Here is a 55,449-nt window from a genome sequence, read left to right as displayed (position 1 = left end):
TGGGCCTCACGGGATCCGAGATGCTCGGGCTCATCAACCAGGGCCTGCGTGCCGGCGCTCGCAACTCGGACTTCGCGGCCGACGCGCTCAAGGAGTTCCAGATCCGCGCGACGGACGCCTCGAAAGCCAGCGCCGCAGGATTCGAGCGTCTCGGCCTCGACGCCGAGACCATGACGGCGAAGATCGCGGCCGGGGGAGCGGGCGCGCGGGAGGGACTGCAGGAGGTCCTCGACAAGCTCCGCGAGATGACCGACCCCGTGCAGCGCAACGCGGCCGCGGTCGAGCTGTTCGGCACCAAGGCCGAGGACCTCGGCGACGCCCTCTTCGAGATGGACCTCACCACCGCCGTCGACCAGCTCAACGGCGTCACAGGCGCCGCTGACCGCATGTTCGACACCCTCTCGGACAACGACGCCACCCGCGTGAAGCGAGCCCAGAGGAACATCGAGGTGGCCGCGCAGGGCATCCAGGGCGCCCTCGCCGCAGCCTTCTCGGAGCCCGTCGGCGAATTCGCTGACTGGGTGTCCCAAAACCGCGGACCCGTGCTGCAGTTCTTCCTCGATCTCGCGAACGGTGCGATCGACTTCGGCGTCTCCATGGTGGAGTCGACCGCGAACGCGACCGAGGGGATCGGGCAGTTCGTCGGCGGTCCGCTCGCGATCCTCACGGAGTCGCTCGCTGGTCTCCTGCGCATCACCGGTCAAGGCGACGCAGCAGACGATCTCGACAGGCTCGCCAAGGGCATGCACTCGTTCCAGAAGGAAGCCGAGGCCGGTGCCGACGTCATGCGCACCGAGTGGGTCGGCGCGCTCGAGGACGCCCGCGGTCGGCTGAACGCCTTCGGTGAAGGCGCCGTCCAGATGGGCTATCTCAACGACGCGTCCCTGCGCCTGGCCGACGCCATCAACGCCGTCGGCGACGGATCGTCGACGCTCGAGCTGCAGACGCGAGCCGCAGTCGACGCGTTGAAGGCAGAGATCCAGGCGGCGAGTGACGCCGGCGACTCGCAAGAGGCGCTGAAGGACCGATACGACGTCGCGACGCAGGCGCTGATGGACCAGCTCATCGCCGCCGGGCTGACGGAGCAGCAGGCCAAGGACCTGATCGCCACGTACAACGGCACGCCCGACATCATCACCACCGCGGTGCAGCTCACGGGCACGGACGCGGCTGAGCGGGCGCTTGACGAGCTCACGCGCGATCGCATCGCGAGCATCAAGGCGCAGATCTCCGCGTCGTACGGCCCCGCCGGCAACATCGGCGGGACGGTGATCCAGGGACACGGCGGTGTCGTCGAGTTCATGGCCCGCGGCGGTCTGACGCCGATGCAGCCTGTCGCTCAGGTAGTGCCGCCGAACACTTGGCGAGTCGTCGGCGATCGCTCCGACGTCTCGGAGTCGTATATCCCCATCGACGGGTCCGCCCGGTCGATGGCGATCCTGTTCGAGACGATGCGCCGGATGGGCGTCGCCCCGATGGGCGATGGCGGTCTCACCGGTGGTGAGCCGTACAGGCTCGACGACGCCACGATCACGGGTGTGCTCGAGATCGGCGGCGACGGGCTTGCCCGTCTCGTCGACGGGCGGATCCGCGTCGCGAGCGAATCACGGCAGACCAGCCTTCGGGCAGGACGGAGGAGCGGCGGATGAGTTCGATCGCACCGTTCCCTGACATGGGCCCCGTTCCCCGGGTCGAACTCGTTGTCGACCCGGGGGACCTGCTCACCGACACCGTCACCGTCGACTTCGAGCGTCGCGCGGAGGACCGCACCTTCAAAGTCCGTGGCGGGATGAGCCGCTCGGCGACGACCACCGCCGTGGTCATGGACTACGAAGCCCCGTTCCAGATCGAGTCGGTCTACTCAGCCCGATGCATGGACGAGGACGGCGCCTACATGGGCACCGTCACGCTCGACGCCACCACGCTCGCCTTCGGCGGCACCGTCATACAGCAGCCGTTCGACCCGAAGCTCGCCGTCGAGGTCGTCCGCCTCGCGGCGATGGCCGGCCCCGTCCGGCAGTCCACTCCCGGCGACCTCGTCCGCACCGAGAACAGCGGACTCCCCACCTTGATCGGCACAGGCATCAGAGGCGGCGTCGAGGGATTCACGCTCGCCGTGCGCACTGACACGCTCGCCGCCTACCGAGCGCTGCAGGCGACCCTCGGAACGTACGAGCAGCCACAGCTGCAGGCGTGGCTCATCCGCACACCGCCGCCCATCCTGCTGCCGCGCGTGTTCTTCTGCGCCGCGCCATCCCTCGACGCCATCGAACGCACCCTGCACTTCGGTGAAGAGCGAGTCGAGTTCACTGCCGTGGTCACGGAGATCGAACCCCCGGCGCCCGGACTCTCGCCCGCTGTGCTTCGGTACTCGGATCTCGTCGCGCTATTCGACTCGTACTCCGACATCGCCGCGACGTACACGCTCTACAGCGACATCCTGCGCGATCAGTCCCTGGTCGGCGCGGCCGGCTGACCAGGGGAGGTTCGACGTGCGCGAAGCATCGACCCCCGCCCGCGACCTCCTGACGTCCGGTCGCGGCGGGTTCCGCCGACAGGTGGTCGCGGACCTGATCTACGACGACGAGCGGCGGTTGCAGGATCTCAAGATCCTCACGCCTCGTCTGCGATGGGACGGCACCGCTCAGGTCGCCGGGTCGGCGGACTGCACGGTCGTCGTGGCCGACCCGTTCGGGCGGTCGATGATGCCGAGCCAGATCGGCGACATGTTCTCACCCTTCGGCGCCGAGCTGCAGATCGACATGATCATCACGGCGGGGCGACTCGTCGAGCGGATCCCGATGGGCCGGTTCATCGTGGACGGCGTCGCCGGCGCCACACATCGTCAGATGGATCGAGCGGTCGGCGGCCTGCCGGTGACTACCGGTGAACGGATCCCGCTGCGGCTGCGCGACACTCTCGCGCGCGTGCAGCGCGATCGGTTCGCGTTCCCCACGAGCCCCACCACGGCCTCCATGTGGGGCGAGGTGCAGGCGCTCACTGGGATGCCCGTCATCCGCAACACGAACGACGCCACGATCCCGCTCACGATCACCCACAACGACAACAAGCTGAACGCCCTCGACGAACTGCTCGCCCTCGTCGACGCAGTCCCGCACCTCACCGCCACCGGAGCGCTTACCTCGCGACCGAAGACATGGCCGTCCGCGATCGACGAGTTCCGCGGCGTCGCCTCCGCGCCGCTGGTGATGGAGGCGGACGAGACGTTCAACCGCGTCGTTGTCGAGGGCAAATCGCCGGCGGGCGTCGCGATCTACGGCATCGCCGAGATCTCGACCGGCTACCTCCGCGTGTGGAACAGCGACGGCTCACGTAGCCCGTTCGGCGCAGCGACCCACACCTACCGCTCCGACGTCCTCACGACCGTGTCGCAGTGCAAGGCGCTCGCCGCGTCGATGCTCCCGCGGATGTCCAAGCTGCGGTCGGTGACCCGCGAAGTGGTCGAGCCACTGAATCCGCTCCGCGAGATCGGCGACGTCGTTCTGCTCGAGGGCGGTGAGACAAGGATCCAGTCGATTGAGCACGACTCATCGACAACCCGCAGCGTGGTGGAGGTGGCGGCTTGAACGAGTCCGACTTCATCCTCGAAGGCTTCGACGAGCGCAACCCGACCTACATCCGCCGCGGCGTGTACGCCGGCTACGATTCCGGCTTCGCGCTGGTCGACATGGGATCGTCACGGTTCTCCTGCGACTTCGCTGGCTACATCCCCGTCGTGGGTGATCCCGTCCAAGTCGTGTCTACGGGGTCCCGACACACACTGTTGCCGCTCGGCGCGAAGCCCGCGGTCGGGACGGTGCTCACGGTCTCGTCGCCGACGTGCAGCCTGCAGACCGTGGCGGGGCCGATCACCGCGATCATCGGCGGTTCGGCGCCGACGTCGGGCGACCGCGTCCAGATTCTGTGGGGCGAGGACGGTCCGACGACGGGGCTGAAGCTCGCAACGACCGTCATCGCACCCGAACCCCCGCCGAACCCTGGAGGTGGTGGAGCGGGGGCAGTCCACACCTTGACGTTCAAGGCGATCGACGCGGGATCGACGGATCGCCCACCGAAGCCGTTCCGCTGGTGGACTCCAAACCCCCGGGCCGGCAACACAACCTATGGCGCATGGTTCTACGGGCCGCAGATCAAGGACACCATCCCGCCAAGCGCGACGCTCATCGGGCTGAAGTTCAAAGTGAACCGGATTCAGGACTCCGGCGGCGCTCCGAACTTCGCCGCTCACAACCTCATGTACAAGAACGCGATGCCGACAATGGCAGGCGACTTCGCGTGGGATCCGCCCAACGGGTGGCAGGACTTCCCGTTCGCCGCGGACTTCTTCGCACACCTGAAGACCGGTGGCGGGATCGGACTCAACCAAGGCGGCAACAACATCTTTGCCAACCTCGCCCAGGACTCTGAGTCCGGCGCCGTCCGCATCTCCTGGAGGACCTGATGGGCTTCACCCTGAACCCGTTCCGCAAGCCCGTCTACGACGACGTCGCCGCCCCGGTGCCCGATCTTCAGGCTGCCGTCGACTTCGCCATGCTGTTCGCATTCGCGACCGGTGGCACCGCGACGGCTCGCAACGATCTGCTTCCCGGGCAGCGTCGCGACGGGATGATCTGGATCGAGACGGACACCGGATACATCTGGCGGGACGTCGCCGGCAATTGGACGTTGCTCTCCCCGGCAACTCTCTCTGTCATGAGGGCGGCGACTCAGACGCTCACGAATGGCGTCTATGCCGACGTCCTCTTCACAGGCCAGACACCCCTTCTCAGCGGCTCAGGACTCTCGCTCAACGCCGCAACAGGGGTTGTGACCGTAGGGCATTCGGCCTTGTACCGGATCCACGGCTCCGTCACTTTTGCCGCCGGCGGCACCGCCGGCACTGAAGGGCTGGCTATCAGCGTCAATGGCTCGACGACTCCCTCGAAGCTGGCGACAACCGTCACCAACGTGCAGCAGGAAGTCTCAGTCGAGGCGATTCTGCAGCTGAACGCGAACGACACTGTCAAACTCCGCGCGATCCAGAACTCCGGCGCCAACAAGAACATCGGAGCTGCGTCAGGTGGATATGACCAGCTTCTGATCGTGGAGCGGCGGCCCGCGGCATGAGCGTCTCAATCATCGGGCCGGCGACCGATCTGCCGCGGGAAGACTACCGCGCGCTCAGGGATGCGCTGCTCGCGTGGAAGGCCGAGGGCATCGCCTCGCCGATCATTCCGCACGACATCGACGTGGACGGCGACGGCATCGTCGACGGCTTCGGCCTCGACGACGCCGACGAGCTCGTCTACGTCAAGGGCGTTCCGCTCGAGGAGACCGTCGCCCAGTCCACCGGCGGCGGCGTCGAGACCGACCGCGAGGCGGTGGACAGCGATGGCTGACTTCGTCTGGCGTGACGGTGCACGGCTGACGCCATGGATGCTCTACGTCATCCTGCTCCTGGACGCCGCGCTGCGCACCGCGTTCGGGGTCGGCGTGCTCGTCTCCTCCGGTCTGCGGCTCGCGGCCGAGCAGGAGGCGATCTTCCGGGAACGGTACGTGACGGCCGCCAACATCCGCGGCCGCAAGGTCTACGACACGCGCATCTGGAACGGGGTCCGCTGGTACCGCATCAGCCCGCTCGGCACAGTCGCCGTGCCTCGCTTCTCGAACCACGAGATCCAGGGCGACAACGGCGCGGTCGACATCCGCGACACCGGGACCGACGCCGGGATCTCCGTCGCCGGCTCCGTGCGCGGTCGCTGGATCCGCGAATGGTGCCGCGCCACGGGGCTCCTCGTCGCCGAGGGTGATGGATTCGGGGAGGGCTGGCACTTCCGCGTGCCGGGCATCTTCCGCACCCCTCCGGGGTCAGGAGCTGGCAGCGGCGGCGGGAACCTCCCGCTCCCCAACAAGCCGAAGGAGATCAAGGTGAAGACCTTCCACTACGAGGACGCTCGATCGAAGAGCGACGACGGCCGCCTAATCGACCCCGGCGCACTGGCGTACCTGCACACCGACCCGACCCAGAAGCCCAGCAAGGCCTCGACCGTGGTCGGCGGTGCCGGACCGTACTCGCTCACCGCGCACGTCTACGCCGAAGGCACCCCCGGCGACAGGCTCGACATCGCCTACGTCTGGGACGACACGAAGACCGACGGCCCGCACTCGCCGAACTACACCGAGCGGCTCGTCATCGGCGCGGACGGCACGCTCTTCGCGTCCATCGAGTTCAAGCGGTCGGTGGCACCCGGCTATGCGGTCTACCTGAGAGCGGTCGCCCCGGCGACCAACAAGGCGCCGGTCAAGACGACGCGCCTCGACTCCGACGCCTACCTGTTCACGGTCGCGTGATGATTCCGCTCAGATGGCGGTACAAGCTCGCGCACATCTACCTCGCGGAGATCCTCACCGTGATCCTCGGGCTCGGTGCGCTGTGGTTCGGTGCGTCGATCTTGACCGACCCGACCGGGTACGCGCAGCTCACGTCGTTCCGTCAGGCGTTCAAGCTCGTCGCCCCGCAATGGTGGGGGCTCACGATGGTGATCCTCGCGGTAGCGATGATCGCGCTGCTCGCGCACTCGCGCGTCGCGGCCGCGATCCCGACGTTCATCCTCGGGATCGTGTGGGTGTTGTGGGTCATCCCCATCACGCTGTCACCAGGGTTCGCCCCGTCGGCGCCGATCGTCTACTCGATCCTCAGCGCCATCACCCTCGTCGTCGGGCTGGCGTGCCTCGTGAGTCGAGAGCAGCCCAGTGGGTGAGCGCAAGGCGCTGCGCTGGGCGACACCGGCCAACGCGTGGGCGGTCGGACTGCAGCTGATCTCGCTCTCCATCCCCGTGCTATCGGTGTTCGAGTCGTATCAGCCGATCGCGCTCGAGGAGATCGCCCGCCCCCTCGCCGACGCCTGGCAGTGGGTGCTGCTGATCACCGCGGCGATCGCGCTCGCAGCGACGCTCACGATGCAGCTCGCTCTGGGCGACGGCCGCCGCATGCAGACCACCCTCCGCGTGGAGGGTCTCGCGACGTTCATCGTGGCGATCTGCTACCTGCTGCTGTGGGTCGCGCTGATGATCGAGTACGGCTTCGGCACAGCTCCACTCACGCAGCTGCTCGTCGCAGGCCTGGGGTTCACCGCAGCCGGACGGGTGGCGCAGATCCTCTGGGAGCTCTGGCAATACCGCCGAGCCCTCATCGTCGGGCACGTGGCAACCACGGAGGCGATCGCCCAGCACAAGGAGACCTGATGACGATCGAGCAGTGGGTCGCGCTGCTCGGCGTCGCAGCACTCATCCTCACCGCGACGGCCGGCCTCACCAAAGCGATCGCCGACCTCATCGCATCCTTCCGACGCAACGACAGCAAGCCCGCGCCCGACGTCGGCATCACCGCCCCGGTGAAGCCCGACGACGACATCGACTACCGCGCCTACGAGGACATGCGCGCGAGAGCCGAACGAGCCGAGCGCGATCGCGACGCCTGGATGCACCGCGCGCTCGGCATCGACGAAGACACACAACAGACCTGAGGAGGTCACCATGAACATCGGCCACTACGCCAAGTCCCTGCTGTACATCGCACTCGCCGTCGTCGGCATCCTGATCACGGCGCTCGCCGACGAGGTCGTGAGCATCGACGAGCTCGTGAACATCGCCATCGTCGGCGTCGGCGCGATCACCGTCTACCTGGTGCCGAACCTGCCGTCTGGCGTCGGCGCCTACGCCAAGGTCATCGTGACGTTCATCGTCGCCGGCCTCGTCGCACTGCAGTCGTTCCTGACTGGCGGCATCACGACGACCGAGTGGCTGCAGGTTGCCGTCGCCGCGTTCGCCGGCATCGGGGTATACGTCATCCCCAACGAGCCCAAGAAGAACTACGACCTCGCGGCCTGAGCCCTGACGCGCGAGGGCTGGGCTCGCCTGGTCATGCTGCTGGTCGTCGACCTTGCCCTCGCCGTCACCATCACCTTCCTGCTCGTCGCCAACGCCCCGGAGGAGAAGCCCGTGACAGTCATCACCGCGAACGGAATGCAAACCGCATTCGGTCCCGCAGCCGCGCCTCTGCGAAACGGATGGGTGATCGTCGAAGCGCGCGCCGGCGGCGAGCCGTTCATCCGCGTCGACGGAGCAGACATCGAGTTCCCCCGGCAGCTCCGGATCGCCATCGTCGATGGGGCCCTCGAGCGAACCCTCGACTTCGTGCCCCCGCCGTCAGACCGGGCGTACACATGGATTCGCATCGAGGACGTCGACGGTCTGCGCTCCCTCGAGCGGAATGTCCTGGTCCCCGCGACGGGGACGTTTGACTACGGAGATCTCGTCGACGTCGACCCGTTCACGTTTGTCCCGTCGTCCGACCCGTCAGTCCTCGACACAGTGCAGACCGTGCTGCTCGACGGACTCAGGCTCGAGCGACTCGCGAGCAAGGCGGAGTACGACGCTCTGCCTCGCCCGCTCGACCCGTCGATCCTCTACCTCTACCCAACACCCTGAAGGAGGAGCCATCATGGCACCGGAAATCACCAAGCGTCGTGTCACGATGCGATCCACTGTGGTCGCGGGCGTGAACGACGAGGGCAAGACGCTGTATCAGGACTTCCAGGCGGTCGACTTCGTCCGCCCCGACATCCTCGACGCGTACGTCGCCGACGCCCGCACTCGCTGGCAGCACGTCGAAGTCTCCGACGAGCCGGACGCCGGGCCGCTCGGCTACGACGGTCCGACGTTCATCCCCGACTCGTTCGACCACGCCGACGCTGGCACGTACTTCCCGCCGACGTCCGGGTCGGACGCGGAGGCGCAGCTCGTGAAGGCGGGCGACGCCGCGGCGATCGCCACCGAAGGCTCCGACAACCCTGTCCGTCTCACCGACATCCTGGAGGGCTGACCCATGGCGATCCGAAACGTCACGAAGCGCAACGAGCTGGCAACCAAGTACGGCGCGGATGACCCGTACGGTGCTCTGTTCACCGCCGATCCAGGAACCGCGGATGCCGCGACGAACGAGGTCGCCGGCGGCTCGCCCGCCTACGCCCGCAAGAACATGACCTGGGGATCCGCGTCGGCCGGTGCGATCACCTCGGCCGCGACGCCGTTCGACGTGCCGTCGGGGACGACCGTGCGCTACTTCGGTGTCGCATCGGCGACGACCGGCGCGACGATCGGCGACTCGACGACCGTGACTGACCAGCTCTTCTCGAGCCAGGGTGTCTACACGGTCACCGCAACCTACACGCAGTCCTGATCTGAGGGGAGTCGCCCGTGGCCGTTCTGCCGCTGCCTGTTGCCACGGGCGACTTCTCCACGTCGACGAACTCCAACGGGACATCGCTGACCCCAGCGAAGCCCGTCAACCTGGCCGACGGCGACGTGATGTTCGCGGTCGCCCACAACCACAACAACAGCGGCACCTTCACGCCTGCGTCAGGGTGGACCCTCCTGTTCGCGTTCACCTCCCGCAAGGGCGGTCTCTACTACAAGCGCGTCCCAACAGCCTCGAGCGAAGGCGCGACGTCGACGTGGACCTGGTCCCTTCCGGGCCGCGTCGTGGTCACCATCTGGCGACAGAACGGCTTCGACGCCACCACCCTCCTCGACGTCGTCGCCGGATCAGAGACCGCCGGGGCATCGGGGTCGGTCACTCTCGGCGCAATCTCGCCCGCGCAGGCGGGAGACCTCGCGCTCGCGGTCGTCTTCGCCAACCCCGGCGCGTCCACCGGCGCCACCTTCTCCTGGGGAAACGGCTTTGCCGACCTCGGCATGGGGCCCGTCGGTGTCACGAACGGCACCGCGGCGTCAGTCATAGGCGTCGGCTACAAGCAACTCTCCTCGAGCGGCTCCACGGGCACCACGACTGTGACCGGAACGGGAACCCCCTCAGGGACTGCCACGCCTGCAGGGTTCATGGTCACACTGCGGCTCTCGGCCGCCGTCGCGGTGTCGGTCGGATTGTCGGGATCCGGGTCCCTCTCTGCCGGCGCATCGCCCGCTCTGCCCTCGTCGCCCGTGCTGGGTGGCGAGGGCACGCTTTCCGCGATCCCCGCAGGCCCGAACGTGAGCGTCGGACTCTCGGGATCTGGTTCGCTGTCCGCGGCCGTCGCGCCGACGCTACCGAAGACGGTCGCGCTGTCTGGTTCCGGCACACTCAGCGCTGCGCCAACCGTGATCGCCGCCTCGGGTGCGGCCGCGCTCTCCGGGTCCGGCCAGCTCGAGGCGCACGCCACTCGACCGATCGATCTGTGGATGGCGAACACCCCGATGTGGATCGCGCACCGCGGCGGGTCGCTGAGCTGGCCCGAGCACACGATGCTCGCCTACGACCAGGCCGTGGCGTGGCGCAACGATCTCGCGCTCGAGGTGTCGGTATGGAAGTCCGCCGATGGGGTGTGGGTCTGTAACCACGACAACGCCCCGTCCGACAACGCAGTATGGGCCAACCCTGGGGTCGGAAACATCACTGCTCGGAACTGGACAGGCGACCTCGCCAACATCTACTCCACGGTTGGGTCCTCGCCGATGATCCGGCTCGTCGATCTGCTCGCGAAGTACGGTGGCTCCCACATCCTGGTGATCGACAACAAAGCGTCGACGGACATGACTGGGTTCCTGAACCTCCTCGACTCGTATGCCGGCGCCGACCGCTACATCATCAAGGGGTTCTACACCGACAGCGCGAAGGCATCCGCAGCCCGAGCTCGCGGATACCAGACGTGGGGGTACTACTACGAGGCCGACGGCGGGAACGTCGCGTCCACACACGCCAACTGGACGATCCTCGGGATGAACAACTCGGCCAACGCCACCGCGTGGGGACAGGTGAAAGCGCCCGGCAAGCCCGTGTGGGCGCACATCATCCAGAACATGACGGCATGGAACTCCGTGCAGACCTACACCCCGCAGGGGTACATGGTCTCCGGCGTGCAGGCGGTTGTCCCTCAGACGCCGGCGGCGGCTGCTCTGTCCGGATCGGGCGCGCTCGTCGCCAACCCTCTCCCGCGCGTCGCTGTCACTCCGGCACTGTCGGGCAGCGGCGCGCTCACCGCGGCCGCCGTGCCCCGCGCCGGTGCCGCACCGTCGCTCTCGGGGGCGGGACAGCTGTCGGCCTCTACGGGCGCGTCAGGCTCCGCAGCGCCCGCTCTCTCGGGCTCTGGGACGCTGACGGCCGCGAAGCTTCCGTCGATGTCCGTCCCGTCCTCACCGGCAGGCTCCGGGGAACTCGTCGCGTCCGGTCGACCTGGCCTCAGTCGCTCGCCCGCCTTGTCGGGGGAGGGGCTGCTCGAAGCCGGTGGCCGCCCATCCTTCGATCGAGCGCCCGCCCTCGGCGGCGAAGGGACGCTGACGGTCGTCACCGGCGGGAACACCCCGTCCCCGATGGTCGCGTACCTGAACGACGCCCGTGTGCAGCTGCGCATCGGCGAGCAAACATTCCACTTCGGATAGGAGGGCACGATGCCCACGATCGATGAGCAGTTTGCGCAGCTGCAGGCAGCGGTGCGCGCCGACATCGCGGACGCGGCCGCGCGGATTGCCGACATCGACGGGCAGCTGTCGACGGTGACGACCAACCTCGGTCTCGCGCGGCAGTCGCTCGCCGAGGTCACAACCGACCGCGACGCGAAGGTCACCGAGATCTCCGGCCTGAACAAGACGATCGCCGAGCTGCAGCAGAAGCTCCGCGACTGCGCCGGCGGGGGAGAGGTGCACCCCGAGGGATGGCGCCCGCGGATCGATGTCGACGCGCTCCTGGCCTCGGGCAACTGGGTGACGTTCGAGTCTCTGCTCACCTCGAGCGACTCCGTCGTGAAGTCGAAGGACAAGGACGGCGGTGTCTTCCGCGCCTTCGCCCCGATGCAGTTCTCATCGATCGCCGATCGCGCGAAGGACAAGGGCATCGTGCTCGGCCGCAGCGCTGACGGGAAGCGGATCGAGGCGGGCACCTACGAGCTCAACGAGCCCGGCTGGCCGAACCCGAAGGGTGCGGTCACCCCGGATGCGGCCGCGTACCGCCTCCCGAAGGGCTCGTACGGGCTCGTGGCTGACGGCTACGAGTTCGGGCACGGGTGGGACGATTTCAAGCCCACCACCGAGCGCACCGTTGTCCGCGTGAAGGAGTACACCGCACCCGAGCGGAACGTCCTCGGCGGATGGCTCAAGGCCGGCTACTCCGGATCCCGCAAGGGGTTGCTCATCGGCGGGTTCCACGTCGAGGGCACCGAGCAGGGCCTGCAGATGGCCAGCGGCGGCGATATCGGCGCGTTCGGTGTCACTGGGCAGTCCAACCTGCACCGGATCTTCACGAACCTGTTCGTCTACAACGCGCAGGACGACGTCATCGTGCAGGACATCGTCTCGACCGGATGGTCGGGCACCCACGGCGCCCCTCCGGGAGAGTCCTTCCCCGTGCAGGTGTACATGCAGGGCGTCCGCGGCAGCGCCTGGCGGATCTACACCGACGGCCGCCGCGAGAAGGGCGGACCGATCTACGGCGCCGCCGGCCTCACCGTCGGCAACGCCTACCAGTTCGTCGTCGGCGACACATGGGGCCACCACTCCGGCCAGGCCGGGTTCGTCGCGTACCAGTCGATCGACTGCCGCACCGAGAACCTGCACGTCGGCGACCCATCCGATCACGAGACCCGGCACGTCGGGCAGATCCAGGGCGGCAAGTGGACGACCGAGACGCAGGGCGACTGGCTCAACCACGAGCGCACGTCCGGCTGGGTGCACAACAACCCCGTCCTGGACGTCTACGCCGTCGGGCGCCCCCAGCGTGAGCACGTGTCGCACTCGGGCGACGCGTTCACCATCACCCGCGGTGGCAAGGCGCTGTCGGCCGCGAACGGCACGCTCACGCTCCGCAACCCGCGCTGGTCGAACATCATCCGCGGCGGCCGCCTCGGCATCGGCACGTGGGTGCCGTACAGCGGCAAGCTGGCCAACTCGATCGAGATCACCAATCCGCCCCTCGTAGTCGACACGGACGGCAAGAACCTGCCCTTCGACTGGAACCACGGAGGCTGGAAGAAGGTCGACGCCAACCGCGTCGTCACCGCCAGCTGACCAACGAGACGAAAAGCCCCACGCTCAGCCCTCACCGGCTGGGCGTGGGGCTCATTCGTCGTGTCACGGCGTTGCGCCAGACGACCGTGTCGCGGCGGCCGCCCTGCGCCTCCCACTCGACGATCACGACTCGGTCGTTCCATCCGGCAGCGAACGCCTCGATCCGCGTCGCGGGACCATCGGACCAGGACACCCACGCCCATACGGGTGGCTTCTCCTTCGACCAGCGGATCGGCTCAGGCCCGTAAGCCTGCTGCGGCAGGGTCACGAGCCTGCCAGCGGCCGCGGCCTGTGCGATCTTCGCGTCGTTGAGCCGGTCGTAGTGCGCCTCGTAGCGGCGGTTCTTCGTCACCTCGGGCCTGGATCCTTTCTCCGGCCGAGAGAGAACAGGCTACAGCGACACCGCCGACACGACGTGTCGCCTACGACGAACGGCCCTCCCATGGCGTGACGCCGAGGAGGGCCGTTCTTTTTGTCGGCTAGAAGATGAACCAGCCCGTCGAACGCACGAAGAATGGGATCGCGATGCTCACAGCCAAGACGACCATTCCGAGTGTGCCGACCACTACCGCGGTCAGGACGTCGTCTCGGCTCATGGGACCAAGAATAGGCCGGTGATCCAGACGTTCGCACCCGCCTTTGTGAGCAGCGCGGGCTTCACCGGTGTCTGTGACGCTCCCATGTAGAAGAACACGTCGGTGTAGGCGAATCCCACGGAGGCGCCGACGCGGACACCGGCGGATGCGAACGACTCATCGGGGGTGACCTGCACGGTGACCACCTTCGAGGCGCGGAACGTGTGCCAGACGCGAAGGCGATCCGCGCGAACCTCGATACGGTCGACGCCGATCGACGTGTGGCCGGCGTCGTCGAGCATCGCCCACGACGTCGCACTCACGCGGCGGAACGTGCCGGCGATGGTCTGTGTCGACGGTACCGCGGTCGGCTCGGGCTGCGCGGGGATCGTCTCGACCGGAGTCGGCTCGACCGGAGTCGGTTGCGCGGGCGCCTGCGTGATCGTCGGCGAGGGCGTCGGTTCCGGTGAGGGTGATGCGGCACCCGCGACGTACGCGGCCGCGATCGCCGCGAAGATGATTGTGCTCTGCACCCATTTCGTGGTGTTCATGGTCACGCTGCCTTTCGCCCTGAGCGGCTGGGGATGTCTCGGTTCGGAAGGCTCACGATGCCTTCGCGCTTCCTGCGTGCACTGACGCCCGTGTAGATCTGCGTGGTCGCGAGGCTCTCGTGCATCATCAGCTCCTGCACGACACGGATGTCGACGCCTGCTTCGACGAGGTCAGTCCCGAATGCGTGGCGGAGTGAGTGAGGGGTCAACGTCGGGTCGTCGATCCCGGCCCTCCGCTTCGCATCCGAGATCCGCTCGGTGACGGACGCACCGTGGATGTGGCCGGCGCGCCCTCCTCGAGCTGGGAACCAATACCCGCGCTCAGGCATCGTCAGGGCGAGTTCCGCGATAAGCGGGTGCAGAGGGAGCGTGCGCTCTTTCGATCCCTTCCCGATTGTGCGGATCGTCATCGCGTTCAGGTCGAGGTCCTCGCCACGCACACGGGCGATCATCGAGACACGGAACCCCTGGTAGTAGCCGAGGAGAATCATCGCCCGCGTCTTCCGGTATGCGCCCGTGGTGAGCATCGCGTCGATCTGCTCGACAGTGAACGGTCGAGGTTCACCCTTCGGCGCGGTGATCGCAGCGAGCTTCGCGGTCGGGTCCGTGTCGATGTAGTCATCCTCGACCAGGAAGGCGTAGAACGCGCGGATGGCCCCACGCTCCGTCCGCATCGAACCCGCCTTGCGTTCCTTCCCGACCCCAGGTCGAGCGATGAACGCGCGCAGCTCCCGGATCCCCACATCCAGGAGTGACTTCCCAGTGAACCGCTGCAGTGAGCGGAGAATGCTCGCGCGGTTGTGGATTGTGGTCCTCGCGAGCTTGATACTTCTCTGGTAGTCGGCGAACGCTGCGAACAGGTTGCCGTCGATCTCGGACGTTGCCCATCGGTCGAGGGCGCGCTCTACTGCGGTCATGATTGTCTCCCGAATGTCGTGTCCCTCTCCCCAAAGAGGGGGACTTCCTGGACTGTAACGAAACGCGTATATTCGCGTTCGGGCATGCTGGCCCGTATGTGTCTGGATAGAAATCGCTTGCCCCAGCTAGCGATCTCTACGCCGCGCTATCCTCGAAATCCCCGCGGTTTGTCGAACTTCACGGCCGCTCCGCATTCATCGCGGATCAGACCACGAGCCATCAGGCTGCGCTCCCAAATATCGGCGTCACCGGTGCGAGGTGGCCCTCGGTGAACTCCCTGTACTCCACCGTGGATGTCGTCGGTTCGATCCCGGCAGGGCCCACCGTCATCCCTGATCCCTCGCCGACTCCTGCGGCGGCGGTGCCACCACGTGAGGCTTCGCGAAGTCGACGTAATCGGCCTGTCCCACGCGCGACCGCCTGCGCGAGTACGCGAAGTAGATCAGGAAGCCGATCGCGAGCCACACGAGGAAGCGCAGCCAGGTGTCGACCGGCAGGTTCAGCATCAGATACAGGCAGATGAGGGAGGAGAGTCCCGGCAGCCAGGGGTTCAGCGGCACGCGGAACCCGCGCTTGAGGTCGGGCTGCTGACGCCGAAGCACGATCACGGCGATCGAGACGAGCACGAAGGCCGAGAGCGTTCCGATGTTCACCATCTCCTCGAGCGTGCCGATCGGGGTCACGCCGGCTGTGATCGCGACGATGATCGTGACGAGGATCGAGATGACCCATGGCGTCCGCAGCTTCGGGTGGACCTTCGCGAGGCCGCGGGGGAGCAGCGCGTCGCGCGACATCGCGAAGATGATGCGCGTCGCGCCGATCATGAGGGTGAGCACCACGGTGGTGAGTCCCGCGACGGCTCCCGCCGAGATGACCGTCGCCATCCACTCCTGCCCGTGATAGGCGAACGCGTTGGCGAGGGCGGCCGACGGGTCGAGCTCGTCGTAGCGCACCATCCCCGTCACGACCGTCGCCACCGCGCAGTACAGCACGGTGCAGATGAGGAGGGACGCGATGATGCCGATCGGCAGCGCCTTCTGCGGATTCTTCGTCTCCTCCGCGGTGGTCGCCACCACGTCGAAGCCGATGTACGCGAAGAAGACGAGTGCCGCGCCGGCGAGGATGCCTCCGACGCCGAACGTCTGCGGCGGCAGTCCGAACAGGAACTGCAGCAGGGGCTGGTGCAGACCCGAGGCTCCCTCGGTCGGAACCGCGTCGGGCACGAAGGGCGACCAGTTCGCCGGGTTGATGAAGGCGATGCCGGCGACGATGACGAAGAGGACGATGAAGAGCTTCACGGCGACCAGCACGAGGTTGACCCGCATCGACTCCTTGATGCCGAACGTCATGAGGGTGCCGAGGACGAGCACGAAGACGATCGCGACGAGGTCGACGGTCCCGCCGTAGCTGATGGCTTCCGGGAGCACGACGCCGAGCTGCCCGAGGAAGGTGCTGAAGTACGCGCTCCAGCCCTGCGCGACGACGCTCGCGCCGAGGAACATCTCGAGGATGAGATCCCACCCGATGATCCACGCGAACAGCTCCCCGAGCGTCGCGTACGAGAAGGTGTAGGCCGAGCCCGAGACCGGGACCGTCGAGGCGAACTCGGCGTAGCACATGGCGGCCAGCGCGCACGCGATCGCGGCGATCACGAAGCTGATGACGATCGCGGGACCCGCGACGTCGTGGGCCGCGCGGCCGGTCAGCGTGAAGATGCCCGCACCGATCACCACGCCGACCCCGAACACCGTGAGGTCGAGAGCCGTGAGCGATCTCTTGAGCTTGAACTCCGGCTCGTCGGTGTCGGCGAGCGACTGCTCGATCGATTTCGTGCGCAGCAGGCTCATGGCATCCATCCCCTCCGGATTCGGTTTCTGAAGACTAGACCCCGCACGTGCGCCGTCGACACCCCGCGGTAGGTTGGAGGAGTGAAAGCCAGCCCCGCCGACCAGACCCGACTCCTCGAGGTCGCCGAGCTCGATGCCCGCATCCGCCAGGCGGAGGTCGCCCGTCGCAATCCGCCGCAAGCGGCTCGCGTGCAGGAGCTGCTGGCCCAGCGCCAGACCCTCGCCCAGGAGCTCTCGACGCGCCTCGGCGCGCGCGACGATCTGCGTACCGAGATCTCGCGGATCGAGTCCGACGTCGCCCTCGTGGACGCCCGCCGGGCGCGCGACGCGGAGCGCCTGGCCGCCACCTCGAACATGAAGGAAGTGCAGGGCTACGAGAGCGAGCTGCTCGCCCTCGCGAAGCGCAAGAGCGACCTCGAAGACCTCGAGCTCGACGCGATGGATCGCCTCGAGCAGGCGGACGCCGCCGTGGCGGAGCAGGAGGCGCTGATCGCGGCGACCAACGCCGAAGGCGCCGAGCTGAGCGCCGAGGCCAAGCGGATCGTCGCCGAGGCGACGGCGGCGGGTGAGGCGTCGACCCGTGATCGTGCCGCGGTCGCCGGCAGTGTGCCCGCGGATCTGCTCGCGCTCTACGACAAGCTCGCTGTCCGCAGCGCGGGTGCCGCGGCGCTGCGCCGGCGCACCTGCGAGGGCTGCAACATGGTGATCTCGGGATCCGATCTCGAGAAGCTCCGTGCCTTCGCAGCCGACGACGTCATGACGTGCCCCGAGTGCGGCTGCATCCTCGTGCGCACCGAGGACTCGGGACTGTGAACCGCGGCTCCTGATCGCGCATGAGCCCCTTCTGGGTGGTGCTGGGCCGCGTCGAAGGCGCCGTCGGCGCGGTGCTGCTGGATCGGGAGGGCGAAGAGCTCGAGCGACTGGCACTCGACAGGTCCGCGCTGCCCGATTGGATCGCGAGCACCGAACACGAGCACGGGCCGCGCTGGGTCTGGAACGACGCACCGGCCTGGTATCCCGCCCTGCTCGAGCGCGGCATCCGGGTATCGAGGTGTCACGACCTGCGGCTGTGCCGCATCATCCTCCGCACGAGCGCGCTCGTCGACCGTGACGCCGACGTGCGCGTTCCATCCGCATGGGATGCCGCAGCCACGGCGATGGAGTCTGCGCCGACCCTCTTCGACTTCGACGCAGCCGACGGCGCGACCCTGCCCGACGATCTCGAATCCGCAGTCGCCGAGTTCGCGCGCCAGCGCGACGCGATCGGCACCTCGACGGACCCCGCTCGACTGCGGCTGCTCGTGGCCGCCGAGTCCGCCGGCGCACTCGTGGCCGCAGAACTGCAGGCAGCGGGTCTGCCGTGGAGCACGGCGGAGCACGACCGCATCCTCACCGACATCCTCGGTGCGCGGCCCGCGGCCGGGGGAGTGCCGGCGAAGATGGATGCCGCGGCCCGCCGCGTTCGCGGGGCCCTGGGCGATCCGGCGGCGAGCATCGACTCGCAGCCGAAGCTGCTCCGGGCGCTGCACCGCGTCGGCGTGCAGGTCGAGTCCACCAGCAGGTGGGAGCTCGCGGAGCAGCAGCATCCCGTCATCGAACCCCTGCTCGAGTACAAGAAGCTCTCGCGACTGCATTCGGCGAACGGATGGGCCTGGCTCGCCGAGTGGGTGCGCGACGAGCGCTTCCGGCCCGTCTACGTGCCCGGCGGGGTCGTCACGGGACGCTGGGCGTCGTCGGGCGGCGGCGCGCTGCAGCTGCCCCGCCAGCTCCGCGCCGCGGTGCGATCCGACCCGGGGTGGCGGCTCATCGTCGCAGATGTCGCACAGCTCGAGCCCCGCGTGCTCGCCGCGATGGCGCGGGACACCGCACTGGCGGATGCGGCGCGAGGACGCGACCTGTACGCCGGCATCCTCGAGACCGGAGCGGTGGACACCCGCGCCGAGGCGAAGATCGCGATGCTCGGAGCGATGTACGGCGCCACGACGGGGGACTCGGGGCGCCTCGTGCCGCGGCTGCGCCGCACGTTCCCTCGAGCGATGGCGCTCGTCGACGACGCGGCGCGCGTCGGCGAGGACGGAGGCGTCGTGTCGACCTGGCTCGGCCGCACATCCCCGCCGCCGTCGGACGGATGGATGCAGCTGCAGGCGCGCGCGACCGAGGCCGACGCGGCGGACGGCGAGCAGACGCGAGCCCGACGGTGGGCTCGCGATCGCGGCCGGTTCACGCGCAACTTCGTCGTGCAGGGCACGGCCGCCGAGTGGGCGCTCGCTTGGCTCGCCGACCTCAGGACGCGCCTGTCGGCGCTGCCCGAGGTCGACGACGGATCCGCCGCACCCCGATCGGGCCCAGCCTTCGCGCGGCGGCCGCACCTCGCCTTCTTCCTGCACGACGAGATCATCGTGCACGCGCCGGAGTCCCTCGCCGAAGAGGCGGCCGCCGCCGTTCGCGAAGCCGCCGACGTCGCCGGCCGGCTGCTGTTCGGCGACTTCCCGATCGACTTCCCGCTGGATCTGCGGATCGCCGAGTCGGCTGAGAAGACTTAGGAGCAGGCCACGTCGAAGGTCGACAACGCGGGCGTGCGCAGCAGGGGCGTGTGAAGGATGTCGATGCCCGCTCGCGGGGCCTCGTCCACGGCGATCCGGAACTCCGCCGTCTTCGACTGTCCGGGGCTCACGGTGACGAGCGCGCGGTTGTTCAGGAAACCGGCATCCTCGCCCGAGTCGACCCTGACAGGTGCTCCGTCGATCCAAACGCCCTCGAACACCGCTCCCTCGGGGGCGGCGACGCTGACCGAGGTGCCGATGTCACCGGGGGCGATGCCCTCGTGCCCACCGCCTGTGACGAGCCATGGCCACGAAGCCGCATCGGCGTCGGCCGTGTTCGTGAGAGTGACCTCGATGCGGATGTCGACGACGCCGTCAGGGCGGCAGCTGGCGCTGCCAGACGCGATCGACGCGTCGAGATAGCTGTCCATCTTGCCCGCGGTCCTGTCGTTGAAGTAGACGCCGAACGAGTCCGGTCCGGCCGCGGCGAGGCGGCCCGCGGGACCGACGAGCACGGTGTCGTCGAGGACCGACTGCTCATCGGGGTTGGAGCTCCATGCGGACACTCGACCCTCTCGCACCGGCCCGGCCAGCGCGTTGACCCACGCGAACGGGTCGATGTCGGACTTCACGATGCTGTCCATCGCAGCTCGGGTCACGAGGGTCTGGAAAGCCGTCTGCTGAGCCTGGTCGAGAGTGAAGTACGGCTCGACCAGGACGCGCTCGACGATGTTCTCGTCGGTGATGGAGCTGCCGTCGGGGAGCGTGACCGGCTGCGCGGTCGAGAGGAGCGCGGCGATGGTCGTGAGATCCAGAGAGACGACCGCGTCGGCCTCGGCGCCCGAGTAGCCCTTCCACCACGTGTTGGCCAGAGCCGCGGTGAGAGCGAAGTCGGCGGTCATCGAGGTGTTCTGCACCCACTCGCCGATCCGGTCGCCGTAGAGGTCGATCGTCGACGCCGGGACGATCGGCAGAGGGGCGTCGAGCGACTTGAAGTCCGAGGAGTCGGCCTGCGACAGGATCTTCAGGTGCCCGCCGTCGGCACCGAGGAGGATGAACGATCCTGTGATGCCGCCGCCCGTCCGCAGCTCGGCGGTGTTCTGCAGCATGACGAGGATCGTGCGCGGCTCGTCGGCGCCGAGGAACGTCGGAAGGACGCGGGATGCCTGAGCCAGCCCGGTGGTCAGCGGTGCGCCGTCGGACACGATCGTGCCGACCTTGTCGACCGCGTCGGCGACGGGCGGGAGAAGTGCGGAGCGATCGAGGGCGTCGAACGCGTCGTCGGCCGTGCCGAACGCCGTGGACGCATCGGCGAGCGGCTGCTCGGCCTGTGAGACGATCGCGAGGTCGAATCCGGACTCCGCGCTGTTCTTGAGTTCGTTCGCCACCGTGAGGAGCGGACCGACGGACGACGAGATGTCGTCCATCGACGCCGAGACGACCCGCACAGCGGCGAGGTTCTGACCGACGAAGGGGATGATCTCGGCGGCACGCCAGACAGGATCGCCGGTGAGGTCGGCCGCCGCGGCGGCATGATCCTGCGCCTGAGCCGCGAGGTCGGCCAATTCGTCGAAGTCACGCGCCTGCACGGCGTCCTGAACCGGCTGGACGAGCGGGAGAATCGCCTCGAGCTCGCTCTTGGCCATCACCGCGCGCACGCCGATCCAGACGCCGGCCGCGATGACGAGACCGAGGACGACGAAGAGGGCGATCACAAGGCCGCGCGCCCATCGCGGGCGTTGCGGTGCGACCGCCCCCTCCGTCACCGAAGTCAGGCCCGCGAGCGGCGGCGCTGGACGAGCAGGAAGGTCACGCCGACGAGCATAACCGCACCGGCGGCGATCCCGATCGGCAGGACGACGCTGTTCATACCCGTGGCGGGAAGGGCGAGTCCGAGCACGTTGCCGTCACTGCTGCTGCTCACCGGTCCGGTCGAGCACAGGGGCGTCGACGGCGGGTAGGCGAGCTTCACCGTGAGCTCGGGATTGACCTGGATCTCGGCGGTGATGTTGCCCCGCGTCCAGGCGAAGTTCGCGTCGGTCTCGACCCATTCGCCGTTCTTGAGCTCCCAGCCCGGCCAGCCTGCGCCGACGCCGTTCTCGACCGTCGCGCCGGGCCACAGCTTGCTGCCCGTCAGGGTGCCGTTGCTCGCGACCTCGCCGAGGTCGAGCTCGAGCGTCTGACCGCTGCCGCTCATGACGAGCTTCGCGGTGTGGCTGGTCGCCTTGTCGTCGGGATCGACGAGCGTGATGTCGTAGTTGATGTACGGCGCGTCGTTGACGCACGATGCCCAGGCCGAACCCGCGAGCGTGGGCTCGGTCGGATCCACGGGCGTGTACCCGTCGGATGAAGACGGCGTCGGGTCGGCCGACTCGCCGCCCTCGACGGCCATCGCCGCTGCCGAACCTGCGAACACAAGACCTGCCGCGAGCGTCGCGGCGAGCACAATTCTGCGCATGATTAATGCCTCCCCAAAGGCGTTAGCGCTTCAGACCCAACCCCAGTTGCGGGATCCTCAGCGAGTTCACAGTACTACAGAGGATCGAGCGCGTTGAGTAATACTCAGCGTTTCTTCATACAATCGTGAGGCGAATGGGTCGGCTGGACGGTCGCGTCGCTCACGGTCCGCCGTGAGCGCCGAGGAACGTCCGGGCTCCACAGGGCAGGGCGGTGGGTAACACCCACCCGGAGCGATCCGCGAGACAGTGCCACAGAGAGCAGACCGCCGGGCTTCGGCCCGGTAAGGGTGAAAGGGTGGTGTAAGAGACCACCGGGGTCGCGGTGACGCGACTCGCACGGCAAACCTCGCCCGGAGCAAGGCCAGACAGGGGATGATGACGCGGCTCGCCGAGTCCCCGGGTAGGCCGCTGGAGCGGCACGGCAACGTGTCGCCGAGAGAGATGACCGTCCACGGGGCTCCGGCCCCCGGACAGAACCCGGCGTACAGGCCGGCCCATTCGCACTCTCGACGGACCGGCGACCTCAGCCCCGCGACACCGTGCTGTCGAGCTGCGGCGCGCCGCCCAGCGAAAGCGCCGCGGCGCCGATGATGCCGGCGTTGTTGCGGTGCACCGCCGGCACGATCTCGGTCTTGAGTTTCAGCAGCGGCAGGAACTCGTCCGCGTGCTTCGACACGCCGCCGCCCACGATGAACAGGTCGGGACTGAACAGGAACTCGATGTAGTCGTAGTACCACTGGAGGCGCTTGGCCCACTTCTCCCATGACAGGCTCTCGCGCTCCATGGCCGAGTACGCGGCGTAGGCCTCGGCATCCTTCCCGTGCTTCGCACGCTGCACGTGACCGAGCTCGGAGTTGGGTACGAGCACGCCGTTGTAGAGCAGCGCCGATCCGATCCCGGTGCCGAGAGTCGTGAGGATCGTGAGACCCGGCTTGTCCTTCGCAGCGCCGTAGCGGAGCTCGGCGACACCCGCGACATCCGCATCGTTGGCGAAGTGGATGTCGCGGCCCAGGCCGTCCTCGAAGAACTTCTCGGCTTCGAATCCGATCCACTTGTCGGACACGTTCGCAGCCGAGAGCGTGCGGCCGTTCTTGACGATCGCGGGGAACGCGACGCCGAGCGGGATCGCGTCGTCGGCGATGCCGAGGCTGTCGAGCACCTCGCGGACGGCAGTCAGCACATCCTCGGGCTCGGCGCCCGCCGGCGTCGCGACCTTCATGCGATCGCTCACGAGGATGCCCTGATCGAGGTCGACGATGCCCGCCTTGATGCCGGTTCCGCCGATGTCCACGCCTACTGCGCGCGCTGCTGCCGTTGCCATGCCGACAGCCTATCCAGCACCGTCCGCCGGATCAGTAGGATCGACCATGGCGGGTCCCATGATGCGGACCGCTCTTTGGGAGGAGACATCGTGTCGGGCGACAGCGAGAAGTTCTGGTACAACCTCACGACGGGTGAGGTCGAGAAGGGCTTCGAATCGCCCGCGATCGACCGTGCGGGTCCGTTCGACACCGCCGAAGAGGCGGCGAAGGCTCCCGAGGTGATCCGTGAGCGCTCGCGCGCCTGGGCCGAGGACGAACGTCGTGAGAACGACTGGGGGACGGATGTTGCGGACACCGCCCTCGCCGACGGCGTCGAGCTCGACGCAGACGACAGCGGGCGGTGACGATGGACAAGCAGCGCGACTTCGTCCTGCGCACGATCGAGGAGCGCGGCGTCAAGTTCGTCCGCCTCTGGTTCACCGATGTCATCGGCACGCTCAAGTCGGTGGCGATCGCGCCGGCCGAGGTCGAGGGGGCGTTCGCCGAGGGTCTCGGCTTCGACGGCTCGGCGATCGAGGGGCTGACGCGCTCCTACGAGTCCGACCTGCTCGCTCATCCCGACCCGACGACGTTCCAGACCCTCCCGTGGCGCGGTGAGATAGATCCCACCGGTCGCATGTTCTGCGACATCACGACACCCGACGGGCAGCCGGCTGTCGCCGACCCGCGGCATGTGCTCAAGCGCTCCCTCGCGAAGGCCGCCGACGCCGGCTTCACGTTCTACACGCATCCCGAGATCGAGTTCTATCTCCTGAAGTCCTCGTCGTACGGCCCCGAGGGCCCCGAGCCCGTGGACTCCGCCGGCTACTTCGACAACGTGCCCGGCGGCACGGCCCACGACTTCCGCCGACGCTCGGTGCGGATGCTGGAGGACCTCGGCATCTCGGTGGAGTACAGCCACCACGAGGGCGGACCGGGTCAGAACGAGATCGACCTGCGCTACGCCGACGCGCTCGCGACGGCCGACAACATCATGACGTTCCGCACCGTCATCAAGGAGGTCGCGATCGAGCAGGGCGTCTACGCGACGTTCATGCCGAAGCCTCTGAGCGGCAAGCCCGGCAGCGGCATGCACACGCACATGTCCCTCTTCGAGGGCGACCAGAACGCCTTCTACGAGGAGGGCGCGCAGTATCAGCTCTCGAAGGTCGGCCGGCAGTTCATCGCTGGCCTCCTCCGCCACGCGAACGAGATCTCGGCCGTCACCAACCAGTTCGTGAACTCCTACAAGCGCCTGTGGGGCGGCGACGAGGCGCCCAGCTTCATCTGCTGGGGCCACAACAACCGCTCCGCGCTCGTGCGCGTGCCGATGTACAAGCCGAACAAGGGCCAGTCTTCACGCGTCGAGTACCGTGCGCTCGACTCGGCCGCCAACCCCTACCTGTCGTTCGCCCTCATGCTGGCGGCCGGCCTCAAGGGCATCGAGGAGGGCTACGAGCTTCCTCCCGAGGCCGAGGACAACGTGTGGTCCCTGACCGACTCGGAGCGGCGTGCGCTCGGCTACGCGCCGCTGCCCGCGAGCCTCGACCACGCTCTCGAGTACATGGAGGAGTCCGAGCTCGTCGCCGAGACGCTGGGCGAGCAGGTCTTCAACTACGTGCTGCTCAACAAGCGCAAGGAGTGGCAGGAGTACCGCTCGCAGGTGACGCCGTTCGAGCTCAAGAGCAACCTCGAGATGCTCTGAGCCGTCCTGCGCGGTCCGAACGCCTATGCCGAACGCACGCTCCTCGTCGCTGACGGAACTGGCGCGACTCGGATTCAGCGACCTGTCCGAGGCCGACGCGCTGCTGCGCGAGGTCGAGGCCGAGACGGGCATCGCACGCCATGATCTCCTGATCAACGCTGCCGAGACGGCGGATCCGGATGCCGCGCTCACCGGCATCGCGCGGATCGCGCGACGGGATCGCGACGCCGTCGCGGCATCCTTCCGCACACCGGGTGCCTGGCGTGCTCTGTGCGCGCTGGTCGGGGCATCCACCGGCTTCGCGGACTTCTTCCTGCGCAACCCCGCCGAGATCGCCCTGCTCGCGGGGGCCGGTGAGAGCCTGCCGACCGCGGCCGAGATGACGTCGTCCCTCCTGGACGCCGTCGACGCGCACGACGGGTTCTCAGGTGACGGGGGAGAGGCGTCGTGGGTGTCTCTGCGCGTCCGCTACCGTCGCATCCTCGCGCGGATCGCGGCGTACGACCTGCTGCATCCGTCTCCCGTGGACATCGTCCTCGACGTCGCGGCGGCGCTGGCGGATGCCGCGGGAGCCGCGCTCGAGGCATCGCTCTGCGTCGCGCGCACGCGCATCTCGAGCGGCGCGGCCGGCGCCGGCCTCTTCCCGCGCGAGCAGGTCTCGCGGACGCAGCTCGCGATCATCGGCATGGGCAAGACCGGGGCCCGCGAGCTCAACTACGTCAGCGATGTGGACGTCATCTTCGTCGCGGGCGCCGACGAGGACGTCATCGATGAGGTCGGCGAGAGCCGGGTGGTCGACATCGCGACGCGACTGGCCGTGCAGACGATGCGGGGGATCTCGGGCATCGAGATCGAGCCGCCGCTGTGGGAGGTCGACGCGAATCTGCGACCCGAAGGCAAGCAGGGCGCGCTCGTCCGCAGCCTCGACTCGCACCTGTCGTACTACGACCGGTGGGCGAAGTCCTGGGAGTTCCAGGCGCTGTTGAAGGCCCGCCCCATCGCAGGAGATGCCGCGCTCGGCGCAGCATACGTCGCGGCGGTCCAGCCGAAGATCTGGACGAGCGCGGCGCGTGAGAACTTCGTCGACAGCGTGCAGCGCATGCGCGAGCGCGTCACCGAGCACATTCCGCCCGAGGACGTGCCGTACCAACTGAAGCTCGGCCCCGGCGGCATCCGCGACATCGAGTTCACCGTCCAGCTCCTGCAGCTCGTGCACGGGCTCTCCGACGACCGCATCCGCCAGCGCGGGACGCTCGACGCGCTGGAGGCGCTCGTCGCCGAGGGCTACATCGGACGCAGCGAGGCGTCCGCCTTCGCGCGCGATTACCGCATCCTTCGCCTCCTGGAGCACCGCGTGCAGCTGCGCCAGCTGCAGCGGACGCACCTCATGCCCTCGCGTCCGGAGGAGCTGCGCACGCTCGCCCGCGCCACAGGGCTCGTCGAGAGCGGCCCCGCCGTGTGGGAGCTGTGGGAGTCGGTCAAGCGCGAGGTCCGCGACATCCACGTCCGCCTCTTCTATCGCCCGCTGCTGTCGGCCGTGGCAGCCCTGCCCGCGGATGAGCGCAACCTGCCGGGCGAGGAGCGCGCGCTGTCGACCGCTCAGGCCTACGACCGACTCGCGGCCATCGGCTTCTCGGACCCTGCGGGTGCGCTCCGTCACATCGCCGCGCTGACGAGCGGTCTGAGCCGCAAGGCGACCATCCAGCGGCACCTCATGCCCGTCATGATCCGGTGGTTCGCCGACGGCGTCGATCCGGACTACGGATTGATCGCCTTCCGCCGGTTGAGCGAGCGTCTCGGCGACACGCCCTGGTTCCTGCGGATGCTGCGCGATTCGTCCGGGGCAGCGGAGCGCCTGACCCGGGTGCTCTCCGGCTCGCGCTACGTCGGCGAGCTCATGGAGTGGATCCCCGAGTCGGCCGCGTGGCTCGATGACCTCGCCGCGCTGCGGCCGCGCTCGGGCGTCGCGCTGCAGCAGGAGGCCCGAGCGATCCAGACCCGTCATGAGACGACGGATGACGCGATGCGCGCCGTCCGCGGCCTGCGGCGTCGAGAGCTGCTGCGTACCGCGATGGGAGCGCTGGTCGGCGACACGACGATCGAGGAGGTCGCCGATGCGCTCTCGACGATCACCGAGGTCACCATCCAGGCGACCCTGCGTGCCGTCCGGCGCGAGACGGTGCCGGCCCAAGAGGACGCGCTCGACTTCTCGATCATCGCGATGGGACGATTCGGCGGTCGTGAGCTCGGATTCGGGTCCGACGCCGACATCCTCTACGTCTATCGGCCCAACTCCGTCGACCCGCAGCGCGCGAACGACCTCGCCCGCGGCCTCGTGACGGCTCTCCGAGCGCGGTCGGAGGATCACCGGGTGCCGCTCGATCTCGACGCCGACCTGCGCCCCGAGGGGCGCAGCGGCCCTCTCGTGCGCTCGCTCGACTCCTACGCCGAGTACTACCGTCGCTGGTCGCTGTCGTGGGAGGCCCAGGCGCTCCTGCGCGCCCGGGGTGTCGCGGGGAGCGTCAAGCTGATCCGCGAGTTCACGGCTCTCGCCGACGACATCCGGTATCCCGCGATGCCCGACGCGCAGGGACTTCGGGAGATCAAGCGCATCAAGGCGCGTGTCGAGAACGAGCGCCTTCCACAGGGCGTCGACCCCGCGCGGCACTTGAAGCTCGGCCCGGGCTCGCTGAGCGATGTCGAGTGGCTCGTGCAGCTGCTCCAGCTCGAGCACGCGCACACCGTGCCCGCGATGCGCACGACGTCGACGATCGATGCGCTGCGCGCGGCTCAGGATGCCGGAATCGTGACCGCCAACGACGCCGATCGCCTCGCGGACGCGTGGCGACTGGCGAGCAGGCTCCGCTCGGCCAACACCCTTCTGTCGGGGCAGACGAGCGACGTGCTGCCGACCGATCGCCGCAGACTCGATGGAATCGGTCGCCTGCTGGGCTACCCGCCGCGCTCCGCCACCGCGGTCGAGGAGGACTACCTCGGCGCGACGCGACGCGCGCGGCGGGTGTTCGAGCGCCTCTTCTACGGCTGAGCCTTCGCCGACGCGATGACATCCTCCTGCCGGGCCGACGCGACCCAGCGGTCGACGACGAGGGCGCCTCCCGCCCCGACGACGAGCCAGGTGAGCCCTGCCGCCGGGGCGCCCGTGACGAAGAGTCCCAGCACCATCGCCACCACGAACCCGAGTGCGGCGCCAGCGATCGTGAGCACGAGAAGCACGACGGTGTGCCACGGGCGGCGCCTCACGAGCGTGCGTCCGCCCGGGAGAGCGCGAACCGCCACGACGCACGAGAGGCCCACGCCCAGCGGCACGAGGAACGGGGCGGCCACGGCGAGAAGCGCCACGCCGAGCGCCGTCGAGACGAGTGCGATGACGAGGCGCTTCGACAGACGCGCCAGGGGGATGACCCACAGGGCGATGGATGCCGCGAGCACGACGAGCCCCGACACGACCGCGAGCGCGATCGAGGCGCCTGTCAACGGCTCGCGCGGTGAGACCGCGATCAAGAGGCCCTGGATGATCGCGTTCGGGACAACCACGAGCATCGCCGAAGTTCCGCGCAGCGCCGCGCTCATGGCCGCGCCGCCTCGTCGATCACGTCGGCGAGCGATCCCCGGAAGATCTCGACACCGTCGATGGTGATCGCGAGTGTCGCGTCCCCCTCGGTGCTCGACGACACCAGTATCTCGCCGCCGGCCACCGTCCTCCCCTCGCATGTCACGGATGGACCGGCTCCTTCGATGGCGCACACGGGCGCCTCGAGAAGCGCGACGTCCTGATCGAGAAGAACGTCGATCGCGCCGAATCGGACCTCGGCGAGGGCATCGCCGCCCACGGGCGCGAGCGCCGCGACCTGCGAGCAGCCCGAGAGGAGGAGGGCCGCGCTCACGAGAGACACGAGAACGCCGGCGCGGTGCGCGCTCACGAGAGAGTCCTCTCGTGAGCGATGATGCGCGTGCGGGCGACGTGCTCCTGGGCCTCGAGCGCGGCGTCGCTGATGGCCGACAGATCGAAGGGCTGGGGGAGCAGCAGCTCGGCGTTGCGATCGAGTTCCGAACCGCGACGCATGAGCGGAGTCTCGGCCCAGTCGTTCGCCGCGAGCTCACGACTCCGAGACGCGAGAGCCAGGTAGTCGCCACCCGCCCCCGGGGTCGGGTCGGCGGCGTGATCGACGACGGTCGTGAAGAGCGACAGGGTCCCGTCCCGATTGTCGACGATCTCGACGGTCTGCTGCTGCTGGGGGAAGTCGATGCAGGATGCCGTGGTGATCTCCCAGAACCCGCCGCCCGACGATGAGCGGTGGGCGAGGATCTGGTTGAGGTGCGTGTGCCCGTTGAGCCATCCGATGACGACCGGGTACTTCAGCAGCATCGCGACGAACTCGTCCGCGCCGATCAGGACCTCGTCCTGGCCGGGACGCTGGGCGCGGTTCTCGAGCGTGTCGCTGTTGTGGTGGCTGAGGATGAGGACGAGGCGCTTCTCGGCGGTGGCCGCGACGAGCTCGGCCTCGAGCCAGTCGAACTGGTTCTGCGGCACCGCACCGTCGGGTCCGGCGACCTGATTGCAGGTGTCGAGCCCGAACACCCGGATCTGCGGCGTCAGATCCGCCTTCCACCACGTTTCGCCGCTGCGGAGGTTGTGCGGGGTGAAGCCGTGACCGATCGGCCCCGGGCGGTCGGCGGTGTCGAAGTGCTGCTCCATGAACTCGTGCCGCGTGAACAGGGCGCGGCCGGGGTCGGCGGGGACCGCGCGGAAGCCCGGGCGCAGACCGAGCGCCAGCCCCAGCGCGTCCAGGGACTGCTGTACCACGCTCGCCCGGGCGGCGTAGCCCCCCAACGCCAGGGCGGCGGTGGCCTCGAGCGTGTAGGACTTGCGTCCGCCGACCGCCAGAGCACGAAGCTGCGTATCGAGATCGAAGGTGCCCAGCAGGAGCGTCTCGTGATTGCCGTAGACCGTGTACCACGGTGCGGGAAGGCCGACCGACGGCACCGGCCGCGCGATCGCCTCGTCGAGGAGCGTCGGCAGCCGGGGGAACCCGTAGTCCCCGAAGGAGCCGCCGCGTGGATCGGCGGGTCGGTAGGCCCAGACCGCCTCGGCCCAGGCCTGCACGCCCTCGAAGTGCTCGCTCGTGCGCGGATCGACGCTCAGCCCGTCGAGCAGGTCGATGTACCATCGCAGCTCGCGGTGGGAATGCATGTCGGCGCTGTCACCCGTCACCACGGCGGCGCCCATCGGCGCCCCAGTCACCGGGCTGTAGCGCAGATCCGACATGGACTTCGTCATGGCCGCGATCACGTGCGGACTGAGGGGGTCCTGCGGATGGAAGGCCGACCCCCACGCCGCGTGATCCTGCACGATCATCGGCTCGATGCGGCCCGGCGACTGCGCGTCGATGACGTGCATGTCCGAGAGGTGCCCGAGATACAGCAGGGATCGCCGCGACGCGGCCCGATCAGCGCGCGCGGCGCGGCCCAGCACGTCCAGACGGGCGATGTGCGGCTCGCCCGGGCCGGCGACGAGCCCCCGGTACGAGCCTTTCTGCACCGCCCCCTGCAGGATGGTGCGGGTGAGTGTGCTCGGCGGCTCCGCGAGCGCCCGCGGCGCCGTCGACAGGGCCTGGGCGAGGAGATCGCGGGGGATCGAACTGGCCGCGGCGAGACCGCCGGCGACAGCGAGGAACTGTCGGCGGGAAAGTGCGCCCACGTGCAACCTCCGGGTTCAGGTGGACTCAATCTAGCGGCCGCCGCGCCGCGCTTCGTGAACGATGACGGAGGCCCCGACCGGATACCCCGCGAGGGGGATCCGGCCGGGGCCTCCGTCGAAGCGACTCGGGTCAGACGCCGAAGTACAGCTCGGACGTTCTGAGTGGCACACACATTGCCTGAGTGGGTGTCAAGTTGCCCGGAATTCCGGGCCTGTTTGGCTGTGGCTGCGAAACGCTGACCGGCGGCATGCAGACATTTTGCGGACTCTGTGCGGACTCTGTCGGCTCGCTCAGGCTCGGAGATCGCATCCCGGAAGGGTCCCAGCGTCGGTGGGGCTCCGTACGATAGCGTGCAGTGAGGAAGGGGGAATCATGAGCATGATCGAGCTGACCGTCCCGGAGGCCGTCGAAGCGACTGTCGAGGAGTCCCGCGATGCGATGTCCCGCCTGATCCATGACCGGCTCGGGATCAGCCGCACCGAGTTTCTCGCGAACGTCGATGCAGGGGTCTACGACGAGGAAGAGGACGGCGAGATCCTTCGGCTGCTGACCCTCGCTCCTTTCGCTCGGTAGACCTGTGCCGGGGCGGACGCCGCACGAGGCGTACCTCGCATTCATGCGACCGCTCGAGGCCGCGGTAGCGTGCCTCGGCTTCGCGAAGATCACCCCCTCTCCTGGCGGTATGACCGATGCCGGGGCCGAGCATTCCTGGAATCTCAACGGCGCGACCGGCGCGATGATCTTCCCCAACGGCATCTGCTTCGAGGCCGCGATGCGTTATCGCTTCATGCCAGCGACGGGCGGCGGCTTCAGGGTTACCACCTTGAGCTACCTATACTCGCTGAAGCAACTCGGCGAAGAGCGATTCCTCATGCACTGGCACCCCCGCGGCAGAAGTCATGAGACCCGTCCGCATCTGCACCTGCCTCTTCCGGGCGGGAGCGACTCCGCGCACTACCAGTCCCCTCGGATGACCTTCGAGGACGCCGTGCAGTGGGTGATCCAATATGGCGTCACCCCGGCCCGGGATGACTGGCGCGAGGTGCTGGAGAGCAGCCGCAGCGTGCATGTGCGCTATCGCACGTGGCACGGCAACGGCCCGGATGCGAACGCCCAAGGTACCGTCAACGAGAAGTCCCCTTAACGAGCCATGTATGTGATTACGAAGGAGATCCGTGACTTCCAGTCCTGAGTCACCCTGGGAGATGGTGGCCGCCCTCGGCACGTGGGCGGCCGTCGTTGTCGCTATCGGAGCTGGCTACCTCATATGGTGGCAGATCCGCCAAACAAGGCAGCTCGCTGAGGAGCAAGCTCGCCCGTACGTCGTGGTGTGGGTCGAGGTCGAGACGGAGACGCGAAGCACGCTGGAGTTTCATGTCAAGAACATCGGACTGACGGCGGCGCACGACGTCCACGTGAGCCTGGACCCGCCGTACAAGTGGCACCCCAAGTTCGAGGGGATGAACTTCATGGACGCGGCCATCTTCAACGACGGCATTCCGACCATGCCGCCGGGGTGGGACGTGGGAATGACGATGGACATGACCAAGGACCTCATCAAGGCCGACGAGGTCCCGGCGCCGATTACGGCGACAGTGGTCTACTCGGGGCGGCGGTCAGCGGAAGGTCGCCCAAGGAGCCGCAAGCTGAACGGGCCATGGAGCGAGCAGTTCACGCTCGACATCGCCTACCTGCGGGGCTCGCTCTGGCTCGACAAGCACGGCATCCATCACCTCGCTCAGTCGGTCCGCGCTATCGCGAAGAAGCAGGGCGTCACCGCCTTCTAGATCCTCACCGACTACCGTTCACGCAGGTACTCCACGGCCGCGCTGAGCGGCACCCGGAGCGGCCAGCCTTTGACGTGCTCGGCGTACCAGGTGTCGCGGTGGTGCTTATCGGGCCGCGCGTCGGCGTGGAGGGATGGAAAGACCCAGGTATGGATCTGACCGACTGGACGGATCGGGTCAATGCCCACCTCGGCCATTCGTACACGGGTGTGCGCCGTGAGAAGGTCTGAGGTGGACGGGACCCACTCGCCGTCTTGGTAGATCATTGTCGGCGGCGGATCGGTCCACCCCAGACGATAGGGGTGTTCTTGGTGGGCGTGCTCGACTTCGCCGCGGAAGTAGATGAGGCCACCCAGCGCCTGGCCACCGTGCCGGGTGGCGCGGTGCGCGTAGTAGTTGTCGGGGTCGTCCTTCACTTCGAGCGCCTCGGTACGGTACAGCCAGGCCAGGGTGGCGATGAGCGCCTCCCACACCGTGTCCTCGCGTGGCTCCGGTGCCTCAAGGGCGGACGCGAGGGCGAGCTGTGCTGCATCAAGCCCGACTAGGTACCGGTCTCCGCGCAGGCTCCGCATGAGTCAATTGTCGGTCAACTTGGTGACGCGTGCAGCGGCGCACCGGGGCGAGCCGAGCGGATCACGGGCCAAGTCGGCGCAGCGTGAGCGGGAAGGGGCCGCTCTCCTCAAGGGGCAGCCCCCGCACGTCGGCTGGAGTCGGGGTGGCCCGGGGCGCGACGCTGGCGCCGCGCCAGCTCGAGCGCCCCGTGGCCCCCCTGTATCGGCGTGGGTCGGCTCCCCTGGCCTCGGTGTACACCCAGGCCGTGTCGAGGGCGTCACGGCCCGCACGGGGCGACTGGTCAGCCTCGAGCCGGTGGGTGTCGTAGTCGAGGAGCCAGGAGGCGTCGCTGGTGAGTACGGCGTCGATGCGGGCGTGCTCGTGGCCCGGCTGGTCCACGATGGCGAAGCCGACGGGTCGGTCGTAGTCGATCTCGTCGTGGTCGCGCGGGTGCGTCCAGGACCACCGCCCGGTGGGGGCGGCGACGGTGGTGGCGAAGCCCTCGAAGCTCAGGCCAGAGCGGCCCGCCTCGAGGTGCTCACGAAGGGCATCGTAGGCGTCGGCGTCAGGCCTCATGACCCAGACCGCGTCGTAGCCGCTGGAACTGAGGTCGGAGGCGATACCGTCCGCGATCACGCGCGGCTGTGAGCGTTCGTCACCGACGTCGCCGTGAGCGGCGAACAGCGGCGGGACCGGGTGGCCGAGGAAGGCGGACGGCCGCCAGCGGCCATAGCCGCCGTTCTGCTCATCCCATACCAGCCCGCGGCCGAGGATCACGGCGACGCCGGTCTTCAACGCGCCCGCGGCGGCGCGCAGCAGATCGTCGTTGAAGGTGCGGCGGTGGGGCCGCGCGACGAGCCGCGGGGTGGACAGAGGGCTCCGGGCGGGAGGCGACAAGGAGGTCGCCTCCGTGAGTGTGGAGGCCGTCGCCTCCCGTCCGGAGGTCATGACGCGACCGCCTCGGCCAGCAGCCGCGCGGCCGCGGCGCGAGCGAGGTCGCCCCGAGTGCGGCCTCCCGTCCCAGGGGCCTGCGCGGCCAGTTCTGTCGCGAGTAGCGGGGCGCACGACGGGCACGACCACGCGGTGATATGGCTGACGGTGATCGTGGTGAAGCCGCGCTGGATGAGACCCTCTTCGCCGCACGAGGCGCAAGTGCGGGTCGAGGCGGCTCGTGCCTCAGCCTCACGGCGACGGGTGTCGACGGCGTGCACGGCCGCCTCCCAGCGGGTCTGGTGCGACCACTCCTCGAACGATGCGGGCCGCCACTCCCGACCGCCGTCGTCGGTGGGCCAGATCAGCCCCGGCTCCGACAAGCCCCCGTACTGCTTCGCGCCCCCGACCCCGCGAGCGGCAGCGGCGATGTAGTCGGTGCGGAGCTCAGGGCTGACCGACCAAAACGGGTCCTCAGACCAGTGGCGCTCGGGATAGCCGACCGGCGGGTCGAGCTCGGACGTGACGGCGATGGTGCTCATGAGGGCCTCCTCCTCTAGGGGTCTGGAGCGTACCGTCGAGTTCGCTGAGTGTGGAAGGCCCGTTCGATCACTGTCCGGCGAGCGGACCGAGGCCCTGCGCACGCCAGGCATGCGGGTCCTGGAGGCGGGCACGGCGCGCGTGATCGCGGCGGCACGCTCGGCATCGCTGAGCGCCGCTCGGATCTACGTAGACCGAGGCGGGGTGCTCGATGAGGTGTCCGTGGAGGCACTGACCGCGCTCGAGCAGCGGAGGGACAGCCCTGCGCCCGGAGCCTTTACCGCCCATCGGGATCGACGCGCACGGTGACGCGCTGCCCCGTGCGCTGGGCCACGCGCGACGCCCACGACAGCCTCCGCAGCATGAGCAGGCGCAGTGAGATCACGCACTCGTGGCAGAGCGGCTGGTCGCTACTGGCGGCGCGGTGAGGGCCACCGATATCGCGGCGGCGGTAGTCACCGGGACGGACCCGGCACCTCGAGCACAGCAGCCAAGCCATGGCCAGGACGATAGCCGCACGATCACGCGGACGGAAGCCAGCATCGGCGGCGGCCCGCCGCCTTCTCGATTCTCTCCCCGGCATTCGCCGCCTTTATTCGGCGCTTCCGGGTAAACGCGCGGGGCAGGTGTCCCCCGGGACTCCGGCCGCTGTCAAAAGCCCGACGAGTGTCGTCGCGTGAGCGTAGCTTTGGGGCATCGGCCGGAGGAAGTGAGGGGTCCGTTGGCTGAGTGGCACCCTGTGCTCGCCGCGGTGGAGGGGCCGACCGGCGTGTGGATAATGGTCGCTCCCGATGGCCGTGAGTACGGGCGGGTGGAGTTGCGGCGCGTGAGCAACGGGACCGAGCTGAGGTACAAGGCGGTGTGGCGCGACGAGGTGATCGGCTGGGCCACCACACTGCGCGAGGCCTGTTGGCGCATCCACCTCGCGTTCCTCAGCTCGCACGGTCCCACCGGCGGCGCGATGGCTGACTGGGGCGAGCGCCGCGCTCGTGAATAGACGAGTGCGGGACTGCCGACCTCGCGTGCGGTCGGGTGGTCGCGCTGGCGGTGTGGGCGGGGGAGGTGCTCACACTTCTAAAGGTCTAACTTCTATGGCACCAGGCTGAGCCTGGTGCAGTGTCAGGCCCAGCCTGGTGCAGTGTCAGGCCCCGCCCGGTGCAGCGGCGTTCGCGCGGTCGTCACGCTGCCCCACTCTCAGCCTGGTGCAGCGGAGGCCGTGTCAGCCGTCAGTAGATGTCGCGGAGGACGTCTGCGGCTGGTGGTGGCGGAGACGGATGGACGACGTAGGCGCGCGTGTGCCGGTGCCCGCCCTTCACGATTTGCGTGAGCGCCCCCGCTGATGCGAGCGCCCCGAATGCGTGGTCCATCCGGGCGTAGAGGCGGTGTCGGCCTCTGGCGTCATCGGGCCACGGCACGCCGTAGACCTCCTCGGCGATCACTCTCGCAGGGAAGCTGACCGTGATCGGGATGTCGGCTTCAATGAGTCTCGCGACGTCGGCATCCTTCAGCTTGCCGACGATCCAGGTGAGCAGGAGCATCGGCGCGGGGTGCAGGTGAGGCTGCCACGCGAGACGGATCTCCTTCTGAAAGGCGATGCCCATGCGCAGTTCTCTCGGCTCAGCGCACGCGCGGGGCATCGGCCGCCGCGCCGGTCTTGTAGGCGCTGGCGATGGTGCTGACGGCTTCCAGCGCTGTCAGACCCGTTCGCACCGCCGCCGCCCTGAGTACCGCCTCCGCGTGCTCTCGCGGGGCGAACTCCGCCGCTCGGCAGGCGGCCCAGTAGAGCGTGGTGTTTCGCTGTCCGGGTACGGCCTCATCCACGCGCTTCGCGAGGCCGCGCAGGCGTGCGCCGGTGGCGGCGTCACCGAGTCGGACTGTCGTAGTGGGGCGGCTCTGGGCTGCGGCGACTCGGGCGTGGAGCAGGTCCAGAAGTGCCACCGGCGGCCGGGTGAACGGTGTGCCGGTGATGACGAGTACGCGGTCGGGCCCTGTGACGACGACCTGTGTGCCGGGCACCGGCCCGCAGACGTCCACGCCGGGCAGGATGCCGAGGTGAGGACCGACATCACCTGGATCGCGATACCACCAGTGCTGCCCGCCGCCGGGGGTGTAGCCGATTGCGGCGGGAAGTGGAACGTCCGCTCCGACGAGTTGTTTCCAGGAATGCGGGCCGTCGGCATTCTCGTGGTGGAGGTCGAGATCGATCACGATGGCACCGGAGCCGCGAAGTGCACAGGCCCATCCGTCGTGTTCACGGCGGGCCAGAATCGCTCGTCCCACCGGGCTGACGGTGGAAGCGTTTGCCCAGCCCGAATGACACGGCCGTTTTCCTCGGACGGGGTGTAAGCGAAGGCCGGGCAGAATCGGGTGCCGTTGTTCGATCGCCTTCTCGAGCGCGATGTGGGTGAGGGTGGATGACATTGACCTCTCACCACCTGCGTCGTCTAGCGACGAGTTCGTCAACGCCGTCGTGCATGGTGATGGTCTCCGTTTCGGGTCTGCGGCAGCGGGGGAGTGACGGCGCGCGAGTCAGAGGTCATCCAGGTCGAACGGCACCCAGCCCTGTTCGCGGCGAGCGTCTGCCTCGGCGCGAGCGTGATCCATGATCGAGTGGCAGGACCCGCACAGGGGCCGGTACATTCCTGCGCTGCCGCCGTAGGGGTAGCCGACACCCTGTGCTCGCTGAAGACGAGCGCCCGGCTCGGGGATGAAGGCGTAGGCGGAGGCAGGTGCTCCGCATCTCGCGCATGGGTGGTCGGATGCCGGGCCGCCCGCGGCTACGGCTGCGCGATGCAGCGCGTCGTAAGCGGGCGTAGGGAGAGCAGGCATGGGGCAGCCGCGTGAGCACCGAGTCGCTCGTCCGGCCAGCAGATTTGAGGCGTCGACGTGCGTCCTTGCCCCGCAGGCGCAAGCGACGGGCCACCGTCGCCCTGCGGGCGGGCCGGTCACGGTGAGCCAGCCGTACTGTTCGCCCTGGCGTGGGTGAAGCCGCTTGCGCCGCATGGCGGTGCCCCGGGGGGAGCGCTCCGTCACGGTGATCACCTCTCCTCGAAGGCGACGTTCACGAACGTGCGGACGTCGGACTCGCGGAAGAGGCGTCGGCCTCCGATGAGAGCTGACTTGGGGGCCGTGCCTTCCCGGACCATCCACCGCAAGGACCGTTCCGTGCGGTGCAGGGCGGCGGCGGTCTCGCGGACGTCCATGAGTCGGTCGAGCTTGATCGGCGGCTCGCGGTAGGGGTCCGGCGGGTCGGCGTTCGCGGGCGCGCCGCAGCTCAACGGCTCGTTGCGGCTATCTGACGGGGTGGGGATCATGGTGGACTCCGCATCTTTCGGACTTCGAATCTCCGCCTGATTCGGGTGACGGGCTCGTCACGCTAGCCGCGGATAGTTCCTGGTGTCAAGCATTATTGCGCTCCTATATTTTCGGAGCTATGCTCGTCCGTGTTACCACGCTGACCCCGAAAGGCTGCCCATGAACGTCCGCGACCTCCTCACCGCTCTCGAGGATCTGAATCCCGAGGCCGAGGTGCGCTTCGCACACCAGCCTCACTACCCCATCTGGGGGGTCGTGGGCGGAGTGGCAGTGCCGCCGCCGGCTGAGGCGACCGATCGCGAGGTCGCGGCGTGGGAGAAGGGCGACACTCACTTCGACGGCGCGTCGGTGGTGTACCTCACCGATAGCGAGTGGGCCGCGGGGGGCTATGCGCCGGAAGGTCTCTGGAACGAGTGGGCGGTGGCCCCGTGACCGGCACGCCTGAGGCTGCATGGGAGCTGCGAAAGGCCACCATCGGCGGCACCATCAAGCGTCTTCGGGAAGGCGGCGGTGCACGGCCGACGCTGACCAAGACGGGGGTGGTCAACGTCATGAAGGGGGCAGGGCACAACTGGAAGATCGACACCGTGACCCTCCTCGAGGATGGAAAGCGCACCCTCGCAGCTCACGAGGTCGAGGACCTCGCCAAGGCTCTCGGCGCTGACCCGGCGCTCCTTCTCGGCATCGGTGGCGACCCGGAGGAGGCGGAGCGCCTGGACGCCGTGCGCTACCGGCTCCGGGCGTGGGATGAGGCCGCCCATGAGCTTCGTCGGCAAGTGGTCCGGCTCGAGGAGGCTCGCCTGCAGGTGGCCCTTGAGCTTGACCGTCTCGAGGCTGAGGCTCCTGCACAGGTAGCCGCCGAGGTCGCTCGGGTGATGCGCTCGGCTGCTGACCGGCTCGTCAGCGACACCCTCGCCGCCTCCTACACTCGCGGCGTGGACGTGCGCTGGGTAGCAGCGCCCTCGGGAGCCCGCGAGGGGTCGCCGGAGTGGGCGCAGATGGGCGAAGGATCGCGCAGCTACGCCCACGTCACCGCCGCGCGTGACGATGGCCGTCTGCTGGTGACCGGCACCGATGGTGCGGGCGAGGAGATCGCCTACTCGACGGATGCCGGGGCTGCAGTGACAGAGCTGCTCGCTGACTGGCGTCGGGTGACCGAGCGTCCGGCAGGTGCACGATGAGCATCCAGAAGCTGAGCACGGGGAAGTACCGGGCACGCTACCGGGACGCCACAGGTAAGGAGCACAGCCGCCATTTTGCTCTCAAGCGTGACGCTGAGGAGCACCTGGCCCGGGAGTCGGCGTCACGGCAGGCGGGTGTCTGGATTCCGCCGGACCTTCGGCGGATCACGGTCGCGGAGTGGGCGGATCGGTGGGTGGAAGGCTATTCAGTCAACAGGCCCGGCACCGTGCGCTCGGCGCGCACGCATCTCGTGCGCATCAAGGGCCAGTTCGGTACGGCCCGGCTCGCTGACCTCAAGCCGAGCGACGTCAAGACGTGGATGGCCGAGCTTCAGGCCGAGGGGCTGGCTGACTCGACCCGGTACGCCCTACACCGCCGTCTGAGCCAGCTCTACGCGGACGCGATCCATGAGGGGCTGGTGACACGAAGCCCGACCTCGAGGCGTACGTCGCCCAAGCAAGGCGCGCAGCGTCCTTACGTCGCTACGACCGAGCAGGTGTGGGCGCTCCACGATGCGCTCCCCGTGCCGATGCGGGGGGCCGTGCTCCTCGGCGCTTTCGCAGGGCTGAGGGCGGGGGAGATGGTGGCTTTGACGATGGCCGACGTCGACTTCATGAGAGGCGTCGTCACGCCGCGAGTCCAGTACAGCGAAGGCACATTCGAGGGGCCGCTGAAGACGCCGATCAGCGCGACCCCGATCCCGGTGCCGCCGGATCTCACCCTCAGCCTGCAGGCCGTGCCGCGGGAGTACGGCACCGTTCACCTCGTGGTCTCCATGTGGGGCCAGCCCATCACCCCGGCCCGCCTCGACGTGCACTTCAAACGCGCAGTGAGGCAGGTGCCCTCGCTGCCGGACGCCTTCCGCCTGCATGACCTTCGCCACTACTTCGCGAGCATGCTGATCGCCTCCGGGCTCGACATCAAGACGGTGCAGGCCCGGGTGCGGCACGCGAGCGCGAAGACCACGCTGGATGTTTACGGGCACCTGTGGCCCGACCGGGATGACAGCACCCGCGCGGCCCTTGCGGCGGCCATGCGGCGGCCCGAGCCTGCCCCCGCGCTCGCGGTCGGTGGGGCGCAGGTGCTGCCGCTCACGCGCCGAGGGCGCAAGGACCTCTGACCCCGAGTCGTCCTCATGACGAAGGCCCCCGACCGGTAGCGGTCGGGGGCCTTCGTCATGCTGTGCGCAGGAAATGCGGACTGGATGCGGACTCGACCGAGAATCGTTGAGAAGAATCCCCGGTCAGGCACACTTTATAGTTAGACGCCGAAATACAGCTCGAACTCGAACGGGTGCGGGCGCGCGGCCAGCGGCTTGATCTCGTTCTCGATCTTGTACTCGATCCACGTCTCGATGAGCTCGGGCGTGAAGACGTTGCCCTTCGTCAGGAACTCGTGGTCGGCGCGCAGCGCCTCGAGCGAGTCGAGCAGCGAGTTCGGCACCTGGGGGATGTTCTTGGCCTCCTCGGGGGGAAGCTCGTAGAGGTCCTTGTCGACCGGCTCGTGCGGCTCGATGCGGTTCTGGATGCCGTCGAGGCCGGCCATCAGCTGGGCCGCGAACGCCAGGTACGGGTTGCCCGAGGCATCCGGCGCACGGAACTCGATGCGCTTGGCCTTGGGGTTGGAACCCGTGATGGGGATGCGGATCGCCGCCGACCGGTTGCCCGCCGAGTAGACGAGGTTGACGGGGGCTTCGTAGCCCTTCACGAGACGCTTGTACGAGTTGAGCGTCGGGTTCGTGAACGCCAGCAGAGCGGGCGCGTGGGCGAGGATGCCGCCGATGTACCAGCGGGCGATGTCGGACAGACCGCCGTAGCCCTTCTCGTCGTAGAAGAGGGGCTTGCCGTCGAGCCACAGCGACTGGTGCGTGTGCATTCCGGAGCCGTTGTCGCCGAACAGCGGCTTGGGCATGAAGGTCGCGACCTTGCCCCACTGCTCGGCCGTGTTCTTGACGACGTACTTGAACTTCAGGATGTCGTCGGCCGCGTGCACCATCGTGTCGAAGCGGTAGTTGATCTCCTGCTGTCCGCCGGTGCCGACCTCGTGGTGCGAGCGCTCGAGCTGCAGTCCCGCCTCGATGAGCTTGAGCGAGATGTCGTCGCGCAGATCGGCGGTCTTGTCGACGGGTGCGACGGGGAAGTAGCCGCCCTTGTAGGGGGTCTTGTTGGCGAGGTTGCCGCCCTCTTCCTCACGGCCCGTGTTCCACGCGCCCTCTTCGGAGTCGACGCTGTAGAAGCTGGCGTTCTGCGTCACCGAGTAGCGGACGTCGTCGAAGATGTAGAACTCCGCCTCGGGGGCGAAGAACGCCGTGTCGGCGATGCCGGTGGACGCGAGGTACTTCTCGGCCTTCTTGGCGACCTGACGCGGGTCCTTCGCGTAGATCTCTCCCGTGCGGGGGTTGTAGATGTCGAAGACCATGATGAGCGTCTTCGCCTCGCGGAACTGGTCGAGGTAGGCCGTCGACACGTCCGGGATGAGCTGCATGTCGGACTCGTGGATGTTGGCGAATCCACGGATCGAGGAGCCGTCGAAGAGCTGGCCGACGGTGAAGAACTCCTCATCGACGGTCGCAGCGGGGATGTTGAAGTGCTGCTGGACACCAGGGAGATCCGTGAAACGGATGTCGAGGAACTTGACGTCCTCGTCCTTGATGAACTTGAGCACCTCGGAAGAATCTTTGAACATTAAGGCTCCAGAGGTAGGGCATTCGGGAACGTCGGCCCGCGGACGGGCTTGTGAGCACGGTACCGGCGGGGCATGTCCCGGCAGTGACACCATTGTTTCCGGCATGTTACACAGGTCTGATTAGGCTGGCACGATGCCAGACGAACTCCCTGCGGGCTTCTATCCGGGCGAACGCCTCGGTCTTCCGGCGGAAGGCTCCGGCAGCCTTGCGAAACTCGGACGCCGTGTGGGCGGGATCGCGATCGACTGGGCGTGCGCCGTCCTCATCTCGATCGCGTTCTTCTCGTACGACCCGATCGCCACGCTCGTCGTCTTCATCGTCGTGCAGTGCGTCTTCATCCCGACGATCGGCGGCAGCCCCGGCCATCGGCTCACGGGCATGCGCGTCATTCGCGTGACCGGGGGATGGCCCGGCCTCTGGCGCCCGATCGTCCGCTCCGTCCTGCTCGCGCTCGTGGTCCCGGCTGTCATCTGGGACGCCGACAACCGCGGCGTGCACGACAAGGCCGCCGGAACGGCACTCGTCCGCGCTTAGCGCGGGCGCGGCGCGCGGGCCTTCGTGGGGTCGATGCCCTTCGGGATCGGCAGGGATGCGAGCGACTGCGACACCGAGTCCACCCGCTTGATGACGGCCGCCATCGTCGCCCGGTCGATGGCCTTCGGGTACGACTTGATCGTGGAGGAGAGCTTCGCGATCGGCACCTCGTCGTCGCCGTGACCGATGTAGATCACGTGGACGGGCACGCCCGACGCGACGCGCTGCACCTTCGAGCGCTCGTCGTTGACCAGCCGCGTGAGGCGGCCGCGCGCACCTTCGCCGACGATGACGACCCCGCCGCGGCCGATCGCGCGGTACACCGCCTCCTGGGTCTTGGGGTTCACGCCTACGGGCATGTCGCTCGCCTGCCACCGACGGCCGAGGGAGGTCGACAGCACGTGGCCGGTCGCGCCGGGCATCCCGTCGAGGCGCTTGTACATCGCGCGGGTCGAGAGCCGCGTCATCAGCATGAGCGCGCCGAGGACGCCCAGCATGAGGCCCGTGACGCCCCACAGGATGACGCTCCACACGGCGACGGGCGGGAGCAGGAAGCCGACTGCGATACCGGCGCCGATGCCGAGGAGGACGATGCCTGCGAGGAGGAACGGGAGCCAGCGGAACGCCTTCTGCGTGAAGGTGTAAAGGGTGCTGAGCTGGGAGAAGAAGCCGGGACGCTTCTCGGGAGCGGTACTGCGGGCCATGAGCACCAGCCTACCGTCGGCACAGGGGAGGCATCGGCTCCTCCTCAGGTGACGTTCGCGCACAGCGTTCCACCGACGTGCTCGTCGAATCGGGCGGGCGACGCGGGGCGACGGATGCTCGGAGGGTGACCGCTGACGCCACCGACCGCCTTCTCGCCCCGTACCGCGCAGTGCGGCGGATCGCCGCCCCCGTCGACGGGCCGTGGTCGGGTGTCCTGACGCGCACCGCGTCGGGGCTCTCGGGCGTGCTCGTCGACGCGCGCACGCTGGGCGACGACTGGGCGGGGTGGGATGCCGGCGCCGACGGCCACATCGCGGCGCCGCTCGATCTCGTGCGCACGGCGGACTCCCACCAGGTGCTCCTCCCGGCCTGTGTCGAGCGCCTCACGGACTTCCTGCGCCGGCGCCGCGATGCCGGCGTACCGGTGGGTCGAGGAGAGGCCATCACCATCGGCGTGAGTCTCGTGCGGGCGATCGCCGAGCTCGGCTCCCGCGTGCATGCGGCGAACGGCGAGTGGTGGCTCACCGATGATCGTCGGCCCGTCATCGCGATGGGGGTGGGGGAGTCCGTCGCGGCGGACGAGACGCTCGGTGTCGTGCGCGAGGTGTCCGCGGAGGTCCTCGGCATGCCGTGGGAGGGGTTCGACGAGCTCGTCGCGCAGGGCGGGGCCAGCATCCGGGACTGCACACGCATGGAGGACGAGCTGTTCGCGCACGCGGCAGCCGAGCCGCTGGCGGACACCCCCCTGTCGCCACGGCGCTCTCTCGTCGCAGTGAGTCCGGGACATCCTCCGCGTCGCGTGCGCGAGACGAGCCTCGGTGACGAGTACGAGGAGCACGAGGAGCACAGAGGATGGATGGACCAGCTGACGCGACACGTGGACGCCGACCTCGCCGATGCGGTCTCGCGGGCGACGACGGGAGTGTGGCGGCGTCTGCGGACGCGCAGGCCCCGCGGGCGGCGCTCCCCCCTGCTCGTCGCCGCCGCGGTCGGCGCGGTGGTCGTAGCCGGCGGCCTGCTCTGGCCGGCCGGGGGATCCCAGCCGGTCGCCGCCGCCCCCGACGCCTCCGCCTCGCGGGTGCCCGAGACGATGGCCGACGCCGAGCCGACGCCGGGCGCACACGCGATATCAGCGGCCGAGGGCGAGCCGGAGGCGCAGCCGACGGCCGACACCGGCCTGGAGGCGATCGCTGCCGAACTGCTCAGCGCGCGGACTGCGTGCCGAGAGGATGCGGGATGCCTGACGGATGTCGTCGCTCCCGGGGCGGGCGCCTTTCCCGAGGGGGTGATCGACCTCGACGCGCGTGACCGCGCGCTGTCCATCGTCGACGAGTTCGGGGGCGTCGCGGTGCTGCGCGCCGACGACCTGTCGGGCGTCCTCGCGTCTCAGCTCATCGTCGTCCAGCAGGACGGACGACGATGGCTGTTGCGCGACGTGTATGTCGCGCAACAGCCATGATCGTTCGTGCCGGGGGTGTCAGACTCCGAGCTGCGGGGCGAAGTCCGAGGCCTCGAGCCGGGCCTTGACCGCACCGAGGAACCGGGCGGCGTCGGCGCCGTCGATGATGCGGTGGTCGTACGACAGAGCGAGGTACACGTACGAGCGCACCGAGATCGCGTCCTTGCCGTCGACCGAGACGACACCCGGCTTCTTGACGACGGCACCGAGGCCGAGGATCGCGGACTGAGGCAGGAACACGATCGGGGTGTCGAACAGCGCGCCGCGCGATCCCGTGTTCGTGAGCGTGAACGTCCCACCCGCGAGCTCGTCGGGCTTGAGCTTGTTGTCGCGCGTGCGCGCCGCGAGGTCGGCGATGTCGCGGGCGAACTGCGCGATGCTCTTGCCCGCGGCATCCTTCACCACCGGCGTCAGGAGCCCACGCTCTGTGTCGACGGCGATCGCGATGTTCTCGTGCGCCGGGTAGACGATGTCGCTGCCGTCCACGGTCGAGTTGATGATCGGGTAGGCCTGGAGAGCCTCGACGGCGGCGACCGCGAAGAACGGAAGGAACGACAGCTTGTCGCCCGTCTTCGCCAGGAAGTCCGCCTTCACGGCGTCGCGATACGAGGCGAGCTTCGTGACATCCACTTCGACGACCGTGGTGAGCTGGGCGGTCTGCTGCATCGAGGCGACCGCCCGTTCGGCGATCACCTTGCGCAGACGCGACATCGGCTGGGTCGTGCCGCGCAGCGGCGACACCTCGAGCGGAGCTGCGGCGGCCGGTGCGGGTGCAGCGGCCGCGGGCGCGGATGCCGCGGCGGCGGCCTTGAGCACGTCCTCCTTGCGGATGCGACCACCCACTCCCGTGCCCTTCACGCTCGCGAGGTCGACTCCCTGCTGCTGCGCGAGTCGACGCACGAGCGGCGTCACGTAGGAGATGCCGTCGTCGTCGGACGCGGCGGCGGGTGCGGATGCCGCGGGAGCCGCCGGTGCGGCAGCAGCGGGGGCAGCAGCCCGAACGGGCGCGGGAGCCTCAGCCGGAGCGGATTCTTCCGGCTCGGCGTCCTCGGTCGCGGCGGAAGGAGCAGGCTCCGCGGCGGGTGCCGCTTCGGCGGGCGCCGCAGGGGCGTCGGAGGCCGGGGCGGAACCGTCGCCGATGCGAGCGAGCACGGCGCCGACCTCGACGGTCTCGTCCTCCTGGACGAGAACCTCCTGCAGCACGCCGGCGATCGGCGAAGGGATCTCGGTGTCGACCTTGTCGGTGGAGATCTCGAGAAGGGGCTCATCGACCGCGACGTCGTCGCCGACCTTCTTGAGCCAGCGGGTCACGGTGCCCTCGGTGACGCTCTCGCCGAGCTCGGGAAGGACGACATCCTTGCCACCCGAGGCCTCGGGCGCGGCTGCCGGTGCCTCGGCCGCCGGTGCCTCGGCCGCCGGTGCCTCGGCCGCCGGTGCCGGCTCCGCGGCTGCCGCGGGCTCTTCGGCGGCGGGCTGCTCAGCGGCGGGCTGCTCGGCGGCGGGCTGTTCAGCCGCGGGCTGCGCCTCGGCCTCGGCATCCGCGTCCGACGACGCGCCGGAACCGTCTCCGATCTTCGCGAGGACGGCGCCGACCTCCACGGTCTCGTCCTCCTGCGCGAAGATCTCCTCGAGGACACCGCTCACGGGGGAGGGGATCTCGGTGTCGACCTTGTCGGTCGAGATCTCGAGCAGCCCCTCGTCCGCCTCGACGGTGTCGCCGACCTTCTTCAGCCAGCGGGTGACCGTTCCCTCGGTGACGCTCTCGCCGAGCGCGGGGAGGACCACGGAAGTGCTCATGGGCTTGTCTCCTTCAGGATGCCGATGTGATGTCTAGCTTAGTGATGCCACTGCGCTCTCGTGCCGCGCACACGGCTGCCGCTCAGAGCGCGTGGAGCGGTTTGCCCGCGAGGGCGAGGAACGCCTCGCCCAGTGCTTCGCTCTGCGTCGGGTGCGCGTGGAGGTACGGGGCGATGTCTTCGGGATGCGCCTCCCAGCCCACGGCGAGCTGCGCCTCGGTGATGAGCTCCCCGACGCGGTCGCCCACGAGGTGCACGCCCAGCACGGGGCCGTCCTTCGCCCGGACGACCTTGACGAGGCCTCCCGTGCCGATGATCTCGCTCTTGCCGTTGCCCGCGAGGTTGTATTCGTACGACACCACGCCGTCCGCACCGTGGGCCTCGACGGCCTGCGCCTCGGTGAGGCCGACGGAGGCGACCTCGGGGTGCGAGTAGGTCACCTTGGGGATCTGCAGGTCGGGGACGACGACCGGTGAGAGCCCCGCGATCTCCTCCGCGACGAAGATGCCCTGCTGGAACCCGCGGTGCGCGAGCTGCAGCCCGGGGACGATGTCTCCGACCGCCCACACGTGATCCACGGCGGTCCGCAGCCGCTCGTCCGTGGGGACCACGAATCCGCGATCGATCGTGACGCCGGCCTCCTCGAATCCGAGCCCGGCGGTCGCGGGGCCGCGGCCCACGGCGACGAGCAGGTAGTCGGCCTCGAACGTCTTGCCGTCCTCGAGCGTCACGGTGACGGCATCCGCCGTCTGCGTCGCGGACTGGAAGCGCACGCCGAGCGCGTACTCGATGCCGCGCCGTCGGAACGCGCGCTCGAGCGCCTTGCTCATCGCGACGTCCTCGTTCGGGACGAGGTGGTCGAACGCCTCCACGATGGTGACCTGAACGCCGAACGAACGCCAGACGCTCGCGAACTCGACGCCGATGACCCCGCCGCCGAGGATCACGACGCTCGTGGGGATCTCGCCGAGCTCGAGGGCCCCCTCGCTCGTGAGGATGCGGCCGCCGATCTCGAGCCCCGGCAGCGTGCGGCTGTACGAGCCGGTCGCGAGCACGACGTCGGTGCCGCGGTAGAGGTCGTCGCCCACCCGCACGGCGGGTCCCGCCTCCAGACGGCCCTCGCCCGACACGACGGTGATCCCGCGCGCCTTGATGAGGCCTTCGAGGCCCTTGTACTTCTTCGCGACGATCCCCTCGCGGTAGGCGCGGACCCCGGCCGGGTCGACGCCGTCGAAGGTGGTGCGGATGCCGATGGACGCGGCATCCCGCGACACATCGGCGACCTCGGCCGCGTGCAGCAGCGCCTTCGTCGGGATGCACCCGCGGTGCAGGCACGTGCCGCCGACCTTGTCCTTCTCGATCAGCGCGACCGTCTTGCCGAGCTCCGCGGCACGGATCGCGGCCGCGTAGCCGCCGCTGCCGCCGCCGAGGACGACGAGGTCGAAGTCGTGGTCCGCCATGTTCACTCCTGTCCCGCGATGAAGCGGATGAGCGACCGCACCGTCGCGGCCGTCGGTCCCTTGTCGGTGTAGCCGAAGCCCGCGCCCTTGTTCATGCCCACGCCGGCGATGTCGAGGTGCACCCAGGGGATGCGGGGGGCATCCGCGTCGTCGGACGTGCGGCCGACGAAGCGCTGCAGGAAGAGACCCGCGAAGAGCGAGCCGCCGGCCGGATCGCCGATCTTCGCGTTCTGCAGATCGGCGATGGGGGAGTCCAGCTCGTCGTTCATGTGCGCCGGCAGCGGCAGGTGCCAGGCGAGTTCGCCGACCTCGGCTGCCGCGGCGAGGTAGTCGGCGACGGCGTCGTCCGATCCCATGACGCCCGTGTGGCGCGTGCCCAGGGCGATCGTGATGGCGCCCGTGAGGGTCGCGACGTCGACGATGACATCGGGATGCTCGCGGCTCGCGGCGACGAGGCCGTCGGCCAGGACGAGGCGCCCTTCCGCGTCGGTGTTGAGCACCTCGACGGTCTGGCCGTCGGCCATGCGCAGGACGTCGCCCGGGCGGGTCGCACGGCCGGACGGCATGTTGTCGGCGATGCAGAGCCACGCCGTGACGTGCACCGGCAGGGCGAGCGCGGCCGCCGCGCGCAGCACGGCCAGCGCCGTCGCCGCACCGCACATGTCGTACTTCATGCCGACCATCGACGCGGCAGGCTTGAGCGAGAGACCGCCCGTGTCGAACGTGATGCCCTTGCCGACGAGCGCGACATGACGCGTCGCACCCGCGGGCGCGTAGTCGAGGCGCACGAGGCGCGGAGGACGGTCGGAACCCTGACCGACGCCCAGGATGCCGCCGAACCCGCCCTCGCGGAGAGCGGCTTCGTCGAGGACCTCGACGCTCACGCCGCGACCTTCCACCGAGTCCACTGCGCGCTGTGCGAAATCCTCCGGGCCCAGCCACTCGGCGGGGATCGAGACCAGATCCTTCACGAGCGCGGCCGCGTCGGCGATCGCGGCGGCTGCGGCGAGGGCTCCTGGATCCTCGTCCGTCGTGCCGTGCACGACGACGTGGGCCGCGCGGGGCTTGGGCGCTTCGGACTTGTAGCCGTCGAAGCGGTAGCCGCCCAGCGCGGCGCCCTCGGCGGCCGCGCCCCATAGTGCGGGATCGGCGAGCGGTGCGGCGACGGCGACGGTCTCGAACCCCGTGAGGGTCCGGATGCCGGCACCCACGGCATCGCGGAGGGCCGCGGCATCCGGAGCCGATCCCGTGCCGACCACGGCGAGCGGAGTGGACGTGCTCTCGGGCGCGTAAGCCCGCACGAAGGAGCCCGGGGCGCCGGTGAACCCGACGGCCGACAGCGACTCGCCGAGACCCGGCCAGTCGGCGATCTGCTCGCCGTCCAGTGGGGGCAGAGCGAGCAGGATCGCGTCGGCGTCCGACTCTCTGATGGGGGTGGTTCGGTACTCGAGGTCGGGGAAGGCCATGGTCTCCATCCTAGGTACGCGACGATTGTTCGCTGTGAGCGGGATCGCCCGCGCGCCCGCGGGTGATGCGCGGCTCGTAGCATGGATGCATGCCCTACACCGGTTCGCTCTACGAGCGCTCGGCCTCCGCACCGCCCGTGCCGCCGGGGCTGCCGTTCGTCATCGCGCTGACCGGCTTCACCGATGCGGGCAGCGCCGTGAGCCAGCTGGTCGACCACTTCCGCGAAGAGCTCGAGCCCATCCCGCTCGTCGTCTTCTCGAACGACGTCCTTCTGGACTACCGCGCTCGGCGCCCGATCGTCTCCTTCGAGCAGGACCACCTGACCGACTACCGACCGCCCCGCCTCGAGCTCTCGCTCGCACACGACGCGCTGGGTCAGCCCTTCCTCCTGCTCGCGGGGTACGAGCCCGACTTCGCGTGGGATGCCTTCAGCGAGACCGTCCTCGCGTTCGCCGACGACTACGCGGCCTCGACGGTGACGTGGGTGCACGCGATCCCCATGCCCGTGCCCCACACGCGCCCGATCGGCACGACGGTGAGCGGGACGCGCAGCGAGCTGACGGAAGCGCACTCGGTGTGGCAGCCGCACACGCAGGTGCCGTCGACCGCCGGTCACCTCCTCGAGTTCCGCTTCGCCGAAGCCGGCGCGCGCGTCGCCGGATTCGTGCTCCTCATCCCGCACTACCTCGCCGACACCGAGTACCCCGCGGCGGCCCTCGCGGGTCTCGACAGTCTCGGCGTTGCGACGGGGCTCGTCTTCCAGGGCGACGACCTGCGCGACGAGAACAAGGATTACGTGGCGAAGGTCACGGAGCAGGTGGAGGGCAGCGAAGAGCTGTCCCGCATGCTGCAGGGCCTCGAAGAGCGTTACGACTCCTACATGGCGGGTTCGACGCTCGCGACGCCGATGATCCACACCGGCGATCTCCCGAGCGCCGACGAGCTCGCCGCGGAGCTCGAGCGCTTCCTGGCGAGCCGCCCTTCTCCCGACGAGGACAAGCGGGCCTGACGGAATGCCACGACGCCCGTGGGCGTTGTGGATGAAGCATCCGCTCCTCACGTCGTGTGGTATCAGCCGACGGCGAGTATGAGATACTGGATGGATCGACCCGTTGTCAACTGGTTCCGCAGGCGCGTCCTGGCGGTCTCGGGACTTGACAAGGGTCTTACTAGTGTCCGAAATCTCCCGAGGGCCTGCGACGAAGGCCCACCGGTGAAAGGCGAACCGTGACCCCTGGCACGACTACGAAGGCCCCCGCGACTGCGGCGAAGGACACCGAGGCTGAGCTGACCGAGACGGTCGCCGCCGAGAAGGCTCCCGCCAAGAAGGCGCCCGCGGCCAAGAAGGCCGCACCCGCGAAGAAGGCTGCGCCCAAGACGGCCGCGAAGCGCGGCGCGAAGAAGGACGACGACGAGGGCGACGTCGAGATCGACGAGGTCGAGATCGAGGACCTCGATGTCGACGACGACGAGACCCCCGCGCCGAAGGCCAAGGGCCGCGCGGCGAAGTCCGCAGACGACGCCGAGCCGGCGGCCGAGTCCGAGGATGACGACGACGAGGAGGAGAGCACCAAGCCCGCCTTCACCGAGCCGCTGCCGACCGGCGCGATCGTCATCTCGTCGTCCGACGACGAGGACGTCCCGGTCTACTCGACCCAGATCACGGGTGCGACGGCCGATCCGGTCAAGGACTACCTGAAGCAGATCGGCAAGGTGCCGCTCCTCAACGCGGCCGAAGAGGTCGAACTCGCGATGCGCATCGAGGCGGGTCTGTTCGCCGAGGAGAAGCTGTCGCACATGTCGGCCGTCGAGAAGACGAAGCAGCTCGGTCTCGACCTGCAGTGGGTCGCCCGCGACGGTCAGCGCGCGAAGTCGCACCTGCTCGGCGCGAACCTGCGTCTGGTGGTCTCGCTCGCGAAGCGCTACACGGGCCGCGGGATGCAGTTCCTGGATCTCATCCAGGAGGGCAACCTCGGTCTCATCCGTGCCGTCGAGAAGTTCGACTACACCAAGGGCTTCAAGTTCTCGACCTACGCGACATGGTGGATCCGCCAGGCCATCACGCGCGCCATGGCCGACCAGGCGCGGACCATCCGCATCCCGGTGCACATGGTCGAGGTCATCAACAAGCTCGCCCGCGTCCAGCGCCAGATGCTCCAGGATCTCGGTCGCGAGCCCACGCCCGAAGAGCTGAGCCGCGAGCTCGACATGACCCCCGAGAAGGTCATCGAGGTGCAGAAGTACGGGCGCGAGCCCATCTCGCTGCACACGCCCCTCGGCGAGGACGGCGACAGCGAGTTCGGCGACCTCATCGAAGACACCGAAGCGGTCGTGCCGGCCGATGCCGTGGGCTTCACGATGCTGCAGCGCCAGCTCGAGTCGCTCCTCGACTCGCTCTCGGAGCGCGAGGCGGGCGTCATCCGCATGCGCTTCGGCCTCGGCGACGGCCAGCCCAAGACCCTCGACCAGATCGGCGACACGTTCGGCGTGACGCGCGAGCGGATCCGCCAGATCGAGTCCAAGACGATGGCGAAGCTACGTCACCCGAGCCGTTCGCAGTCGCTGCGGGACTACCTCGAGTGAGCGGCGCGACCGGGAGCGGCATCCGGTACGCGCCAGCGATCCTCGCCGGCAAGCTCGCGCGCTTCGCGACGCGCTTGCGCGGCGGTGGTTCGGCGTTCCCGGGCTACGTCGCCAACCGCATGGCGCCCTCGCTGCTGCGCACGCTCGGCGGCCAGTTCCCGTACGGCGTCGTCTTCGTGCTCGGCTCGAACGGCAAGACGACCACGACGCACATGATCAGCGAGATCCTGCGCGCGCACGGCCTCAAGGTCTTCACCAACCCGACGGGGGCGAACCTCCCGCAGGGCGTCACGAGCGCTCTGCTCGCCGACGCGACGCTGACCGGCAAGGTGAAGGCGGATGCCGCGGTGCTCGAGGTCGACGAGGGCTTCGCGGCCGAGCTCGCCGACATCCTCGACCCCAGCGTCATCGTCGCGCTCAACGTGCAGGTCGACCAGCTGTACCGCTTCTACGAGACGGAGCGCGTCGCCGACATGATGCTGGACGCCGCGACCCGCGCATCCGGAATCGTCGTCGTCAACCGCGACGACCCGTACCTCAGCAAGATCGACGTGTCGTCGTTGAAGGCGCCCGCGGCGTTCTTCGGCGCGTCGGCGGAGGTCGTCGCCGCGTCGGCGCACGGCCTGGTCAACGCGCTCGACACGCGCAGCGGCGAGACCGGCACCCGCGTGCAGGATGCCGCGAGCGAGGTCACATCGATCTCGGGTCGCTCGGTCGAGGTGCGCCTCGGGGATCAGCAGATCGCGATCACCCTTCCCGCTCGCGGGCTGCACTACGCCGTCGATGCCGCCGCGGCCCTCAGCGCGGCGCAGCACGTCCTGGGAGCGCGATTCGACGCCGGGGACGCGATCGCCGGCTTCGCCGCCATGGCTCCGGCGTACGGGCGCGGTGAGCTCGTGCCGCTCCGCCGGGATCCGGCGGGCGAGCAGGTCGAGTTCGTCATGTTCAAGAACGGACCGAGCCTGCAGCTGAACGTCGATGCGCTCGACGGCGCTCCCGAGCGCCTGCTGATGGCGATCGACGAGGGCACGCCGGATGTGTCGTGGCTCTACGACGTCGACCTCAGCGCGTTCGACCACGTCGACGTGGTGACGGGCGAGAAGGCGCATCAGATCGCCCTGCGGCTCGCGTACGCGGGCATCCCGATCGGCACCGTCGAGCCCGACATCGAGAAGGCCGTCGAGCTCATGCGCGGTTTCGCGCCGACCGCCGGCGACCGCCAGATCTGGTTCGTGAACTACGAGCTGATGATGCTCGGCCGACGCATCCTCGGCTACGGCGATCAGGAGGTGGCGCGGCGATGACGAACCTGCACATCGTTCAGCTCTACCTCGATCTCCTCGGCATCACCGGCGACAGGGGCAACGTCGACGTTCTCGCGACCCGCGCGCGTCTTGCGGGGCACGAGGTCACCGTCGAGGCCGCCGGCATCGGCGACCCCTCGCCGGCTGCCGCCGACATCGTCGTGATCGGCAATGGTCCGCTCTCCGCAGTCCGTGCCGTGCGCGATGACCTCGCGTCGCGGAGCGCGTGGCTCTCCGAGAGGCGAGCGGCCGGCGCATCCGTCTTCGCCGTCGGCGGCGGCGCGGAGCTCCTGACGGAGGGGATCGCACTGCTCGACGGCACGTCGGTCGACGGTATCGGGATGCTGACGGCGCGCGTCGCACGAACCCGCACCCGCAAGGTGGGCTACGTCGTCGCCGACACGGTCGACGGCAGGCTCGTGGGCTTCGAGGACCACGCGTCGGAGTGGTCGGTGTCGGATGACGCGGCCCGCTACGGGCGGGTCGTCTCGGGCATCGGCGGCATCGCGGGCGGCTTCGAGACCGTCGCGGCGGACGGCGTCTGGGCGACGAACGTGCAGGGCCCGGCCCTGCCGCTCAACCCGCAGCTCGCCGACGCGATCCTGCGGCGCGCACTGGGCGACGCGTATGCGACGACCGACGCCCACGCCGCGATCGACGCGCACGCCCGTGCGGCACGCGCCGAGATCGAGCGTCTGGCCGCGAGCAAGCACTTCACGGCGATCAAGCTCTGACCCGCGGATAGTCTGAAGCGCGTGATCGCCGACCCTGTTGCGCTCAGTGCGCCCGTCGCGCGGATCTCGCTCGACGCGATCCGGGACAACGCGCGCCGACTCGAGCGCGGTGCCACGGTGGGCGTCGGCGCCGACGCGTGCGGCCATGGGGCAGCGCAGGTCGCGTCGGTCGTCTCCGCGCTCGGGCTCGAGATCGCGCCGGACTCGACGGAGAACACCGACCGGCTCCTGGGGCTCATCGACGGCTTCTCGCCGGCCCTCCGCCTGTCGGCCACCGTGCTGAGCGTGAAGGCGCTGCGCGCGGGCGAGGGCGTCTCGTACGGCTACGCCCACCGCGCCGAGCGCGACACGCGTGTCGCGCTCGTGGTCGGCGGATACGCGCAGGGAATCGTGCGCGCGCTGGGCGACCGCGTGACGGTCGCGATCGCGGGGGAGCTGCATCCCATCGTCGGTCGCGTCGCCATGGACGTCTGCGTCGTCGACATCGGCGACGCGGCGGTCGCGCGCGGAGACGAGGTCGTCTTCTTCGGCGACCCGGGTGCCGGTGCGCCATCGGTCCGCGAGTGGGCCGACGCGACCGGACTGAGCGCACTCGAGATCGTCACGACGGTCGGTCTCCGCGCCCACCGGGAGTGGCTATGAGCCCCGTGCTGCGCGTCGACCTCGACGCCTTCGCGGCGAACCTCGCCCGCATCCGTGCGCGCGTCGAACCCGCTCAGCACATGCTCGTCGTGAAGGACGACGCCTACGGGCACGGGCTCGAGCAGATCGTCCGCCGCGCGTGGCGCGAGGGAGTGCGGTGGTTCGGGGCCTTCGACGTGCGCACGGGCGCCGAGGTGCGTCGTGTCGTGGGCGCTGATGCGCGCGTCTTCGTGTGGATCGCGGCGTCCGATGCCGAGCTGCTCGCGGCGCTCGACCTCGACCTCGACATCGGCGTCGGCGATATCGCACTGCTCGACGACGTCGCTCGACTCGCGAGCGGCGCACGCGCCAGGGTGCATCTCAAGATCGACACGGGACTGCACCGCAACGGCATCCGTCCGGAGGAGTGGGATGCCGCCACCCGCCGAGCGGCGGAGTACGAGGCATCCGGTGCCATCGTCGTCGAGGGCATCTGGAGTCACCTCGCCGAGGCGTCCGATGAAGAGGACGACGCAGCCGCCGCGGTCTTCGCCGCTGCCGTCGAGACGGCGCGCGGCGCGGGCCTGGATCCGCGGCTGCGGCACCTCGCCGCGAGCGCCGCGTCGTTCGAACGGCCGACCTTCCGAGGAGACCTCGTGCGGGTCGGTGCGTTCGCCTACGGGATCCGTCCTGCGGGTGGTCCGGGGGAGGACGACCTGGGCATCCGCCGCATCGCGTCGCTCGTCGCGCCCGTCGTCGCGGTCGAGGCCGACCGCGTGCGCGTCGCGATCGGATCGGTCCACGGGCTTCCGTCCACCCTCGCCGGCAGCGTCTCGGTCGGCACGCCCGTCGGCCTGCGTCCGCTCATCCACATCGGAGCGCTGGAGAGCGCGGTCGGTGCCTGGCGGGAGGCGCTGCCAGGCGATGAGATCGTCGTGTACGGGGAGGGCGCCGCTTCGGCGACGGACCTCGCAGAGCAGATCGGCACCATCGGCGAAGAGATCGCCGTGCGGGTGTCCCCGCTCGTCGAGCGGGTGTGGGACTAGGTGTTCTTCCCCGACACGTTGTGATCACGTGAGGTGAGCGAAGACCTCCGGGACGATGTGGGTACCACCCTCA

At 69.0% G+C, this 55,449-nt stretch carries 57 protein-coding genes and 1 other RNA gene (1 of these 58 only partly in view); 37 read left to right on the top strand and 21 right to left on the bottom strand.

Annotation, left to right across the window (positions count from 1 at the left end):
* The 16 genes in view from ACTIFV_RS16450 to ACTIFV_RS16375 are tightly spaced (at most 33 nt apart) and all read left to right on the top strand, a layout consistent with a single transcriptional unit that may run on beyond the window.
* A protein-coding gene (locus ACTIFV_RS16450) for a phage tail tape measure protein (protein ID WP_439593887.1) crosses the window boundary here: on the top strand, positions 1–1,649 show its 3' portion. The gene continues 997 nt to the left of window position 1, outside the view; only the last 1,649 of its 2,646 coding nucleotides appear in the window; its start codon lies beyond the left edge, outside the window; it ends in the stop codon at positions 1,647–1,649.
* Positions 1,646–2,476: a hypothetical protein gene (locus ACTIFV_RS16445; RefSeq protein ID WP_439593886.1), complete on the top strand. Its 831-nt coding sequence runs from the start codon at positions 1,646–1,648 to the stop codon at positions 2,474–2,476. The genes ACTIFV_RS16450 and ACTIFV_RS16445 overlap by 4 nt, the downstream gene beginning before the upstream one ends.
* A gap of 16 nt (positions 2,477–2,492) precedes the next feature.
* Positions 2,493–3,587, top strand: a complete 1,095-nt coding sequence (locus ACTIFV_RS16440; protein ID WP_439593885.1) for a hypothetical protein — start codon at positions 2,493–2,495, stop codon at positions 3,585–3,587.
* On the top strand, positions 3,584–4,462 hold the full coding sequence (locus ACTIFV_RS16435; protein WP_439593884.1) for a hypothetical protein: 879 nt from the start codon (positions 3,584–3,586) through the stop codon (positions 4,460–4,462). Before ACTIFV_RS16440 ends, ACTIFV_RS16435 begins: the two co-directional genes overlap by 4 nt.
* Positions 4,462–5,127, top strand: a complete 666-nt coding sequence (locus ACTIFV_RS16430) for a hypothetical protein (protein WP_439593883.1) — start codon at positions 4,462–4,464, stop codon at positions 5,125–5,127. Before ACTIFV_RS16435 ends, ACTIFV_RS16430 begins: the two co-directional genes overlap by 1 nt.
* Positions 5,124–5,399, top strand: coding sequence for a hypothetical protein (locus ACTIFV_RS16425; protein ID WP_439593882.1), 276 nt, complete (start codon positions 5,124–5,126; stop codon positions 5,397–5,399). The genes ACTIFV_RS16430 and ACTIFV_RS16425 overlap by 4 nt, the downstream gene beginning before the upstream one ends.
* Entirely contained in the window at positions 5,392–6,351 is a 960-nt protein-coding gene (locus tag ACTIFV_RS16420; protein WP_439593881.1) for a hypothetical protein, read from the top strand. The genes ACTIFV_RS16425 and ACTIFV_RS16420 overlap by 8 nt, the downstream gene beginning before the upstream one ends.
* Entirely contained in the window at positions 6,351–6,761 is a 411-nt protein-coding gene (locus ACTIFV_RS16415) for a hypothetical protein (RefSeq protein WP_439593880.1), read from the top strand. The genes ACTIFV_RS16420 and ACTIFV_RS16415 overlap by 1 nt, the downstream gene beginning before the upstream one ends.
* Positions 6,754–7,245 carry a hypothetical protein gene (locus ACTIFV_RS16410; RefSeq protein ID WP_439593879.1) on the top strand — a complete coding sequence of 164 codons (492 nt, stop codon included), beginning with the start codon at positions 6,754–6,756 and terminating at the stop codon, positions 7,243–7,245. Before ACTIFV_RS16415 ends, ACTIFV_RS16410 begins: the two co-directional genes overlap by 8 nt.
* The gene (locus ACTIFV_RS16405) at positions 7,245–7,526 is read left to right on the top strand and encodes a hypothetical protein (RefSeq protein ID WP_439593878.1); all 282 of its coding nucleotides are present in this window, start codon (positions 7,245–7,247) and stop codon (positions 7,524–7,526) included. Before ACTIFV_RS16410 ends, ACTIFV_RS16405 begins: the two co-directional genes overlap by 1 nt.
* Positions 7,527–7,536: 10 nt before the next feature.
* On the top strand, positions 7,537–7,890 hold the full coding sequence (locus ACTIFV_RS16400; RefSeq protein WP_439593877.1) for a hypothetical protein: 354 nt from the start codon (positions 7,537–7,539) through the stop codon (positions 7,888–7,890).
* A 33-nt stretch (positions 7,891–7,923) separates the two neighbouring features.
* On the top strand, positions 7,924–8,490 hold the full coding sequence (locus tag ACTIFV_RS16395) for a hypothetical protein (protein ID WP_439593876.1): 567 nt from the start codon (positions 7,924–7,926) through the stop codon (positions 8,488–8,490).
* A gap of 13 nt (positions 8,491–8,503) precedes the next feature.
* Positions 8,504–8,884 (top strand): hypothetical protein, encoded by a 381-nt coding sequence (locus ACTIFV_RS16390; RefSeq protein WP_439593875.1) that lies wholly within the window; start codon positions 8,504–8,506, stop codon positions 8,882–8,884.
* A gap of 3 nt (positions 8,885–8,887) precedes the next feature.
* On the top strand, positions 8,888–9,241 hold the full coding sequence (locus ACTIFV_RS16385; protein WP_439593874.1) for a phage tail fiber protein: 354 nt from the start codon (positions 8,888–8,890) through the stop codon (positions 9,239–9,241).
* Positions 9,242–9,258: 17 nt separating this feature from the next.
* Positions 9,259–11,436, top strand: a complete 2,178-nt coding sequence (locus ACTIFV_RS16380; protein WP_439593873.1) for a glycerophosphodiester phosphodiesterase family protein — start codon at positions 9,259–9,261, stop codon at positions 11,434–11,436.
* 9 nt (positions 11,437–11,445) lie between these two features.
* Positions 11,446–13,056 (top strand): hypothetical protein, encoded by a 1,611-nt coding sequence (locus ACTIFV_RS16375; RefSeq protein WP_439593872.1) that lies wholly within the window; start codon positions 11,446–11,448, stop codon positions 13,054–13,056.
* 31 nt (positions 13,057–13,087) lie between these two features.
* Here the strand turns inward: ACTIFV_RS16375 and ACTIFV_RS16370 are convergent, their stop codons facing one another.
* The 4 genes from ACTIFV_RS16370 to ACTIFV_RS16355 form a co-directional block, all read right to left on the bottom strand.
* A complete protein-coding gene (locus ACTIFV_RS16370) occupies positions 13,088–13,408 on the bottom strand; it encodes a hypothetical protein (RefSeq protein ID WP_439593871.1) in 321 nt (106 codons plus the stop codon).
* Between the two features lie 240 nt (positions 13,409–13,648).
* The gene (locus ACTIFV_RS16365; protein WP_439593870.1) at positions 13,649–14,182 is read right to left on the bottom strand and encodes a hypothetical protein; all 534 of its coding nucleotides are present in this window, start codon (positions 14,180–14,182) and stop codon (positions 13,649–13,651) included.
* Positions 14,183–14,184: 2 nt separating this feature from the next.
* Positions 14,185–15,099, bottom strand: a complete 915-nt coding sequence (locus ACTIFV_RS16360; protein ID WP_439593869.1) for a tyrosine-type recombinase/integrase — start codon at positions 15,097–15,099, stop codon at positions 14,185–14,187.
* Positions 15,100–15,426: 327 nt separating this feature from the next.
* Positions 15,427–16,947, bottom strand: a complete 1,521-nt coding sequence (locus tag ACTIFV_RS16355; protein ID WP_439593868.1) for an amino acid permease — start codon at positions 16,945–16,947, stop codon at positions 15,427–15,429.
* Positions 16,948–17,028: 81 nt separating this feature from the next.
* On the opposite strand from ACTIFV_RS16355, the gene ACTIFV_RS16350 reads away from it, so the two are divergent.
* Positions 17,029–17,760: a zinc ribbon domain-containing protein gene (locus ACTIFV_RS16350; protein ID WP_439593867.1), complete on the top strand. Its 732-nt coding sequence runs from the start codon at positions 17,029–17,031 to the stop codon at positions 17,758–17,760.
* Between the two features lie 20 nt (positions 17,761–17,780).
* Complete coding sequence (locus ACTIFV_RS16345; RefSeq protein WP_439593866.1) at positions 17,781–19,490, top strand: bifunctional 3'-5' exonuclease/DNA polymerase; 1,710 nt, start codon at positions 17,781–17,783, stop codon at positions 19,488–19,490.
* Here ACTIFV_RS16345 and ACTIFV_RS16340 read toward each other — a convergent pair.
* Both ACTIFV_RS16340 and ACTIFV_RS16335 read right to left on the bottom strand, forming a co-directional pair.
* Positions 19,487–21,205, bottom strand: a complete 1,719-nt coding sequence (locus ACTIFV_RS16340; RefSeq protein WP_439593865.1) for a DUF4012 domain-containing protein — start codon at positions 21,203–21,205, stop codon at positions 19,487–19,489. The genes ACTIFV_RS16345 and ACTIFV_RS16340 overlap by 4 nt on opposite strands.
* A gap of 56 nt (positions 21,206–21,261) precedes the next feature.
* Positions 21,262–21,948 carry an LPXTG cell wall anchor domain-containing protein gene (locus ACTIFV_RS16335; protein ID WP_439593864.1) on the bottom strand — a complete coding sequence of 229 codons (687 nt, stop codon included), beginning with the start codon at positions 21,946–21,948 and terminating at the stop codon, positions 21,262–21,264.
* Between the two features lie 135 nt (positions 21,949–22,083).
* Here ACTIFV_RS16335 and rnpB point away from each other — a divergent pair.
* Positions 22,084–22,450, top strand: an RNA gene (gene rnpB / locus ACTIFV_RS16330) — RNase P RNA component class A.
* Positions 22,451–22,472: 22 nt separating this feature from the next.
* Here rnpB and ppgK read toward each other — a convergent pair.
* Complete coding sequence (gene ppgK / locus ACTIFV_RS16325) at positions 22,473–23,270, bottom strand: polyphosphate--glucose phosphotransferase (RefSeq protein WP_439593863.1); 798 nt, start codon at positions 23,268–23,270, stop codon at positions 22,473–22,475.
* A 90-nt stretch (positions 23,271–23,360) separates the two neighbouring features.
* On the opposite strand from ppgK, the gene ACTIFV_RS16320 reads away from it, so the two are divergent.
* Genes ACTIFV_RS16320 through ACTIFV_RS16310 form a run of 3 tightly spaced genes read left to right on the top strand, consistent with a single transcriptional unit; the run spans position 23,361 to position 28,001 of the window.
* On the top strand, positions 23,361–23,615 hold the full coding sequence (locus tag ACTIFV_RS16320; RefSeq protein WP_439593862.1) for an SPOR domain-containing protein: 255 nt from the start codon (positions 23,361–23,363) through the stop codon (positions 23,613–23,615).
* Between the two features lie 2 nt (positions 23,616–23,617).
* Positions 23,618–24,955, top strand: coding sequence for a glutamine synthetase family protein (locus ACTIFV_RS16315; RefSeq protein ID WP_439593861.1), 1,338 nt, complete (start codon positions 23,618–23,620; stop codon positions 24,953–24,955).
* A gap of 25 nt (positions 24,956–24,980) precedes the next feature.
* Positions 24,981–28,001 carry a bifunctional [glutamine synthetase] adenylyltransferase/[glutamine synthetase]-adenylyl-L-tyrosine phosphorylase gene (locus ACTIFV_RS16310; protein WP_439593860.1) on the top strand — a complete coding sequence of 1,007 codons (3,021 nt, stop codon included), beginning with the start codon at positions 24,981–24,983 and terminating at the stop codon, positions 27,999–28,001.
* Here ACTIFV_RS16310 and ACTIFV_RS16305 read toward each other — a convergent pair.
* Genes ACTIFV_RS16305 through ACTIFV_RS16295 form a run of 3 tightly spaced genes read right to left on the bottom strand, consistent with a single transcriptional unit; the run spans position 27,992 to position 30,674 of the window.
* Positions 27,992–28,546 carry a hypothetical protein gene (locus ACTIFV_RS16305; RefSeq protein WP_439593859.1) on the bottom strand — a complete coding sequence of 185 codons (555 nt, stop codon included), beginning with the start codon at positions 28,544–28,546 and terminating at the stop codon, positions 27,992–27,994. The two genes, ACTIFV_RS16310 and ACTIFV_RS16305, sit on opposite strands and share 10 nt — an antisense overlap.
* Entirely contained in the window at positions 28,543–28,896 is a 354-nt protein-coding gene (locus ACTIFV_RS16300) for a hypothetical protein (protein WP_439593858.1), read from the bottom strand. The genes ACTIFV_RS16305 and ACTIFV_RS16300 overlap by 4 nt, the downstream gene beginning before the upstream one ends.
* Positions 28,893–30,674, bottom strand: a complete 1,782-nt coding sequence (locus ACTIFV_RS16295; RefSeq protein WP_439593857.1) for a TIGR03767 family metallophosphoesterase — start codon at positions 30,672–30,674, stop codon at positions 28,893–28,895. The genes ACTIFV_RS16300 and ACTIFV_RS16295 overlap by 4 nt, the downstream gene beginning before the upstream one ends.
* A 379-nt stretch (positions 30,675–31,053) precedes the next feature.
* On the opposite strand from ACTIFV_RS16295, the gene ACTIFV_RS16290 reads away from it, so the two are divergent.
* The 3 genes from ACTIFV_RS16290 to ACTIFV_RS16280 all read left to right on the top strand — a co-directional run bounded on the left by ACTIFV_RS16290 (position 31,054) and on the right by ACTIFV_RS16280 (position 32,462).
* Positions 31,054–31,248: a hypothetical protein gene (locus tag ACTIFV_RS16290; protein WP_439593856.1), complete on the top strand. Its 195-nt coding sequence runs from the start codon at positions 31,054–31,056 to the stop codon at positions 31,246–31,248.
* A gap of 109 nt (positions 31,249–31,357) precedes the next feature.
* Complete coding sequence (locus ACTIFV_RS16285) at positions 31,358–31,819, top strand: hypothetical protein (RefSeq protein ID WP_439593855.1); 462 nt, start codon at positions 31,358–31,360, stop codon at positions 31,817–31,819.
* Positions 31,820–31,880: 61 nt separating this feature from the next.
* The gene (locus tag ACTIFV_RS16280; protein WP_439593854.1) at positions 31,881–32,462 is read left to right on the top strand and encodes a hypothetical protein; all 582 of its coding nucleotides are present in this window, start codon (positions 31,881–31,883) and stop codon (positions 32,460–32,462) included.
* 11 nt (positions 32,463–32,473) lie between these two features.
* On the opposite strand, the gene ACTIFV_RS16275 is transcribed toward ACTIFV_RS16280, so the two are convergent.
* The 3 genes from ACTIFV_RS16275 to ACTIFV_RS16265 form a co-directional block, all read right to left on the bottom strand.
* Positions 32,474–33,034: a hypothetical protein gene (locus ACTIFV_RS16275; protein WP_439593853.1), complete on the bottom strand. Its 561-nt coding sequence runs from the start codon at positions 33,032–33,034 to the stop codon at positions 32,474–32,476.
* A 61-nt stretch (positions 33,035–33,095) separates the two neighbouring features.
* The gene (locus ACTIFV_RS16270) at positions 33,096–33,962 is read right to left on the bottom strand and encodes a hypothetical protein (RefSeq protein WP_439593852.1); all 867 of its coding nucleotides are present in this window, start codon (positions 33,960–33,962) and stop codon (positions 33,096–33,098) included.
* Positions 33,959–34,486 carry a hypothetical protein gene (locus ACTIFV_RS16265; protein ID WP_439593851.1) on the bottom strand — a complete coding sequence of 176 codons (528 nt, stop codon included), beginning with the start codon at positions 34,484–34,486 and terminating at the stop codon, positions 33,959–33,961. Before ACTIFV_RS16265 ends, ACTIFV_RS16270 begins: the two co-directional genes overlap by 4 nt.
* A gap of 824 nt (positions 34,487–35,310) precedes the next feature.
* Between ACTIFV_RS16265 and ACTIFV_RS16260 the strand changes: the two genes are divergently transcribed.
* On the top strand, positions 35,311–35,481 hold the full coding sequence (locus ACTIFV_RS16260) for a hypothetical protein (protein WP_439593850.1): 171 nt from the start codon (positions 35,311–35,313) through the stop codon (positions 35,479–35,481).
* A gap of 229 nt (positions 35,482–35,710) precedes the next feature.
* Here ACTIFV_RS16260 and ACTIFV_RS16255 read toward each other — a convergent pair whose 3' ends face one another.
* The 3 genes from ACTIFV_RS16255 to ACTIFV_RS16245 all read right to left on the bottom strand — a co-directional run bounded on the left by ACTIFV_RS16255 (position 35,711) and on the right by ACTIFV_RS16245 (position 37,798).
* On the bottom strand, positions 35,711–36,085 hold the full coding sequence (locus tag ACTIFV_RS16255; protein ID WP_439593849.1) for a hypothetical protein: 375 nt from the start codon (positions 36,083–36,085) through the stop codon (positions 35,711–35,713).
* A 16-nt stretch (positions 36,086–36,101) separates the two neighbouring features.
* The gene (locus ACTIFV_RS16250; protein WP_439593848.1) at positions 36,102–36,905 is read right to left on the bottom strand and encodes a bifunctional DNA primase/polymerase; all 804 of its coding nucleotides are present in this window, start codon (positions 36,903–36,905) and stop codon (positions 36,102–36,104) included.
* 617 nt (positions 36,906–37,522) lie between these two features.
* Complete coding sequence (locus ACTIFV_RS16245) at positions 37,523–37,798, bottom strand: helix-turn-helix transcriptional regulator (protein WP_439593847.1); 276 nt, start codon at positions 37,796–37,798, stop codon at positions 37,523–37,525.
* Positions 37,799–37,958: 160 nt separating this feature from the next.
* Between ACTIFV_RS16245 and ACTIFV_RS16240 the strand changes: the two genes are divergently transcribed.
* The 3 genes from ACTIFV_RS16240 to ACTIFV_RS16230 are packed head-to-tail and all read left to right on the top strand — an operon-like array spanning position 37,959 to position 40,101.
* Positions 37,959–38,231: a hypothetical protein gene (locus ACTIFV_RS16240; protein WP_439593846.1), complete on the top strand. Its 273-nt coding sequence runs from the start codon at positions 37,959–37,961 to the stop codon at positions 38,229–38,231.
* The gene (locus ACTIFV_RS16235) at positions 38,228–38,980 is read left to right on the top strand and encodes a hypothetical protein (protein ID WP_439593845.1); all 753 of its coding nucleotides are present in this window, start codon (positions 38,228–38,230) and stop codon (positions 38,978–38,980) included. Before ACTIFV_RS16240 ends, ACTIFV_RS16235 begins: the two co-directional genes overlap by 4 nt.
* Positions 38,977–40,101 (top strand): tyrosine-type recombinase/integrase, encoded by a 1,125-nt coding sequence (locus tag ACTIFV_RS16230; protein WP_439593844.1) that lies wholly within the window; start codon positions 38,977–38,979, stop codon positions 40,099–40,101. Before ACTIFV_RS16235 ends, ACTIFV_RS16230 begins: the two co-directional genes overlap by 4 nt.
* Positions 40,102–40,241: 140 nt before the next feature.
* On the opposite strand, the gene glnA is transcribed toward ACTIFV_RS16230, so the two are convergent.
* A complete protein-coding gene (glnA, locus tag ACTIFV_RS16225; RefSeq protein WP_439593843.1) occupies positions 40,242–41,666 on the bottom strand; it encodes a type I glutamate--ammonia ligase in 1,425 nt (474 codons plus the stop codon).
* Positions 41,667–41,799: 133 nt separating this feature from the next.
* Here glnA and ACTIFV_RS16220 point away from each other — a divergent pair, with 133 nt between their 5' ends.
* Complete coding sequence (locus ACTIFV_RS16220; RefSeq protein WP_439593842.1) at positions 41,800–42,201, top strand: RDD family protein; 402 nt, start codon at positions 41,800–41,802, stop codon at positions 42,199–42,201.
* Here the strand turns inward: ACTIFV_RS16220 and ACTIFV_RS16215 are convergent.
* The gene (locus ACTIFV_RS16215) at positions 42,198–42,905 is read right to left on the bottom strand and encodes a DUF4191 domain-containing protein (protein ID WP_439593841.1); all 708 of its coding nucleotides are present in this window, start codon (positions 42,903–42,905) and stop codon (positions 42,198–42,200) included. The genes ACTIFV_RS16220 and ACTIFV_RS16215 overlap by 4 nt on opposite strands.
* Positions 42,906–43,030: 125 nt before the next feature.
* Here ACTIFV_RS16215 and ACTIFV_RS16210 point away from each other — a divergent pair, with 125 nt between their 5' ends.
* Positions 43,031–44,365, top strand: a complete 1,335-nt coding sequence (locus ACTIFV_RS16210) for a hypothetical protein (protein WP_439593840.1) — start codon at positions 43,031–43,033, stop codon at positions 44,363–44,365.
* Positions 44,366–44,383: 18 nt separating this feature from the next.
* On the opposite strand, the gene sucB is transcribed toward ACTIFV_RS16210, so the two are convergent.
* From sucB to ACTIFV_RS16195, 3 genes are all read right to left on the bottom strand, one after another.
* Complete coding sequence (gene sucB, locus ACTIFV_RS16205) at positions 44,384–46,162, bottom strand: 2-oxoglutarate dehydrogenase, E2 component, dihydrolipoamide succinyltransferase (protein ID WP_439593839.1); 1,779 nt, start codon at positions 46,160–46,162, stop codon at positions 44,384–44,386.
* An 82-nt stretch (positions 46,163–46,244) separates the two neighbouring features.
* Positions 46,245–47,621 carry a dihydrolipoyl dehydrogenase gene (gene lpdA, locus ACTIFV_RS16200; protein ID WP_439593838.1) on the bottom strand — a complete coding sequence of 459 codons (1,377 nt, stop codon included), beginning with the start codon at positions 47,619–47,621 and terminating at the stop codon, positions 46,245–46,247.
* A gap of 2 nt (positions 47,622–47,623) precedes the next feature.
* On the bottom strand, positions 47,624–49,087 hold the full coding sequence (locus ACTIFV_RS16195; protein WP_439593837.1) for a leucyl aminopeptidase: 1,464 nt from the start codon (positions 49,085–49,087) through the stop codon (positions 47,624–47,626).
* 89 nt (positions 49,088–49,176) lie between these two features.
* Here ACTIFV_RS16195 and ACTIFV_RS16190 point away from each other — a divergent pair, with 89 nt between their 5' ends.
* The 6 genes from ACTIFV_RS16190 to ACTIFV_RS16165 all read left to right on the top strand — a co-directional run bounded on the left by ACTIFV_RS16190 (position 49,177) and on the right by ACTIFV_RS16165 (position 55,376).
* Entirely contained in the window at positions 49,177–50,097 is a 921-nt protein-coding gene (locus tag ACTIFV_RS16190; protein WP_439593836.1) for a proteasome assembly chaperone family protein, read from the top strand.
* A gap of 218 nt (positions 50,098–50,315) precedes the next feature.
* Complete coding sequence (locus tag ACTIFV_RS16185) at positions 50,316–51,671, top strand: RNA polymerase sigma factor (RefSeq protein ID WP_439593835.1); 1,356 nt, start codon at positions 50,316–50,318, stop codon at positions 51,669–51,671.
* On the top strand, positions 51,668–52,975 hold the full coding sequence (locus ACTIFV_RS16180) for a MurT ligase domain-containing protein (RefSeq protein ID WP_439593834.1): 1,308 nt from the start codon (positions 51,668–51,670) through the stop codon (positions 52,973–52,975). The genes ACTIFV_RS16185 and ACTIFV_RS16180 overlap by 4 nt, the downstream gene beginning before the upstream one ends.
* Positions 52,972–53,709: a type 1 glutamine amidotransferase gene (locus ACTIFV_RS16175; RefSeq protein WP_439593833.1), complete on the top strand. Its 738-nt coding sequence runs from the start codon at positions 52,972–52,974 to the stop codon at positions 53,707–53,709. Before ACTIFV_RS16180 ends, ACTIFV_RS16175 begins: the two co-directional genes overlap by 4 nt.
* Positions 53,710–53,730: 21 nt before the next feature.
* Complete coding sequence (locus tag ACTIFV_RS16170) at positions 53,731–54,351, top strand: alanine racemase C-terminal domain-containing protein (protein WP_439593832.1); 621 nt, start codon at positions 53,731–53,733, stop codon at positions 54,349–54,351.
* Positions 54,348–55,376, top strand: a complete 1,029-nt coding sequence (locus ACTIFV_RS16165) for an alanine racemase (RefSeq protein ID WP_439593831.1) — start codon at positions 54,348–54,350, stop codon at positions 55,374–55,376. Before ACTIFV_RS16170 ends, ACTIFV_RS16165 begins: the two co-directional genes overlap by 4 nt.
* Positions 55,377–55,449 lie beyond the last annotated feature (73 nt).

It is taken from the genome of Microbacterium sp. (assembly GCF_051860965.1).
Lineage (GTDB): Bacteria > Actinomycetota > Actinomycetes > Actinomycetales > Microbacteriaceae > Microbacterium.
The sequence above is the reverse complement of the archived record's forward strand: the minus strand, read 5'-3'. Positions and strand labels throughout refer to the sequence as shown.

Excerpts from the sequence above, each read along its gene's own strand:
- ACTIFV_RS16445 (WP_439593886.1), top strand. The coding sequence starts at position 1,646 with ATGAGTTCGATCGCACCGTTCCCTGACATGGGCCCCGTTCCCCGGGTC.
- ACTIFV_RS16430 (WP_439593883.1), top strand. The coding sequence starts at position 4,462 with ATGGGCTTCACCCTGAACCCGTTCCGCAAGCCCGTCTACGACGACGTC.
- ACTIFV_RS16425 (WP_439593882.1), top strand. The coding sequence starts at position 5,124 with ATGAGCGTCTCAATCATCGGGCCGGCGACCGATCTGCCGCGGGAAGAC.
- ACTIFV_RS16420 (WP_439593881.1), top strand. The coding sequence starts at position 5,392 with ATGGCTGACTTCGTCTGGCGTGACGGTGCACGGCTGACGCCATGGATG.
- ACTIFV_RS16415 (WP_439593880.1), top strand. The coding sequence starts at position 6,351 with ATGATTCCGCTCAGATGGCGGTACAAGCTCGCGCACATCTACCTCGCG.
- ACTIFV_RS16405 (WP_439593878.1), top strand. The coding sequence starts at position 7,245 with ATGACGATCGAGCAGTGGGTCGCGCTGCTCGGCGTCGCAGCACTCATC.
- ACTIFV_RS16400 (WP_439593877.1), top strand. The coding sequence starts at position 7,537 with ATGAACATCGGCCACTACGCCAAGTCCCTGCTGTACATCGCACTCGCC.
- ACTIFV_RS16395 (WP_439593876.1), top strand. The coding sequence starts at position 7,924 with ATGCTGCTGGTCGTCGACCTTGCCCTCGCCGTCACCATCACCTTCCTG.
- ACTIFV_RS16390 (WP_439593875.1), top strand. The coding sequence starts at position 8,504 with ATGGCACCGGAAATCACCAAGCGTCGTGTCACGATGCGATCCACTGTG.
- ACTIFV_RS16385 (WP_439593874.1), top strand. The coding sequence starts at position 8,888 with ATGGCGATCCGAAACGTCACGAAGCGCAACGAGCTGGCAACCAAGTAC.
- ACTIFV_RS16375 (WP_439593872.1), top strand. The coding sequence starts at position 11,446 with ATGCCCACGATCGATGAGCAGTTTGCGCAGCTGCAGGCAGCGGTGCGC.
- ACTIFV_RS16365 (WP_439593870.1), bottom strand. The coding sequence starts at position 14,182 with ATGAACACCACGAAATGGGTGCAGAGCACAATCATCTTCGCGGCGATC.
- ACTIFV_RS16360 (WP_439593869.1), bottom strand. The coding sequence starts at position 15,099 with ATGACCGCAGTAGAGCGCGCCCTCGACCGATGGGCAACGTCCGAGATC.
- ACTIFV_RS16355 (WP_439593868.1), bottom strand. The coding sequence starts at position 16,947 with ATGAGCCTGCTGCGCACGAAATCGATCGAGCAGTCGCTCGCCGACACC.
- ACTIFV_RS16345 (WP_439593866.1), top strand. The coding sequence starts at position 17,781 with ATGAGCCCCTTCTGGGTGGTGCTGGGCCGCGTCGAAGGCGCCGTCGGC.
- ACTIFV_RS16335 (WP_439593864.1), bottom strand. The coding sequence starts at position 21,948 with ATGCGCAGAATTGTGCTCGCCGCGACGCTCGCGGCAGGTCTTGTGTTC.
- ppgK (WP_439593863.1), bottom strand. The coding sequence starts at position 23,270 with ATGGCAACGGCAGCAGCGCGCGCAGTAGGCGTGGACATCGGCGGAACC.
- ACTIFV_RS16315 (WP_439593861.1), top strand. The coding sequence starts at position 23,618 with ATGGACAAGCAGCGCGACTTCGTCCTGCGCACGATCGAGGAGCGCGGC.
- ACTIFV_RS16310 (WP_439593860.1), top strand. The coding sequence starts at position 24,981 with ATGCCGAACGCACGCTCCTCGTCGCTGACGGAACTGGCGCGACTCGGA.
- ACTIFV_RS16305 (WP_439593859.1), bottom strand. The coding sequence starts at position 28,546 with ATGAGCGCGGCGCTGCGCGGAACTTCGGCGATGCTCGTGGTTGTCCCG.
- ACTIFV_RS16290 (WP_439593856.1), top strand. The coding sequence starts at position 31,054 with ATGATCGAGCTGACCGTCCCGGAGGCCGTCGAAGCGACTGTCGAGGAG.
- ACTIFV_RS16285 (WP_439593855.1), top strand. The coding sequence starts at position 31,358 with ATGACCGATGCCGGGGCCGAGCATTCCTGGAATCTCAACGGCGCGACC.
- ACTIFV_RS16280 (WP_439593854.1), top strand. The coding sequence starts at position 31,881 with ATGGTGGCCGCCCTCGGCACGTGGGCGGCCGTCGTTGTCGCTATCGGA.
- ACTIFV_RS16275 (WP_439593853.1), bottom strand. The coding sequence starts at position 33,034 with ATGCGGAGCCTGCGCGGAGACCGGTACCTAGTCGGGCTTGATGCAGCA.
- ACTIFV_RS16270 (WP_439593852.1), bottom strand. The coding sequence starts at position 33,962 with ATGACCTCCGGACGGGAGGCGACGGCCTCCACACTCACGGAGGCGACC.
- ACTIFV_RS16265 (WP_439593851.1), bottom strand. The coding sequence starts at position 34,486 with ATGAGCACCATCGCCGTCACGTCCGAGCTCGACCCGCCGGTCGGCTAT.
- ACTIFV_RS16255 (WP_439593849.1), bottom strand. The coding sequence starts at position 36,085 with ATGGGCATCGCCTTTCAGAAGGAGATCCGTCTCGCGTGGCAGCCTCAC.
- ACTIFV_RS16250 (WP_439593848.1), bottom strand. The coding sequence starts at position 36,905 with ATGTCATCCACCCTCACCCACATCGCGCTCGAGAAGGCGATCGAACAA.
- ACTIFV_RS16245 (WP_439593847.1), bottom strand. The coding sequence starts at position 37,798 with ATGATCCCCACCCCGTCAGATAGCCGCAACGAGCCGTTGAGCTGCGGC.
- ACTIFV_RS16240 (WP_439593846.1), top strand. The coding sequence starts at position 37,959 with ATGAACGTCCGCGACCTCCTCACCGCTCTCGAGGATCTGAATCCCGAG.
- ACTIFV_RS16230 (WP_439593844.1), top strand. The coding sequence starts at position 38,977 with ATGAGCATCCAGAAGCTGAGCACGGGGAAGTACCGGGCACGCTACCGG.
- glnA (WP_439593843.1), bottom strand. The coding sequence starts at position 41,666 with ATGTTCAAAGATTCTTCCGAGGTGCTCAAGTTCATCAAGGACGAGGAC.
- ACTIFV_RS16220 (WP_439593842.1), top strand. The coding sequence starts at position 41,800 with ATGCCAGACGAACTCCCTGCGGGCTTCTATCCGGGCGAACGCCTCGGT.
- ACTIFV_RS16215 (WP_439593841.1), bottom strand. The coding sequence starts at position 42,905 with ATGGCCCGCAGTACCGCTCCCGAGAAGCGTCCCGGCTTCTTCTCCCAG.
- sucB (WP_439593839.1), bottom strand. The coding sequence starts at position 46,162 with ATGAGCACTTCCGTGGTCCTCCCCGCGCTCGGCGAGAGCGTCACCGAG.
- lpdA (WP_439593838.1), bottom strand. The coding sequence starts at position 47,621 with ATGGCGGACCACGACTTCGACCTCGTCGTCCTCGGCGGCGGCAGCGGC.
- ACTIFV_RS16195 (WP_439593837.1), bottom strand. The coding sequence starts at position 49,087 with ATGGCCTTCCCCGACCTCGAGTACCGAACCACCCCCATCAGAGAGTCG.
- ACTIFV_RS16190 (WP_439593836.1), top strand. The coding sequence starts at position 49,177 with ATGCCCTACACCGGTTCGCTCTACGAGCGCTCGGCCTCCGCACCGCCC.
- ACTIFV_RS16175 (WP_439593833.1), top strand. The coding sequence starts at position 52,972 with ATGACGAACCTGCACATCGTTCAGCTCTACCTCGATCTCCTCGGCATC.
- ACTIFV_RS16165 (WP_439593831.1), top strand. The coding sequence starts at position 54,348 with ATGAGCCCCGTGCTGCGCGTCGACCTCGACGCCTTCGCGGCGAACCTC.